The organism is Enterococcus sp. C57, from assembly GCF_040887305.1.
GTDB lineage: Bacteria > Bacillota > Bacilli > Lactobacillales > Enterococcaceae > Enterococcus_B > Enterococcus_B hirae.
In genome coordinates this window covers 115,344-173,014 of record NZ_JBFOFP010000005.1, presented here as the reverse complement: position 1 = coordinate 173,014, position 57,671 = coordinate 115,344, and the positions used below count along the sequence as shown (strand labels likewise).

Below are 57,671 nucleotides of genomic sequence, written 5' to 3'. Positions count from 1 at the left end.
CCCAATCATCGGTGCAACAGATAGTAATCCAACAATGAGCATCAACCCCGTCTTCCAAAGTGGGATCGTTGCAAATGTTTCGGCTAATTGAGCGATCGATAGTGTTTTGCCAATATTGATCAATTCACTAACGATAATGACAACCACAGAAATTAAAAAGATTGTTTTAAAGAGACCTAAATGGTTTTTGAACCATTGTAAGGCTTGTTTTAACAAAAAAATCACCTACTATTCTTATTATTCAGACAAAAAATCTAATACTTCTTGATTGAAACGTTGAGGATCTTTTCTAGCTAACTGATGTCCTTGTTCGTTCACTAAAACAAAAGAAGCATTTGGGATCGTTTTTGCTAGGTAAAGGGAGTGTTGCAGTTTGATCACATCTTTTTTTCCAACAATAATCAATGTTTTACATTTAATTTTCTCTAAATCTGCTGTTGAAAGACCGATATCTTTTAACAACAATTTGATCACCAACAAATTTTTTCTAAGCGATGGGCAAACTAAAGAAAGCAACCACATACCAATATAATGACAGTAGCTAAGCAGTCTCGCTGAGAATAAAACCCCTTTAACTAAAGTATTTCCTGAATTTAATATTAATCGATGTACTTTCTCTGGATAATAACTTGAAAAGACCAATCCAAGATTAGCTCCATCACTAAAACCTAGTATATTTGCTGTTGTAATTCCTTCAAGTAGCATGATGGTATAAAGATCTTCTGCCATCAAACGAAAAGACAAGGTATTTGCTTGATTCGTTGAACGTCCGTGACCTCGACTATCAATGAGATAAACGGTATAAAACTGACTAAAGACAGGAACTTGCTCTGAGAAGAAACGACCACTGCCATCATTACCATGGAGTAAAAACAGAGGCATGCCATTTCCGCTTTTCTCATAATAGATCTCTGTTCCATCAGTCATTTTTGCATATTTCTTTTCTTTTTTCACATAATCACCTACTGGTTAAAGTATAACGACAATTCTCCTATAAGAGCAATTGTTTTCCTAAAAAAACAACGATCATTTTCGTAAGATAGTAAAAAATTCCGAAAATTTCAGTTTTTATTAAGGAAAGGAACAAATGATTAGTAAGAAATAGCCAAGAACGATAATAAATAGTAAGATAAAAAAAGATGTCAAAATAACTAGGTGAATGTTTATGAAAAAAAAGAAAAAATCAATCTTTCGAAGAATCGTCTCTTTTTTACTGATTGTCTTGGTCATAGGAGTATTGATCATCTTAGGAAAAACCTATCAATCGATTAAAAGAGTAGAAAAGTACGAACCAGAAATAACAACAGCAATCAAAAAGTACCATATGGAAGAGTACGAGTCTTTGGTCAAGGGGATCATTTTAACAGAATCAAAAGGCAAGGGGATTGATTTGATGCAAAGTTCGGAAAGCGCCTATGGTAAAGCCAATGTGATCGATAATCAAAAAGAAAGTATCGATCAAGGAGTCAGCTACTTAGCAGAAATGATCAATGAGGCAAAAAAACAAGGATGTGATCTTGATACAGCTATACAAGCCTATAACTTCGGTAAGGATTATATTGTCTACGTAAAAAACCGAGGTGGGGAAAATACTATGGAGATAGCAGAAGAATATTCCAAAAATGTCTTGAGTCCACTTTTAGGTAATGAGAAAAAAACCAAGTATCGCTATTGGCGAGTCCCCTCATTGCTTTACAATGGCGGTTATCTTTATCATAATGGAGGGAACATGTTTTACACAAAAGTTGTCAAGATGAATGAAAACCTCATTGAGTTATATGACAAAGTTTTTAACTAATTGAGTGTAATGCTGAGATTTTTTGCTAGATCTTTATCTTATCAGAAAGAAGGAGTGCTCAAAAAAGTGGAAAAAGAACAAATCATAACAGAAAAGGTAGCGAAAGATTCAGGGAAAGACTGGCTATTGCGCTTTGTAAAGGGAATGTTTATCGGTTCGGGTTTTATTTTACCGGGGGTAAGCGGAGGCGCTTTAGCAGCTGTTTTTGGGATGTACGAACGATTGATCTCTTTTTTAGCTCATCTAACCAGAAATTTTAAAGAAAACGTGCTTTTCTTTTTGCCTGTCGGATTAGGAGGCATCAGCGGAGTCTTTTTGCTTTCCTTTTTGGTGAGTTTCTTATTAGGGACATATGAAACGACGATTTTATGGTTTTTTGTTGGGTGTATTGTAGGTACTGTTCCAGCGTTGTGGAAAGAAGCTGGAAAGAAAGGGCGGCAATCAGGTGATATCATCCTGATGATCGTCACATTGATCGTGGCTTATTTCTTTTTACTTTACGGATCACAACTATTTGATGGTCAAGTTGAACAAAACACAGTAACTTGGATCATCGCTGGCGGTCTAATCGGCTTAGGGATGATTGTTCCTGGACTGAGTCCCTCGAATTTTTTAGTCTATATGGGGTTATACAAGGCGATGGCTGATGGTTTCAAAGAAGCTCGCTTAGACGTGATCTTACCGATCGGTTTAGGTGCGGTAGTCTGCGTGTTGACGTTATCAAAGTTATTTGATTTTATCTTTTCTAAGGCATATAGTAAATTGTTCCATTTTATTTTAGGAGTTGTTTTTGCTTCGACGGTAATGATTGTTCCTACAGATTACACAAATTTAAGTTTACCAGGAATCATCTTTTGTCCCATTTTATTTTTTGCTGGTATCGCATTAGGTTGGTGGATGAGTCGTTTAGAAGAACAATATAAATAAAGGTTGAATGGCACATGATTTTTGCTGGGATTTCTCAGCGGCATAGAATCATGTGTTATTATTTTGTATAAATTTGTAAAAAATAAGTTGTTTTTAATAATAGAACAAGCTAGACTTAAATATATTGATTATTTTTTGAAAGTTGGCGAAAAATGGAAACGAAAGAAATGAAGGGTCTTACTCAGGAAGAAGTGAGACAAAAAATTTCCTCTGGGCAGCAAAATGATTACCAAGAGGATGCATCAAAAAGTACTAAGCAGATTCTTAGTGACAATATACTAACGCTGTTCAACTTTTTAAATTTTGGTATTGGGATTTGCTTACTATTGGTCGGTGCCTATTCCAATATGGCTTACCTGGCAATCATTGTGGTGAATATCATTATTGGTATCTATCAAGAAATCCATGCTAGAAATCTAGTAAGAAAGTTATCGATTGTTTCGCAATCAGAGGTACGAGTTGTCCGCGAAGGAAAAGAGCAGTCGATTTCAACGAAAGAATTAGTTTTAGGAGATGTCGTAAAGATTGGTGCAGGGGAACAGATTCCTTCTGATTTAAGAGTGATCTCAGGACGCGCAGAAGCCAATGAGGCACTATTGACAGGGGAGTCAGACCTGATTGTCAAAACCGAAGGAGATGAATTGCTTTCAGGTAGTTTCTTAACCAGTGGTTCTGTTTTAGCTCAAACGATTCGTGTTGGCGCAGACAACTATGCAGTTCGCCTAACGAGTGAGGCAAAAACCCATAAAGCGATTCATTCTGAACTTGTCGATTCTATTCGAAAAGTATCGAAATTTACTAGCTTCATTATCATTCCATTAGGTATTATTTTATTTTTAGAAGCGTTATTTATCCGTGATGCTTCCATTAAGATTTCTGTTATTGCTTCGGCAGCAGCATTACTAGGGATGTTGCCTAAAGGCTTAGTCCTTTTGATTAGTATTGCACTGACTACTGGTGTAACGAAATTAGCAAAGAAAAGAATCTTGGTCCAAGATATGTATTCGATTGAAACACTTGCTCATGTAGATACGCTTTGCTTGGATAAAACAGGGACGATCACTGAAGGAAAAATGAGTATCCAACGGGTCGAAGCCCTAAATCCTAAGTACGAAAAAGCGATTCCTGAAATCATGGGAACCTATCTAGCTGAAAGCAGTGACAATAATCTTACCATGCGGGCACTTAGAGATTACTTTCAAGTAGCTAATCGCTATACTGTGACTGAAAAGTTAGCTTTCTCTTCTGACCGAAAATGGGGAGCGATGGAGTTTCCTGAATTAGGTGTGATCTATGTAGGAGCTCCTGAACGTTTGGTTGAAAAATCACAACTGCCAGAAAGTTTGGTGGATGCTCAAGCAAATGGCTACCGTGTATTGATGCTGGGTGTCGCTCCTGAACAACATTTGACTGAGGGAGAGCCAAAAGGCGTTGAACCAATCGCGCTGTTTGAGATTGACGATCCAATACGTAAAAATGCAGAAGAAACATTAGCTTATTTACATGCTGAAGGTGTGAATCTAAAGGTTATTTCAGGTGATAATCCGTTCACAGTTTCAAATATTGCCCGTCGTGCAGGCTTACCAAATTATGATTCGTATGTTGATCTTTCTACGATGACAGAAGAAAAAGCTGTCCGGGAAGCCGCTCATGAGTACACGGTCTTTGGTCGTGTGAGTCCACAACAAAAGAAAACATTAGTGAATGAATTAAAACAAAGTGGTGGAACTGTGGCTATGACTGGGGATGGAGTCAATGACGTATTGGCACTGCGTGAAGCAGACTGCAGTATCGCCATGGCTGAAGGAGACGGTGCAACAAGACAAATTGCTAATCTCGTTTTACTTGATTCTGATTTTACGACTTTACCAGAAGTCTTATTCGAAGGGCGTCGTGTCGTAAACAATGTGACCAAAGTTTCAGGTATTTTCTTTATCAAGACGATCTATTCGTTTATTCTTTCTATTTTATGCGCAATTACTGCAATCGGGTTTCCATTCATCCCAATCCAGATCACATTGATTGACTTAGCTATTGAAGGTTATCCTTCTTTCTTCTTATCGTTTGAACAAGATAAACGAAAGATTACCTATCGTTATTTACCAACAGCATTGATCAATGCATTGCCAAATGCATTGCTAGTCGTATTGAATATTATTGTGGTTTATATTTTAGGAAAAGTTTTGCCATTTACCCAGTTGCAAACGACCACTTTAATGTATTATCTATTGATCGGAATCAGCTGTATGGCAGTAGTCAAAGCGTGTTATCCATTTAATCCGTTGCGAATTTTCTTAGCGGTAACAACTGTTGTAGGGATTTATGTAGCAGCGATGCTTTTCCATCATCTGTTAGAAGTTGATCTTGGGTTAGGAACGGCTTGGCCATATTTCATTGGTTTTATGATCGTTAATATCATTTTGAGACTGATTTATGGAAAGACCAATATCCGTGACTACTTATTGAATAAATTAGCAACAACGAAATAAACCGTTGCTTGTTCTTAGAATGACAAGTATTATACTTGAAAAAGTTTAGAATTGTGATAGAATGAAACATGTATAATTGTGTCCTTTAAAATCGCACTGATTTTCGTTAGTGCGATTTTTTACCGGTTATTCTCCTGAGGTATCTCTTTGACAGATGCCAATTAGCTATTTACAGGGGGTGAAAGCATGGCTCAACGGATTCCTCAAGAAGTCATTGAAACGATTCGTGGACAAACGAATATTGTTGAGGTGATTGGTCAATACGTCCAATTAAAAAAATCTGGAAAGAATTATTTAGGTTTGTGTCCTTTTCATGAAGAACGAACACCATCTTTCTCGGTGGCTGAAGATAAACAGATTTTTCATTGCTTTGGTTGCGGAAAAGGAGGAAACGTCTTTACTTTTCTTCAAGAACTAGAAGGACTTAGTTTCCCAGAAGCAGTCGTCAAAGTTGCTGATTTTGAACAAATTCAGTTAGAAGATCAATGGCGCAAACAAACACTTCCCTTCGAAAATAGCGATTCAATTACAGGAAAATTGATTTTAGCGCATGAAAAAGCCGCAGAAGTATATCATCATATGTTGCTACACACGAAAGTAGGCGAGCAAGCTTTAGATTACTTACTACAACGTGGTTTGACACTAGAATTGATTGAAGAATTTGCGATCGGATTTGCACCGAATGAACGTTCATTTTTGAAACAAGTATTTAAAACTGAAGCATACGATCAAGAAGTGTTGGAACGTTCTGGTTTGTTTATCTCCCATGAGGATGGAGGAATATCTGATCGGTTTTACCAACGTATCATGTTTCCTATCAGAAACCCTCAAGGGCGCACGATTGGTTTTTCTGGACGCTGGCTTGCACCAGAAAAAGGACAAGAAAAAGATCAACCCAAATATTTGAATAGTCCAGAAACAGAATTATTCAATAAAAGACAAGTGTTGTTCAACTTGGATAAAGCACGTAGTGATATCCGAAAAAGCGGAGAAGTTCTTTTATTTGAAGGTTTCATGGATGTCATTGCTTCTTGGCAAGCAGGTGTAAAAAATGGGATAGCTTCCATGGGAACGAGTTTAACGAATCAACAGATCCAGCAGATCGAACGAGTAACCAAAGAACTAGTTTTTTGTTACGATGGAGATAAGGCAGGATTCGAGGCAACGAATCGAGGGATCGAATTGTTACGACAAAATAGTCGATTGCAATTATCAATCGTTGTGATTCCGGAAAAACTTGATCCCGATGAATATTTACGTAAATATGGAAATGACTCCTTTAATGAACTGATCTTTCATGGTCGTGAAACGGTCTTTACTTTCAAGTCACGTTATTTGAAGCAAGACAAGAACCTGGAGAATGAAAAAGATAAAATCCAGTACTTAGAAGAGGTATCGAGAGAACTTAGTCAAGTTGTCTCGCCAATCGAACAAGATATGTATTTGTCGCAACTAGCGACCGAATTTCAACTTAGTCGTGAAACCCTGCAAAAGCAAATACGGGATTTTCGCAGGGAAAATCAAACGAATCGAACCAACCAACCAACGACATTGCCAGAACCAGCTATTTCACGGACGGCAATAACGAAAAAGAGACCGCTGACTCAAGTAGAAAAAGCGGAACAAATGCTCTTGTACAGAGTGTTCAAAGAGATATCTGTCCGTAATCTTTTGAAAGAACAGCAATTTCAGTTTATTCATGACATTTATGCAGAAGTATATTTTTTATTCGATGCATTTGTGTCACAACATGATGAATTCAACCTTGCGGAGTTTTTGGACTTTTTGCAAGATGAAAATTTAAGGCGTTTAGTGGTGGAAATCGAGTATTTGCGTGTAGCCGAAGAAAGCACACCAAGAGAAATCCAAGACTTATTGCGTGTAATCAGAAAGTCTAGTTTAGCTGATGAAATAACTTTAAAAAAACAAATGCAGCAAGAGGCTAGAAGAACTGGAAACAAGCAATTAGAATTGGAATTAACGATTGAGATCATTAATTTAACAAAACAGTTAAAACAAGCCGAATAGCTACTCAAGGGGGGCCTTCTTTTATGGCAAATGTAACAGAGAATAAAAAGTATGAAGCAGCAGTAGCAGCTTTTATCAAAGAAAACAAACCAAAAAGACAAGTCGTGTATGATGATCTTTCAAATAAACTTGCAACGCCATTCACATTGAATGCGGATGAGATGGATAAATTGATCCAAAAAGTCGAGGATGCTGGAATCAGCGTTGTTGATGAAAATGGAGATCCATCGATCCATAGCTTGAAGAGTGCAGAGAAAAAAGCGGAACAAGCAAAAACAGAAGATCTGTCAGCACCTACTGGTGTAAAAATCAACGATCCAGTTCGTATGTATTTAAAAGAGATTGGTCGTGTTTCCCTATTAACTGCGGAAGAAGAAGTAGCTCTTGCTTTAAAAATCGAAGAAGGTGATCAAGAAGCAAAACAGCGTTTAGCTGAAGCAAACCTTCGTTTGGTCGTAAGTATTGCTAAGAGATATGTTGGACGTGGCATGCAATTTCTTGATTTGATCCAAGAAGGAAATATGGGCTTGATGAAAGCTGTTGAAAAATTTGACTATCGTAAAGGATTCAAATTTTCAACTTATGCTACATGGTGGATCAGACAAGCAATCACTCGTGCCATCGCTGACCAAGCACGTACGATCCGTATCCCAGTGCATATGGTAGAAACCATCAATAAATTGATCCGTATCCAACGTCAATTACTTCAAGATTTAGGAAGAGAACCGACGCCAGAAGAAATTGGTGCAGAAATGGACCTTCCTACAGAAAAAGTACGTGAAATATTGAAAATTGCGCAAGAGCCAGTTTCTTTAGAAACACCAATTGGTGAAGAAGATGATTCTCATTTAGGAGACTTCATTGAAGACCAAGAAGCTACTAGTCCTGCAGAGCATGCGGCTTATGAATTGTTAAAAGAACAATTAGAAGATGTTTTAGATACATTGACTGACCGCGAAGAAAATGTTCTCCGCCTACGTTTTGGTTTAGACGATGGTCGTACCAGAACACTCGAAGAAGTTGGGAAAGTATTCGGAGTAACACGTGAACGTATTCGACAAATCGAAGCGAAAGCGTTACGCAAATTACGCCATCCATCACGCTCAAAACAATTGAAAGATTTCTTAGAGTAAAAATAGGATTCAAATTTTGAATCTTATAGACAATGACTGTCTTTTAAAATAGCGAGTAGCCTTTAGTGAAAACAAAGTAGCACGGGATCAGAATAGATGATGCCGTGCTATTTTTTTTTAGTCAATAGCTGAGTCAAAAGCTTGAATCTGATCATAATAAACAAATAATTGATGCGCTATTAAGATTATGATGATGAAAACATAAATAATTGCGTAACTATGCGTAATTATAAGAAACTTTTTATAAATTATTTGTTTTATTTTTACGAGTTATACTATTTGACATCTGTTTGATCAAAATAGGCTCTTGGCGAAACTTTCAGAATATGGTAGATTAAATGGTAGCGTAAACCTAACAAAAGGAGCCGATCGCTCAGTGATAAAAAAATGCCCAACGTGTGGATCAAAGAAAATCAAAGGAAAGTTGATTTGTCCTGATTGTGGTTACCAAATAAAAGAGCAAGACCAACACACGAATGAAGAAAAGAACAACAGTCAATTACCAATAGATTCTTCAGAAGAACATTTTCCTGACACGGAATTAAATGATCCAATCGAATGGTCAGAATTAACAGAGTTACCATTAGAATCGGTCATGGCCTTGTTTAAAGAAGAATCATCTGAAGAAACGAATCTAGCAGAAACTAATGATGCTGAAGATGTAGTCACTAAAAAGGCAAATACAAAGCCGTCAACAAGTGAAGAAGGAACTGATTCGAAAAAACAAGCTAACGGCGATGAAATGACGGATGAACTCGAATCAGAACAACAAAAAAGAGTAGCTGAATTAAAAGAATTTGTTGATCATGAAAAAGAAAATTCGATTTTATCTGCTTATATCAAAGCTCATAGAGAAGATACAACAGAAGAACATGCAGAAGAATTGATGCGAATGATCCAAGAGGAACTCGCAGCTAAAAATGCCAAAGAGACTGATTCAAAACAAGAAAGTACAGTGCCAGTAACTAACGAACGTGAAACGAAAGAAAAGGAAACAGTTGATACGAAGGATAGCGTTGTTCAGCCAACTGACCATCAAGCGATTGATCAAGAAGAAACGTTCGAAACGGCAACAGAAAAAAATCATGAACGCTTAACGGTACCCCAAACTTCAGAAGAAAATCAATTGCTTTCTTCTAAGGAACAAACTGAAGAACCAGTGCCCGCTTCAAAATCGACTCACGTCCAATCGTCGTCAGAAAATCTTTTGATAGGAAAAAAAGAAGTCGAAGAAAAAGCGAGTGCGGAAGATGTCGATAAAAACTCAACCCATGAGGACGAAGCGTTAAACGAAAATTTGAAACCTGAAGTTTCAGAAAAAGATATTCCGAAAGCAGCTCCATCACAAGAGAATCAATCAAACGGAGAAGTTCTAAAAGAAGAAATATCGAAAGAAGAAACAGCAAAAGAAGAAGTACCGAAAGAAGAATCGGTAAAAGAAGAAGAACCAAAAGAAGAAATTCGTAAGAAAGATTCTTCAAAACCAGAAGCTATAGAAAAAACAGAATTATCAAATGAAATCGATCAAAGGACAGAAACGGAACAAAAAGAACCAGTTACATCAGCAAAGACTGATGAGGGGAAACGAAAAAGATCGAAAAAAGGACCGTATCTGGCTTTAGCAGCAATCGTCTTGCTCGGAGTCGGTGGTTGGGCTTATTATGACCATCAGCAAGATGTTCAGGCACAAATCGCTGCACAAGAAGAAAGACAAAAACAAAAGGTGGCAGATCTACAAACAGCCTTGAATGCTTTTTATACAGATCCGTCTCACCAGTTTATCCGTACTTCAATGATCAATCAAGACTTAGCTAAACTAAAGACTGATCTGAATGACGTAAAAAAAGAGAAAGAATATCCTGAATTAGAAAAAACATTCCAGGATATCCAAACCAAAATCAAAGATATTCAACGTGTCAACCAGTTATTTACTTCGGTAGTGATTGACGATGATCATTTAGCAGCTGATCCCAAACTAAAAGAGGATCAAGCCATTCAACCAATGACTACAAATGAAACTGCTTTTGGACGTCTGATCAAGCAAGCGCAAACCGAAGCAGAGGACCAATACAAACAATTGCAGACGGCTAAAGATAAAGTGAACGTTGTCTATCATGATAATCAAGTCGTAGACAGTGCGAACAGAGAGCAGTATGACGAAGCAAAAAATGCTGTAGAGCAAATCAAAAATGAAGAGCTAGCTGTCGCTTTAAAAGATCAACTAAAAAAAGTAGATGAAACATTGACTGCGAAAGAGCAGAAAGAAGCACAAGCAAAAGAAGAAGCGAAAAAAGCTGAAGAAGCAAAAAAAGCAGCTGAATCAGCCAAACAAGCTGCAGCTCTGGCTGCACAACAAGCAAAATCTAGTTCCACTACCAATAAGACTAATAAGACTAATTCAGCCAATCAACCCATCATGTCAACTCGACAAAGTGATGTGGCTGATGCATCTAATCCAGCATGGAATTGGGCACCAGGAGTCCAACAAAGTGTTATTGCTACTTGTATTCAACGAGGCTACATTGTGGCAGGTGGATATAAACTAGAAAAAGCGAGAATCGAAAATGGTGAAGGTTACTATAATCTTTATGCTACTTCAACCCAATCTAATTTGATGCGTGGAATCGGTGAAAGTGCATTGCCATTTTATATTGTGACGATCAATTGTAAAACAGGCTGGTTTGGCGGAAATGGCAGCCATTAATCTGCTAGATAGACAATGATCAAATACTACTCAGATATCGTAGATCGTATGGAACTAAGTGGATGACCATATAGGATCAGATACACGATGTCTGAGTTTTTTTGCGACGACTAAGACCAAACCAACTACTAATCATGGGAACATTATGTTATGATAACTAAGAAAAGATGGCTGAATCTTTTATAAATAAGGAGAAATAAGATGAATGAATTATTGGCAACAATATTTACCGGAATGGTAATTGATGAAAATGAAAAAAATTACTTTGTCCAGAAAAATGGACAAACTTTTGGATTAAGTAAAACCGAAGGGACCTATCGTATCGGTGAAGCAGTCGAAGGGTTTGGTTATCAAAATCAAAAACATGAAAATCGTTTTACTACGTTGATTCCTAAAAGTCGAATTGGTCACTATGCTTTTGGTACAGTGACTGCTTCACGAAAAGATCTAGGAGTATTCGTCGATATTGGATTACCCGACAAAGATTTTGTAGTCTCATTAGATGAACTACCAACGATGACAGAACTTTGGCCTAAAAAAGGCGATCGTTTAATGGTTGCTTTAAGAGTCGATAGCAAAGACCGAATTTGGGGTAGTTTAGCCGATGAAAAGATTTTTAAATCATTGAGTAAACGTGGAACAGAAGAAATCAAAAATAAAGACATTACAGGCGTTGCTTACCGCTTGAAACTGACCGGAACGTACGTCTTAACAGATGATTATTATATCGGATTTATCCACCCATCTGAACGCTATAATGAGCCGCGCTTAGGTGAACAAGTCAAAGGACGAGTAATTGGCGTGAGACCTGATGGAGTATTGAATCTTTCATTAAAACCAAGAGCATATGAAGCAATCTCTGATGATGCACAAATGATTTTAACGATCATCGAACGATCAGCAGATGAGCAAATCCATTTTACTGACAAATCTGATCCGGAAGATATCATGAAAACTTTTGGTATAAGCAAGGGAGCTTTTAAACGAGCAATCGGCAATCTATTAAAACAAGGACTAGTCAAACAAGAAGCAGGCGTAACGAAACGAATTAGAAAATCTAATTGAGAATACCTTGCATGTTTTTCTTAACTAGCTTATAATTATTTTAATTTAGAAAGAGATTCCTTTTGTTTGATTATAATTATTATAAATTGTCGGGGTTGAATACATGGTTATGAATGCGATGTCAGTAATGAAAAAAACGAAACAACAATTGCACGAGTCGGGGTTCAAATTAACCCCACAAAGAGAAGCAACTTTACAAGTACTTTTAGAAAATGAGAAAGAACATTTATCGGCAGAAGAAGTCTTTTTTCTAGTGAAAAAAAAGAGTCCAGAAATTGGGTTAGCTACTGTCTATCGGACGTTAGAGATTTTGACCGATTTGAAAGTCATTGATAAAGTCAGCTTCAATGATGGTGTTGCTCGCTATGACTTGAGAAAAGAAGGAGCAAAACATTTCCATCATCATTTATTGTGTTTACGATGTGGCACGATTGAAGAGGTTGAAGAAGATTTATTGTGTGAAGTGGAAGAAATTGTGGAGCAACGGTATCACTTTTTGGTAAAAGATCATCGCTTAACATTTCATGGTATTTGTCAAAAATGTTACACTAAAGAAAAAGAAAGCAAAACCGTCTGATTGCTAGACGGCTTTTTCTTTGCCTAGCTGTAAAATAGACTATCGAAAATGAAGGGTATCTGATATGATAGAAGAGCACGAGGTGGATTATTATGAATGAAGAAATTAATGATTATCTCCACTATTTGACGATTGAACGTGGCTTGTCATTAAATACGAGAAAAAGTTATGAACGAGATTTGTTACAGTATCTTCACTATTTAGAAGATGAGCAAATCACTTCCTGGCAAGATGTCGATCGCTACGTCGTGATCAATTATCTGGAAAAGATGCATGATGAAAAGAAAGCTCCAGCAACCGTGACCAGAATGATTACTAGCTTGAGAAGATTTCATCAATTCTTACGTCAAGAACGATTGACTGATCATGACCCGATGCAACACATTGATACGCCTAAAAAGGTTCAAAAGTTACCTAGTACCTTATCCTTGACTGAGGTTGAACGATTGATCGAAACACCTGATACAACCAAAAATCTAGGGATCAGAGATCGAGCAATTCTAGAAGTCATGTATGCAACAGGTATGCGTGTCAGTGAACTCGTTGGTTTAAAGCTAAGTGATCTTCACTTGTCGCTCGGCTTGGTCCAAACACTTGGTAAAGGGGACAAAGAACGGATCATACCTCTAGGTGATTATGCGATCCAATGGATGGAGCGGTATCTAGACGAAGCACGCCCCCTCCTTGTAGCGAATCCTTCTGAAACGCATGTATTTGTCAATCATCATGGTACAGGGTTATCACGGCAAGGTATCTGGAAAAACCTTAAACAATTAGTGCGTGAAGCAGGAATCAATAAAGAGGTGACCCCTCATACTTTAAGGCATAGTTTTGCGACACATTTGCTGGAAAATGGTGCAGATCTTCGAACGGTACAGGAATTATTAGGACATGCTGATATCTCAACAACACAAATTTATACACATATCACAAAGAAAAGAATGACGGATGTTTATAAGCAGCATTTTCCAAGGGCTTAGTCATAGGAAGGTGAAAAAATGTTAACACATTACCGAAAAGAAAATCGTAAAATTGCTATGGGACTGTTAAGTTTTCATAAGAAACTAACGGATAAATCGAATTTACTCAAAGAAATCAATACCTATGAAACAGAAGAAGGATATGAACTTTTTTTCTTCACACCAGAAGGTTCAACGAATATTCAAGGGATTATTGGTGTTTATTGGGGTGAAAATCAGGAATTGATTATTCACGATGTTTCATTGAATCCATCTTATCGGGGAGATCAGATGGGCTTTCAAATGCTTGATGAACTTCAAGAAAAATACCCAGACTTTTCCATACGACCAACAGAGATTACCCGTCCATATCTCGCAAAATGGGTCGATCGAAACAAGAAGAAAGAGTGAATATGGTGACAGAAATCAATATCAAATTAGATATATTTGAAGGACCCTTAGATTTACTCCTTCATTTGATCCAGCAAATGGAGATCGATATTTATGATATCCCGATTGCAACGATCACTGAGCAATACATGAGTTATATCCATACGATGAAAACTCTTGAACTTGCTGTTGCTGGAGAATATCTAGTGATGGCTGCCACGTTGATGGCGATCAAAAGCAAAACTTTGTTACCTGTTCAAGAAGCAATCATTGAAGATGAGTATTGGGAAGAGGACCCGCGTGACGAATTAGTCAATCAATTATTGGAATATCGAAAGTATAAGTATGCTGCAAAGCAGTTAACCGAAAAAGCCCAAGAGAGAAGCTTATATTATACGAAAGAACCAGTTGCAGTAGACGATCTCATTGGACAAGAGAAACCATTGAAACGTGGACAAGTCAAAAAGATTGATTTGTTTCATGCGATGGAAAAAATCTTAGAGCGAAAGAAATTCTCAGAGAAAGTTGAAAAAACGATTACTCCTGATGATACAACAATTGAAGAACGTATCATCTTTATTGAAGAGCGTCTTAAGCAACATCATAAGGGATGCTCTTTTGAGTCTTTTTTTGAAACGCCTTCGAAAACAGAAGTAGTCACTACATTTATGGCTTTATTAGAAATGATGAAAAATGGTCAGATCGTTGCGCAACAAGAAGGAAATTATGAAACAATTATGCTTTATCTAGCAGTAGGAGATACCAAAGATGACAAAATTAAGTGAACTTGAAGCCATTTTATTTATTGTTGGCGAGGAAGGAATCGGGTTAGAAGAAATCAGCTATCTGTTAACTATTACGAAAGAAGAGACAGTGGCTTTATTAACGGAATTAAAAACAAGATATGAAAATGATCCAGCTAGTGCTTTGCATATTTTGGAAACAGAGGCACATGTCGTTTTAACAACCAAAAAAGAGTTAGCGCCATTGTTGAAACGCTATGCCCAAGGGACGTCTAATACTCTCTCACAAGCAGCTGTCGAAACGTTGGCGATCATTGCATATAAACAACCGATTACCAGAGTAGAAATCGAACAAATTCGTGGGGTTCAAGTCTCAGGTGCCATTCAACGGCTAGCTGCTCATCAGTTGATTGAAGAAAAAGGACGCGTGGAAGGACCTGGACGACCTATTTTGTATGGGACGACTCCTTATTTTTTAGATTATTTTGGTCTCAACTCATTAAAAGACTTACCAGATATACAAGCAATGGAGCATTCATTAAACGAAGAGTCTTCACTCGACTTATTCTTTGATGAAATGGATGAAGGAGAACAGATATAATGGAAAGACTACAAAAAGTAATTGCGCATGCAGGGATCACTTCCAGACGTAAAGCGGAAGAATATATTTTGGCTGGACGAGTAAAAGTCAACGGCAAAGTAGTAAAAGAACTCGGAGTAAAAGTTAGCAAACGTGATTTGATCGAAGTAGATGAAGTGCCGATTTATCAAGAAGAATACGGGTACTATTTACTATATAAACCAAAAGGCGTGATTTCCGCTGTTGCTGATGACAAGGGACGAAAAGTCGTAACTGATTTGCTCCCAATGGTGAAAGAACGAATTTATCCAGTAGGACGATTAGATTATGATACTTCGGGTATACTGCTCTTGACTAATGACGGTGATTTTGCGCAACGTTTGACCCACCCGAAACATGAAGTAGACAAAGTATATGTGGCGAAAGTCAAAGGGATTGCTACTAAAACAATGTTATCTCCCTTGACGAAAGGGATAAAAATCGAAGGGAAACGAACTTCACCAGCACGTTACCAAATATTATCTGTGGATCCTAAGACAAATCATAGTATCGTTGAATTGACTATCCATGAAGGTAGAAATCATCAGGTAAAAAATATGCTTCAAGCAGTTGGCTTACCTGTTCAAAAATTAAAACGAGAAAAATACGGCGATTTGACGCTTCAAGGCTTACGCCCTGGCGACTATCGTGAGTTGAACAAAAAAGAAGTCAGCAGTTTATTGAATCAATCAAAATGATTACTTACTTATTATAAGAATAAATGATTGCATTTTTTCTCAAGCGATGTATAATGTAAAGGTAAACAAAATTATAAATGGTTCGTCTTCAGGGGCAGGGTGAAATTCCCGACCGGTGGTTATAGTCCACGACCTACTTTACCTAAGTAGCTGAATCGGTGAAATTCCGATACCGACAGTATAGTCTGGATAAAGAAGATAGAGCTTATTTGACGTAGTTTTTTGCCAAATAACTCTAACTCTCCCTGTTATTGGAGAGTTTTTTTATTTGCAAAAAGTTCGTCGAAAAGTTCGCTGAAGAGGAGTCCTAACAGGAGGATTTCAAATGAAGAACACCCGTGTACAAAAAATGGTCGCTGTGGCATTATTTGCTGCGATCGGATTGGTTTTGCAATATATCGCATTTCCGATCATGCCAGCCTTTAGTTTTTTAAAGATCGATTTTAGTGATATCCCAGTACTGATCAGTATGTTTTTATTTGGTCCAGTTGCTGGATTGGTTACAGCTTTCTTACGATCGATCTTACACTTGATCACTACTGGCTTTTCACCAGATAATTTGGTAGGAGATACAGCCAGCTTTTTAGCAACAGCTATCTTTACCTTACCTATTTTCTACTTCTTCCGTAAGAAGACTCAAGTAGGGAAAAATAAGTTTTTAGGTGTGATTTCTGGTACGATCGCAATGACGATCTTCATGAGTGTCGCAAACTATTTTGTGATTACCCCATTGTACCTTATGTTTTTAGGTTTAAATGCTAATCAAATGTTAGGGATGCCGTTAGCTAATTATGTCCTGATCGGAATCGTCCCATTTAATATCATTAAAGGATTTATCGTCAGTGCTGCCTTTTTGGTTTTACACGCAAAATTATTGCCATGGTTAAGTCGGAAACAACACCAGTTGGCACAAAGACATACAGTGACGAACAACAAATAAATAGTACAGCAGCTCATGCTCGTTTATCCATTTTCAGAGGGAAGCATGAATTGATGCCACTTTCTTAATTATTTTATCATTAAAAAAATCAGTCAAGGCTCCTTAACTTTTACAATATAAAAAGTTAAGGAGCCGTTTTTGTCAGTACTAGTATTTCTGAAAAAGTAGTCCAACGATTAGAAAAAAAGGGGATGAGAAAATAAAAATTGTTTTTTCTAAAAAGAATTCAAGGAAATAAAAAAATATCGGAAATTTTAATGAAAAAAAATTCATTAACCTACATTGTGTAAGCGTTTTATAAACAGTGTTTGAGTATTTCTTTTGTTTATGCATAAAAATGTATTTTATGATACAAAATGTGAAATTAATCACTTTTTGAATGATAAATAGTTTTGTTATAATGGAAGTGGAAAACGCTACAATTGTATTGAAAAAGCTTTACCTTAAATTTCATAGAGAAAGGAGTGAAAGCAGGATTTTTGAATAAAATTTGCCAAATCAATAGGTTATTGTTTTGGTTATCGTATTCTTTTTGATAAAATAACTGATGGAATCACTCTTATAAGATTCTAATGTTACAAGAAAGGGAGAAGAACATGGAACAAACAAAGAAGAAACAATTTCAAATGCCTTCAGCGTATACGGTCTTATTTATTATTATTGCGATTATCGCTGTACTAACTTGGTTCATACCAGCTGGACATTATAGTGTCAATGATGCAGGCAACATCATTGCTGGATCATATGAACGAGTAGAGCAAAATCCTCAGGGGCTATGGGATATCTTTATGGCACCGATTAATGGGATGCTAGGTGTACCTGCTGGGGAATTAACGAAAGAAACACCGGCTGCTATTCCAATTTCATTCTTTATTTTAGTTGTGGGTGGTTTCTTAGGTATTATCAATAAAACTGGTGCTTTGGATGCAGGGATTGCTTCCGTTGTAAAACGCTTTAAAGGGAAAGAAAAAATGTTGATCCCTGTGTTGATGATCTTATTTGCATTAGGTGGTTCAACTTATGGTATGGCGGAAGAAACTATTCCGTTCTATGCTTTATTGATTCCTGTTATGATGGCTGTTGGGTTTGATACAGTTGTTGCAGTAGCTATCGTTTTAGTAGGGTCACAAGTTGGTTGTTTAGCTTCAACCGTTAATCCATTTGCTACTGGGGTCGCTTCTCAAGCAGTTGGTATCTCAATGGGTGAAGGAATCGGGTTACGTTTCTTGATGTTCGTGGTACTATTGGCTATCTCAATTGCTTATGTCTACCGTTACGCATCTAAAGTGGAAAAAGACCCAACGAAATCACTTGTATATAAACAACGTGAAGAAGACATCAAACATTTTGATATCGATTCAATTGGTCGTCAAGAATCAATTACTAAAAGACAAAAACATGTAAATATCCTATTTTTCATTACCTTTGGTATTATGATCATTAGTTTGATTCCTTGGACAACATTGAATAAAAACTTTACGATTTTTGAATCATTAACTAACTGGTTAACAGGGTTACCTGTAGTCGGAACTGTTTTAGGTAAAAACATGCTTCCTTTAGGAGAATGGTATTTCCCAGAAATTACCATGTTGTTCTTAGTGATGGCTATTGTAGTGGCAATCACTTACGGAATGAAAGAATCAGTCTTTATTTCTGAATTCTTAGCAGGAGCTTCAGATTTGATCGGTGTTGCGATCGTGGTAGCTGTTGCACGTGGTATCCAAGTTGTGATGAATAATGGTTTAATCACTGATACGATCTTACATTGGGGTGAACAAGGATTAAGTTCATTGTCATCTAGTGTCTTCTTGATCTTAACGTTTATCTTCTATATCCCTATGTCATTCTTGATCCCATCAACTTCTGGACTAGCAGCAGCTACTATGGGAATCATGGGACCAATGGGTGAATTTGCAGGCGTTGGTAAAGATCTAGTTATCACTGCTTATCAATCAGCATCTGGTTTGGTCAACTTGATCACACCAACATCAGCAATCGTTATGGGGGCTGTTGCGATCGCTCGTTTTGATATTTCCGTTTGGTGGAAATTCACAGGAAAATTGATTGCTATCCTATTTGTAGCCATTTGTGTTATCTTAGGTGTAGCGGCAATGTTATAACAAAGTAGACAAAACCGTTGACTTAGAGTGTACATGGTTTTTTACTTGATGTGAATGGACAAGATCCAAGCTCAACTATTTATTGTTTGAAAAAAGAGGTTGTGTCTGTTGTTTTGACATAACCTTTTTATTATATTAGGAGGCTAGTAACATGAAACAATTTGTAACAAAACAACATCATGAACAAGCATTGGAATCTTTAAATGAATTGATTCGAATCCCTTCAGTTCTGGACGAATCAGATACTGGTGAAGGGCATCCTTTTGGGACAAAAGTGATCGAAGCATTGGATAAAGTGTTAGAAATCAGTGAAAATCTAGGATTTAAGACATTTAAAGATCCAGAAGGATATTATGGTTATGCGGAAGTCGGATCTGGCGATGAGCTATTTGGTATCTTGTGTCATATGGATGTCGTTCCAGCTGGCGATGAAAACAATTGGGATTCTAAACCATTTGAACCAACTGTCAAAGATGGTTGGTTGATTGGACGAGGATCACAAGATGACAAGGGACCTTCCATCGCTGCAATGTATGCTGTCAAAGCTTTGATGGATGCAGGCGTTGAATTTAATACACGTATCCGATTTATTTTTGGAACCGATGAAGAAAACTTGTGGCGTTGTTTAGATAAATACAACGAAAAAGAAGAAGGTATTACGCAAGGATTCGCACCAGATGCAGAGTTTCCATTGATTTATGCTGAAAAAGGATTACTACAAGCTTACCTAACTGGACCGGGAACATCTGAATTTTCAGTTAAAGCTGGTGGCGCACTGAATGTCGTTCCAGATGCAGCTCCTTATGCTGGTGAAAAATTAGCTGAAGTCAAAGAAGCATTGAAAAAACATGGATTTGACTTTGAAGATCAAGGAGAATCAATTGTCGTTCTTGGAAAAAGTATCCATGCCAAAGATGCAGCAGAAGGTGTCAATGCAATCTCTCGTTTAGCGATTGCTCTTTCTGAAGTATTTGATTTTGCTCCAATCAACTTCTTAGGTCAATTAGTTCAAGAAAATGCTACTGGTGAAAACGTGGTAGGAAAAACAGTGGATGAACAATCTGGCGAATTGACAATGAACTTTGCTAGTCTGGAAATCACTCCTGAACAAACTAAAATCGGGGTCGACATGCGTATCCCAGTAACTTTCAAAAAAGATGAACTCGTAGAAAAACTAACAGAAACTGCTAAAAAGTATGACTTGACTTATGAAGAATTTGACTTCTTAGATTCCCTTTATGTTCCATTAGACAGTGAATTGATCAAAAATCTTTTAGGAACTTACCGTGATATTACTGGTGATATGACTGAACCATTTGTATCTGGCGGTGCAACTTTTGCGCGGACGATGAACCAATGTGTAGCATTTGGTGCAATGTTCCCAGATACCCCTGATTTTATGCATCAGGCAAATGAACGTTGGGAACTAAGCAGCATGTACAAAGCAATGGAAATCTATGCAGAAGCTGTTTACCGTTTGTGTGGAAAATAATCATTTGAAATGCTCAACTAAATACACTTTAGTTCAATAGAGAACGAAACTGCTCTCTTACTGTTAAAGGCTGATGAAGGTCAATGTACATTCATCAGCCTTTTTTTTGTTATAGTGGGTCTTGTTGAGGGGAAGAGTCAGGTCTAAGAAAGATCGCATTTAGTGCCACTGGCTAAACAAATTTATTCTTTTTCAAGAAAAAAGAGTTGCAATTTATTCGTATTTTATTTAGTGTGAATTTATAATCGATCAATAGGTACGATAAAAGGAGAATAGGTGAGAGATGTGAAGATATTTAAGCGAGTATTAATTGGTATAATTATTTTTTTGGGGCTAGCAGGAGGCGCTGGGTACTACTATTTACAACAAAATACCTATGAACCATCTAGTCAAGCAAGTCAAATAGCCCAAAATGGAAAGGATAAAAAAGATTATTTATTTTTTGAGACGAAAGAAAAAAGTCAAAAACCACTGGTTATTTTTTATCCAGGTGCTTTGGTTGAACCAGCTAGTTATAGTGTCTGGGCTGAACAATTAGCAAAAAGTGGGTACTCCGTAGCAATCGCTAAGATGCCTCTTGACTTAGCCATACTTAGTGGGAATAAGGCAGATAAGATCAAAGAAGACTTTTCAAATCGAAATTATGTGATTGGTGGACACTCATTGGGGGGCGTCATGGCGAGTCGTTATGCTAATCAGCATTCTTCTGACAAACACTTAAAAGGAATCTTTTTCTTAGCAAGCTATCCTGATGAAAAAGGTACATTGGCGAAAACGACATTACCTGTATTAAGCCTGACTGCTTCTAATGATAAAGTCTTGAATCAAAAAGCCTATGAATCAGCTAAAGAATATTTACCTGAGCAAACAGAATATGTTTCGATTAATGGAGGAAATCATGGCGGATTTGGCAGCTATGGGGAACAAAAGGGAGACGGTAAAGCTAAGATTACAAACGAAGACCAACAAACAGCGATTACCAATACGTTAATCAATTGGTTAGGAGAATAGAGTTCCAGACCTAAATCTTACAGCTCACTTTAAAAATGAGTAAAAAGTGTGCATCAGCTCTTTGAAAAAAGCTTGAATTTTTTTAAACATGAGAAACTGTTAAAAAAAAATTCAAGCTTATTGTTATCGTAGCTTCCCGCTTCTTTCATGACTTTATCTAAGGCAGTTCAGAAGTCCATTTATCAGAAACTTTGCCGAAGAGCTACATAAGTCACAATCTTTATATAAATAGACTAGAGATAAATCAACTCAAACTTTCACTTGAACATAGAAAGAAATTTGTTCAAACACCATTTCCAGGTCAACTGCCTACTTTTCAAATCATCATTATTAGAAACACTTACATTGATCTATATTCATTTGGTTAACTAGTTTTCATGATTTCTCTAATAAAATAGCTCTTACTGGACATTTTTGATAAGCTTTTCTGACGGCTTCCTCGTCAGTTTGAGAAACAAATTGCTGATGAGCTTCTGGTTCTTGCGCAAATAAAACGATTCCTTCTTCATCATAATCAAAGATATCTGGGGCTTCAATTTGACAAAGACCACAAGCGATACAGCGCTCAGGTACTAATTTACATAGTAATGACATTTTGACCATCCTATTCTTAAGGGGAGTAATATGACTTCATTTATTTTAGCTTTATTTTCAACAAGAAACAAGTTAAGGATCAGCTCCTTATACCAAGTTATCACAGGAAAACGAACGAGTTCGGTATTGATTTATAGTTTTTTAAACCATTTATTATTTATACATGGTAGTTTTCCTAAAATGAATCAAGAAGAATTTACACGTATCATTGACCAATTAGTTGACCAAAAGTTCCTTATTCAGCTAGAAGATGGCGTGATGATCACTCATTTAGGTGAAAAAGCTTTAGCAGAAGAAATAATTGATCTAGAAGGGCTCCATTATGATCGTTATGGAAGAACCGCTGAGAATTGTTGGCGGTTGATCAAGTTTGCTGTTCAAGTTGTCTCTCATCTGGCAAATAATAAAAAGGAATACTTACCGATTGAAACTAGTCCCTATTATACTATCCAAGTAAAAAAATGGTTAGCTGACACACAACTAGATCGACAAACCTTAGCAAAAAAATTAAGCCAAGAACTGAGTGAAATCTTTTCAACGATGACATCTGAATCGGCTAACTTTCTGGCCAATCAATTTTCAGGTATCCAGTCACCTGGTCTATTAACTTATCAATTAACAGAAATAACCAATGAAGTGCAACGTGAATTGTATGAAGCAAAGCAAGTACACCTGCTGCTAAAAACAATCGAAGAAAAAAAAGATTCGTTGCTTTTTCAATTGGTTTCACCACTACTTATGCAAAACTTCAATCAAAGTATGTTAACGACGAGAAAACTGATTTTATCTGGATGCTCAATTGATGAAGTAATGAAGATACGTCATTTAAAAAGAGGAACAGTAACCGATCATTTGATCGAATGGCAACTTTATTTAACTGATTTTCCTTATCAAAAAATGATCACCAAGCAGACATTTAAGCGACTAAGTCAACTATCGAACATCAAAGAATGGAATTATCGAGAATTAAATGAAGTCGTACCACTAGACTATGGAGAGTTTCGTTTTTATCAAATTGGTGTATTGAAAGGGGAACTGAAGAATGTCGCTGAAGGATGAACTACAAAAACGTTTTGGATTTACTTCGTTTCGTTCAGGACAAGAAGAAATCATCCAGTCTTTATTGAATGACCAAGATGTCCTCGCATTGTTACCTACAGGAAATGGAAAAAGTCTATGCTACCAACTGACCGGTTATCTGCGTGAAGGAATGGTTATCATTGTTTCACCTTTGCTTTCATTGATGGAGGATCAGGTGATGCAACTACAGAAACAAGGAGAAAAGCGAGTTGTTGCTTTCAATAGTTTACTATCTAGAACAGAACGATATTATGTGTTAAATCATTTGTCCAATTATAAATTTTTATTTTTAAGTCCAGAAATGTTGACGCAAAAAGATGTGATAGAACAATTACAAAAACAAAAAATTGGGTTATATGTGATCGATGAGGCGCATTGCGTTTCTCAGTGGGGGGTAGATTTCCGTCCGGAATACCAACAACTAGGAGAAATTGCTCAGAAATTAGGCTCTCCAGTAACGCTTGCCTTGACAGCAACCGCTACTACAGCCGTGCAACATGATATTGAAACTGTCTTGTTTCAAGAAGTGCCAGTTCGAATTATCCATTCGGTTAATCGACAAAATATTGCTTTATATGTCAAAAAGACTTCCCAAAAAGAAGCTGATCTAGAGGACCTGATGAAACAAGCAAAAGGCTCGATGATTATTTATTGTGCGACAAAGAAAGAGGTAGAGCGTTTGTATCAGCTATTTCGCTCACGTTTTACTATCGGCTATTATCATGGTGGATTAGAGGCATCACAAAGGCGACAGTTGCAACAACAATTTAGTCAAAATAAACTTCAATTTTTGATTGCGACGAATGCTTTTGGTATGGGCATCGATAAGCCAGATATCCGTTATGTTGTCCATTACGATTTACCAGATAGTTTAGAAAATTATGTTCAAGAAATCGGGCGTGCGGGAAGAGACCAACAGGCGAGTGAAGCGATTCTTTTATACAAAGAAAATGACGAACGCATTCATTATTTTTTTAATCAACTTTCTAGAGAACAACGACAAAGTTTTGAAATTTATCTGCAATATCATAGCAATGAACAAGAACAATTCGATGAGATTCAACAAAAATGGTTAGAAATAATTGCACAAACGAGCAATCCGCAAGAGTGGTTAAATCGGCTAAAACGTCAAGAAAAAGAAAAGGAATATCGACTACAACAAATGCTTCATTATGTCAATGCAAAGACTTGTCGAAGAGCGCTGATTCTTGAATACTTTGGGGAGAAACTGATAAAAAAACCAGAAAAATGTTGTGATATTGATGGAGCGGTCCTTACGAGTCAGGAAAATAGAGAAGTCAGCCCATCTGTAGAGCTAAAACAGTGCCAAGATATTTTACTAAATTTATTTTAAAAAAACATTGGATAGAAAATTTATAAGACAATCGTGTTCTGGCTATGGTATAATATTCACGATAGAAATTAGGAGGTTAATAAGGTGAGCAGAAAAGATAGACATCATTCATCAGAAAATAATGAAACACAAGAGCCATGGGAACAACCGATTTATGACACTGAAGACGAAGTTTCTTCAAGAAGTTCTCAACGACAACAAAAGAAAGGCAACACGCTGTTTTTGTCTCTCTTCTTAGTATTATTAGTATTGTGTATTGCAATTCCAGCGGGAGCTTACTTCTGGATTAGAAATGGGTCTTCCAATGCTTCAAGTGCATCATCAACTACAACAACGTCTTCTGTAGTGGAAAGTACGACCTCATCAGAAGTATCATCAACAAAAGAATCAAGTACGGAGCCTGAAAGCACTACTCAGACAGAATCAGTAGTAGCAAGTACACCACAAAGTACTACTGTACCAGAGGAAACAACGCCTTCGACAACGTCTACTTACCAACAAGAAACACAACCAACTAGCACGGTAGAAGAAGCGACAACACCATCCTCTTCGGCTGCTGCAGATGGATCAACAGTGACTGTTCAACCAGGTGACGGACCTAAACAAGTAGCTGAACGTGCCGGGATCACTATTGATCAATTATTTGCATTAAATGGTTTAGATCCAAATAATTATATGATTTATCCTGGACAACAATTAAAAGTTAAATAATCTTAGCCGCGATCTGCGGCTTTTTTTTTGAAAAGGGAGTTATAGCATGACACAAATCAGTATTGCAATAGATGGACCTGCTTCGTCAGGTAAAAGTACTGTTGCAAAAATTTTGGCAAAAGAATACAACTATATTTATACCGATACAGGCGCCATGTATCGTGCCATTACGTATCTAGCGATAAAACATCAAGTACCTTTTGGAGATGAAGAGCAACTCGTAAAGCTGATCCAAGCCTATCCAATCTCTTTTATCCAAGAGACAGACGGTCAACACGTTTTGGTGGCAGACCAAGATGTAACTACAGAAATTCGTCAGCCAGATGTGACCAAGGCAGTTTCTGAAGTTTCTGCTCATCAAAAAGTACGTGAAGCACTGGTTTCGATCCAACGTAAAATTGGTGAACATGGTGGGGTTGTAATGGACGGCCGAGATATTGGTACTTCTGTTTTACCTCAGGCAGAAGTGAAAATATTTTTAGTAGCAAGTGTAACAGAACGGGCACAAAGACGCTATAAAGAAAATATTGAAAAAGGGATACCAACAGAGTTGGAAACTCTTACGAAGGAAATCCAAGAGAGAGATCATTATGATTCTACAAGAAAAGTATCCCCTTTAAGACAAGCGGATGATGCCATTCGAATCGACACTACTGGAAAATCGATTACGGAAGTTGTCCAATCCATCAAAAAAGTGGTCACAGAAAAAGGCTATCTTTTGTAAAAAGGGAAAAACTCAGGATTTTTAGGGTAAACCAAACGAAATCGCTTTATTTTTTTTTAATAATCAATTAAACTAAAATTAGTACCGTTGTTACGGCAGAATGTTGGTTAGGAGGACAAATGTTATGACAGAATTTGAACAAAATCAAACAGAAAACAGTCAATCAATGGAAGATGCAATGAATAGCGTCCAAGAAGTAAACGTTGGAGACGTTGTATCCGGCGAAGTTTTAGTAATCGAAGATAAACAAGTTGTGGTAGGAATCGAAGGTGCCGGAGTTGAAGGCGTCGTTCCTGCTAAAGAATTGTCTACTTCACCTGTTGAAGATATCAACGAGGTAGTAAAAGTAGGAGATACTCTAGAACTTGTAGTTATCAGTACTATCGGAAAAGATAAAGAAAACGGTAGCTATTTGCTTTCAAAACGCCGTTTGGATGCCAAAAAAGTTTGGGAAGATATCGAAAAAGATTTCCAAGCAGGTAATATCATCGAAGCACCTGTGACGAATGTCGTAAAAGGCGGCTTAGTCGTTGATGTAGGTGTTCGTGGTTTTGTACCAGCTTCAATGGTGGAAGATCATTTTGTTGCTGATTTTTCAGAATACAAAGGTCAAACATTGGCGTTCAAGATCGTTGAGATCGAACCTTCAGAAAACCGTTTAATTCTTTCACACAAAGCAGTTGTGGAAACGGAAAAAGAAGAAAAGAAAAAAGAAATTCTAGCCAATATTCACGAGGGAGACGTTATCGACGGACGAGTAGCTCGTATTACTGATTTTGGTGCTTTCGTTGATTTAGGTGGAATTGATGGATTGGTCCATGTTTCTGAGATCTCACATAGCCATGTGGCGAAGCCTAGTGATGCTTTAGCAGTTGGGGATGAAGTAAAAGTAAAAGTTCTTTCGATTAATCCTGAACAAGAACGTGTTTCTCTTTCAATTAAAGACACGTTGCCTGGGCCTTGGACTGATATTGAAGAAAAAGCCACTGTTGGTTCAGTTTTAGATGGAAAAGTGAAACGTTTGACAAGCTTTGGTGCATTTGTAGAAGTATTCCCAGGGGTAGAAGGTCTGGTTCATATTTCTCAAATCTCTCACAAGCACATCGCTACACCTCATGAAGTACTTCATGAAGGGGATGAAGTGCAAGTAAAAGTTTTAGAAGTACATCCTGAAGAACATCGTATTGCCCTTAGCATCAAGGCTTTAGAAGAAAAACCAGCATCGGAAGAAGAACCAAAAGATGTTGAAACCTATGAATTACCAGAAGAAAATACTGGTTTCACAATGGGTGATCTTTTAGGTGATGCTTTGAAAGAAGAAGTCGAAGAAACGACTACTGATGATTCAGAAAAATAAAATTTTTGAGTGTTCATTCTAAAAAGAATGAAATGAGACAAAAAGATCAATCAATGTTTACAACATTGATTGATCTTTTTCTGTTATTATCACTAGAACTAGTTAAACTCACAAATCGAGTGAAAGATAAAACCAACTGCTGTGAGAAGGGATAAGGAATACCTAATAAAGTACATCGTTTAGACCATACCCAATGGCTGTGCAAATGCCATATTGTATTCACAATTGGAGATATTAGATAGATGATTTGCTTAAACTATTTATCAGAGCTGGAGATTTCTGTCAAACTACTATCAAAACTCTATCATTGTTTAATTAGAAGCTATTTTTTGGGCTAGCCCTAAACAACCGATAATTCCAGCTTGATCTCCTAATTTTGGAAAAACAATATATTCTTCTATTTTCGGATGAGCAACATAATTCTGATTAAGTTTTGAAAATTCACGATGAATTTTCTCTTGTAAGTGTACTTGTTTCATTACACCGCCACCTAGAATGATAATATCCGGTGAAAACATCATTGTAGTATTATGAATGCATTGGGCAATGTAAAAAGCTTCCATGTCCCAAAAAGGATGATCTTCCTTTAAATCTTGACCTTTAATTCCTATTCTCTTTTCGATAGCAGGTCCTGCTGCCATACCTTCTAAACAATTTTGATGATAAGGGCAGTTACCCTTAAAGTGATCGTCAGGGTGATTACGTACAATCATATGTCCCATTTCCGGATGACTGAATCCCTCGATAAATCTTCCATTTTGCAGTGCACCACCACCTATACCTGTGCCAACTGTATAATAAACAACTAATGAATGGTCTTGACCATGTCCAGCTATATATTCTCCATAAGCTGCAGCATTGACATCAGTTGTCCAATAAAAAGGAATTTTCTCAAAATTTCTTTTTAGATAACCAATAAAATCAAAATTTCTCCACGGTATTTTAGGTGTTGAGGTTATATATCCATATGTTTTCGATTCAGGATGGATATCAATAGGTCCGAAAGAACCAACAGCAATGCTGGACAATTCTGTTTCATATTTTTTGAAAAAAGAAACAACTTGTGGCATTGTTTCTCCTGGATTCAAAGTTTCAAAACTCACTCTCTCAATAACCTCTAATTGTGCATTACCAACTGCACAGACAAATTTTGTTCCTCCTGCTTCAATTGCACCGTATAGCATAAAACATTTCTCCTTATAGTTAAAGATGATTTCATGGGCAGTTATGCATTTAACCAATTTATTGTTCAGATTTTTAAAGAATTTAACTCGTTTATTTGTTATTTTCTTTTGAAAAATCGCTATTATTCCAGTTAATACATACATCAGATCGCGCATTGCCCTTTAAATTATCCGTTTATTGATGTTTTGGTTAGAAAGAATAATCAGTACTATTGACTATTACATTATTCAACTTCAAGTAAATCAGTAGTAGCGGTAACTGTTCCTTTAATAAGTGGTGTCACTTTTGAATAATATGCGGTATTTGTCACAATAACCATTGTTGTATCATCAAGTCCTGCTTCTTTAATTAGCGTACGATCAAACGTTCCAAGGATATCTCCTTTTTTTACTTTTTGATTAGCAGTAACTTTTTGTATAAATCCTTTACCGCCCATCGATACGGTGTCAATACCAATGTGAATCAGTATTTCAGCGCCATCATTCGATTTAAGACCGTAAGCATGTCCAGTCTCAAATGTAACTTGAATAGTACCGTCTACTGGAGAATAAACAGTGTCCCCAGTTGGTTTAATCGCAATACCTTTTCCCATAGTCTCTGAAGAAAATACTGGATCATTTACTGCATCAAGTCCAATCACTTCACCTGCAAGGGGACTAACGATTGTCTCTGAAGAATGATTTGTTTTAGTAGGTTCGCCAGAAGTAACTGTGGATTGTTGGGTGTTTTCTGAATGATTCGTCACTGTTTGATCCGTAAGAGCTTCTGCTGCAAAGATGCCTGAAGCTTTTGTTTTTCCATAAAAGTAAGTAATTGCAAAAGCAATCGCAAAGCTAATTAATTCACATAGTAAATAAAATGGGATAGAGGTTGCATTAATTGAAAGAAATCCAAGAAAACCTGCTGAACCAAGTGATACAGCAACTACTTTCAGTAGACCTGCTACTGCAGCGGCAACTCCCGAACCAATTAAAGCACAGAAAAATGGGAAACGATATTTTAAATTGACACCAAACAGAGCTGGTTCAGTAATTCCAAGAAGAGCTGATACCCCTGCAGAGGAAGCAAGACTTTTTGTTTTAGCATTTTTAGTCAAGAACCAGATGGCAAATGTTGCAGCACCTTGGGCAACGTTCGCCATAGAAGCAACTACAAATATAAAGTCTCCATGTCCAATACCATTAGTCCATGCTGAAAGTAACTGCGTTTCAATTGCAGGAAATGATTGATGAAGACCTGTCATAACGATTAACGAGTAAGTTCCACCAAAAATACCCATTCCAATAAATCCGGTTGCATTATATAGCCAAACGATCGCATCTGTAATCCCGTTAGAAAGCAATAACATGACAGGGCCGATGACTGTGAAGGTTAGAAAGCCGGTAATGATTACAGATAATAAGGGGGTAAATGTAAAGTCAACGGATGATGGAAGTTTTTTGTGAAAAAACTTTTCCAGTATTGATAATAGCCAAACAGCTGCTAACACAGGAATGACTTGATAAGCATAGTTAGTTTGTGAGACATGATAACCAAAAATATTCCAATATTCCATAGAACCACCAAGTTGTGGTGTTGTCATAATCATTCCAATTGCAGCACCAAGGAACTGGTTGGCTCCAAAACGTTTAGCAGCGGAAATACCAACTAGAATAGGTAAAAACATAAATGGTGCAGCGGACATCAGTTGGATCATTGAGGAAATACCTTCAATCGCAGGATACATTTCTTCAATTGATTTTGGTCCAAAAAGTCCAGCAGCTGTTAAAAAGTTTTGTAATGCCATTAATAAACCACCTGCAACAAGGGCAGGTATAATTGGAACAAAAATATCTGATAATAATTTAATTAATGCCATAATGGGGTTGAATTTTTTATCTTTACTAGCAATTTGTTTTAAATCATCTGTTGAAATTTCCGAAAGTCCAGTTTTTTTGATAAGTTCGTCATAAACGAAATTAACATCACCTGCACCGATAATCACTTGATATTGTCCATCAATTTTAAATGTGCCTTTCACATCTGGATTTTCGTCTAAAGCTTTTTGATTCACTTTCGTGTCATCTTTTAGTACGAGACGAAGACGTGTAGCGCAGTGTGCAGCTGCAATAAGGTTATCTTTTCCGACCGCTTGTATTACGTCGGAAGCTACTTTACTGTAATTCATTCGAATCACTCCTTTTTTATTTTTACGTGAAAACGGTTCACTGAAATGCAAATTTATTTTAGCATATCTTAAAAATATGTCAAACGTTTGTCATATAATTTGTTTTTTTAAATGAAATGATTGATTTTTCAACGGAAAACGTTTACCATACTAGTTGTAAAAAGATAAATTGAAGGAGTAAAATATGAACCTACCTCGAGAAATACGATATCGTGCTTATTCTGATTGGACTAAAGATGAGATGGATAAAGTTAAGGATAATGTAAAACGATCACCTTGGCGTGCTAGCTATCATATCGAACCTAAAACAGGATTGTTAAACGATCCTAATGGTTTTTCTTTTTTTAACGGAAAATATACGCTTTTTTATCAAAATTGGCCATTTGGAGCTGCTCATGGGTTGAAAGAATGGGTGCACACTGAATCAGAAGACTTAGTTCATTTTCATGTAACAGGAGCAGAACTTCTTCCAGACACAAAACGAGATAGCCACGGCGCTTATTCCGGTTCTGCATATGAAATAGAGGGGAATCTATTCTTACTCTATACAGGAAACGTTCGAAATGAAAATTGGGAACGTGATACACTTCAAATCGGAGCATGGATGGACAAAGACTACAACATTACGAAAGGTGAGAATGTTCTTATTCATCCACCTGCTGATGTAACTGATCATTTTCGTGATCCACAAATGTTTAATTATGAAGGACAATTGTATGCGATTGTTGGAGCACAAAATTTAGAAAAATCAGGCTTTATCAAACTTTACAAAGCGACTGACAATAACGTGGAAACATGGGAAGAAGTTGGCAACCTTGATTTTGGCGGCACTGGTTCAGAATACATGATTGAGTGTCCAAACCTGGTATTTGTAGACAAAAAACCTGTTCTTATTTATTGTCCTCAAGGGTTGGATAAATCTGAGCTTAATTATGGAAATATCTACCCAAATACTTTTAAGATCTGTCAATCGCTTGACATAGAAAAAGTAAAACTTGTGGGCACTTCAGAAATTCAAAATCTTGATTATGGATTTGAAGCGTATGCGACTCAAGGATTCAATACTCCTGATGGTCGTGCTCTGATTGTCAGTTGGATTGGACTACCTGATATCGATTATCCAACTGATAAGTATGATTATCAGGGAGCAATGAGTCTTGTAAAAGAACTTTCAATAAAAGATGGTAAACTTTACCAATATCCAGTAGAAGCTATTACATCATTACGTGCTAGTTCTGAACAATTTACAGCAAAAGCAGAAACAAATAATACTTATGAGCTTGAACTAACTTTTCCTCCAAATCAGAAATCGGAGTTACTTCTTTTCTCTGATAGTAAAGGAAATGGGCTTAGTTTGATTGTAGATACCAAAGAAGGAAAAATTATTTTAGATCGCAGTAAAGCAGGCATTCAATATGCCACTGACTTTGGTACGATTCGTGAATGCTCAATTGATACTAAAGAAACAATTGCTAACATTTTTGTAGATAATTCAATCATTGAGATTTTTATTAATAAAGGAGAAAAAGTATTTACTAGTCGCGTATTCCCTGAGAAACACCAAAATGGTATTCAACTTAAATCAGGTGAACCGACTGGAAAATACTTTGAATTAAAATATTAATATGGTAGCAAAATTATCTGATGTCGCTGAACTAGCTGGAGTTAGCCCAACTACCGTTTCACGTGTCATTAACAATAAGGGATATCTATCGGAAAAAACAAAACAAAAAGTTCATGAAGCTATGAAAACTCTTGGTTACAAACCTAATAATCTAGCACGTGGACTTCAAGGAAAGTCACCCCAACTTATTGGGCTTATTTTTCCTAATATCAGTAATATCTTTTACTCTGAACTGATTGAGTATCTGGAAATCGAATTATTCAAACATGGCTATAAAACAATTATTTGCAATAGTCAGAACGATCCTGCTAAAGAGCGGGAATATATTGAAATGCTTGAAGCGAATCAAGTTGATGGGATTATCTCATCTAGTCATAATCTTGGAATTGCTGATTATGAGCGTGTGGGAGCACCTATTGTCGCTTTTGATAGAAACTTAGCTCCCAATGTTTCCATTGTTTCTTCAGACAACTTTGAAGGTGGAAAACTGGCTGCTAAAACGTTACAAAAAAATGGTTGTCAAAATAGTATTATGATTACAGGAAATGACAATACGGATTCTCCAACAGGGTTACGTGCGCTTGGTTTTTCTTTTCAAAATCCAAATGGCAAAGTTTTCAAAATTCCTAATAATCTCTCTACGATTCGTCGAGAAATGGAAATCAAGTCGACGATCCTAAGTCACAAACCAGATGGTATTTTTGTTTCTGATGATCTAACAGCCATTCTTACTATGAAAATTGCTCATCAGCTTAAACTTAATATCCCAGAAGATCTAAAAATTATTGGCTATGATGGAACATCTTTTGTTGAGAAATTTTTCCCACAATTGACCACAATCAGACAACCAATTGATGAAATCGCAAGTCTGATTGTTGATGTTCTTCTGAAAAAAATGAAGAATGAAAAGACAAGCAAGGATTACATTTTGCCAATCTCATTACTTCCTGGAGGGAGCATTTAACGTCAAATTCTTTTCTTGATGTTTATCACATTCGTTCAAAAAAATTTGGAGCTGATCGCTTCTTTCATGACCTTATCCACATGGTTCAAGAAGTTGCTTTGACAAAAAATTGCCGAAGAATACCAAAAATAGGAGGAACTATTTTTGGATTCTTCGGCTTATTTCTCATAGCTAGATATGGCACAACCTTTCCGACTGTAGATTAATGAAATATGCATGTCCAGTTTTACAAGCTATTTAAAAGAAAAAGGACGTTAATAATTTCTGGTAAACATGAAAATAATAATTTGAGTTTGAAAATCAATATTTTTGGGCATCAGGCTATATTGTAGGCACAGTGGGACTAATGAAGTGACCATAAGAAAACACAGGCTAGAATAAGGAATTAGGATATTGCGCTAGATAAACTGAGAGTTTGAGAATATGAAGATCGTTGAAAGAATGAGAGTGAAGAAAAGAGCTTTCACATATCATGAAACAATAAAAAGAGTAGAAAATGAAAACGAGAGAAACAAATTATGCTATAATCAAATGTCACTGATCGATTTTAAGTTCAGTAGTGTGTGAATATTTAGGCTAACGCTCATCTAGCGGTTCTGAATATGGTTTTTAGGGTTATTTGAACAATGTAGTTCTTTAACCAAAGAAACAAGAATAAAAGATGGTTTCCTAGGGTTCAATATTCACTTTGATGTTTTATGAAAAAAAGTTGTCCAATGAATAAATACTTGCGTAATTTTAGCGAACAATGCTTGAAAGTTCGCAAAGCTTTCGTTACACTAAGTAAGATTGGAAACTTGTGAGGAGGAAAAAATATGGCAAATCCAACAATTGCAATCGTTGGCCGCCCGAACGTCGGTAAGTCTACGATTTTTAACCGCATCGCTGGCGAGCGTATCTCGATTGTCGAAGATACTCCAGGAGTAACTCGCGATCGTATTTATGCTAAAGGCGAATGGTTAGGTCGAGAATTCAGTGTGATCGATACAGGTGGGATTGATTTAGGTGACGAACCATTCATGGATCAAATCAAGCATCAAGCAGAAATCGCGATTGAAGAAGCAGATGTCATCATCTGTGTTGTCAGCGGACGTGAAGGGGTCACCGATGCAGATGAAGTAGTAGCAAAAATTTTATACCGTAGTAATAAACCTGTGATTTTAGCAGTTAACAAAGTGGATAATCCCGAAATGCGAAACGATATTTACGAATTTTATTCATTAGGATTGGGTGATCCATATCCAGTGTCAGGGAGTCACGGTTTAGGGATCGGCGACGTATTAGATGAAGCAATTAAACACTTTTCAAATGATGGGGAAGAAGAAGAGGATGATACGATCAAATTTAGTTTGATCGGCCGCCCAAATGTTGGGAAATCTTCATTGATTAATGCGATTCTAGGAGAAGAACGAGTGATCGTTTCGGATATAGAAGGAACAACTAGAGATGCTATCGATACTCACTTTGTATCTGATAACGGTCAGAAATTTTTAATGATCGATACTGCAGGAATGCGTAAGCGTGGAAAAGTATATGAAAATACCGAAAAATACAGTGTGATGCGTGCGATGCGTGCTATTGACCGTTCCGACATCGTTTTGATGGTTTTGAATGCTGAAGAAGGAATCCGTGAGCAAGACAAACGGGTAGCTGGATACGCTCATGAAGCTGGACGTGGTGTGATCATCGTGGTAAACAAATGGGATCTTGTCAAAAAAGAAACCAATACGATGCGTGATTTTGAGCAAGAAATTCGTGAAGAATTTCGTTATTTAGATTACGCGCCAATCGTCTTCGTATCAGCAGTCACAAAACAACGTTTAGAACGTTTACCTGAAATGATCGAAGAAGTAAGCATGAATCAAAACTTGCGTGTGCCGTCTGCTGTCTTGAATGATATCATCATGGATGCAGTAGCGATCAACCCGACTCCAACAGATAAAGGGAAGCGTTTGAAGATTTTCTATGCTACGCAAGTGGCTGTAAAACCACCAACCTTCGTCGTTTTTGTTAACGAAGAAGAGTTGATGCATTTTTCTTATGAACGTTTCTTAGAAAATCAAATTCGTAAAGCATTTACTTTCGAAGGAACTTCGATCCGAATCATTCCAAGAAGACGAAAATAGGCATTTTACCACATCGGCAGATTTTTTTCAAAAAAAATAGGTGGTTTTGTTTATTACGTTTTTATGACTAAAAAAAGCACGTGAAAAATGGTAAAAACCTTGCTATTAAGCGGTTTATATGATATCGTGATAACAGAATATTGAACTAGATCAATATTTCTTTTAAACTTCTGGACCACTCAGAATGTTTTTAACTAAACTGATGTTTTACATCATATCTCTTGTGGAGGAGGTGAATCTATCCATGGCAAACAAAGCAGAATTAATCGAAAAAGTTGCTTCAGCTACTGACTTAACTAAAAAAGATGCAACTGCAGCAGTCGATGCTGTATTTTCAACTATTCAAGATGCTTTAGCTAACGGCGAAAAAGTTCAATTAATCGGTTTTGGTAACTTTGAAGTTCGCGAACGTGCTGCACGTAAAGGACGTAATCCACAAACTGGTGAAGAAATCGAAATCCCAGCTAGCAAAGTACCTGCATTCAAACCAGGTAAAGCATTAAAAGACGCTGTTAAATAATACGGCTCATAAAAAAGCGCTTGTGGCTTTAAGCTGCAAGTGCTTTTTTATATTTCCTATTGTTTTGAGTTTTAGAGTGAAGAAATTAGGAGACGAAGGGTACTTTGCGTCTCCGTTATTTATGAATCTGAGATATAAATCTTATTTTTCAGTTTAAAAATGAGTGAATGGTCTGCAAGAAGCAACTCCTCAGCAATAAGCGATGATTTTCTAAAATAGGAGAAGCTATTTCAAAAAATCTTTTCTTATTGTCATTGAAGCTCCGATGCTTTCACAACCTTGCTTTAAACAATAATAAAAAAATCTGAGGCAGAATACGGTTCATTCTGTCCCAGATTTTTTAATACAAAACTTATCAGTCATTATTGACGAAAAGCTATTTTTCCAAGCTATCCTAATGAATAGGATAGTCGTTATTTTTACAACCACTTATTTATTCAAAGTTGATTGCTTCGTTCATTGTCTCATTTGTCTATCTGGCTGTTTAGAAAAAATCTTTTGCTCATCGGTTATTGCGTGCGTTTGTTTTTACTGAAAAATTTGCTGCGTTTGCTCATATAGTAAGCAATGATGATAACCACTGTTAGTATTCGGATATAAATAGCTGATCTGAATAGTTTACCTGGTTTATATCCTACAATAATTTCATTTGTACCAATCTTTGGAGAAATTCTTAGAGCGCCTATTGAAGTCAGTGAATATTGTGCTTCACTTCTAGATTTTCCATTGATTATGAGAGAACTATTGTGGTAAATGATTACTGGTAAAGTTATTTTATTTGTATCTTTAGCAGTGAAAGTTAGATGTATATTCCCTTGTTTGTCAATTGATCTTTTAAGAGGGATAGAATTGTGTAAAACGTCCTCTTTATAAGCTTTGTAAGGATCTTCCAATTGTCCACCACTAGCAGGTAAATAGTCAGCCATCGGTTTTCTGTGTATTTGTAAAGCAGCAGATAGATCAGCATTGCCTCCAAATAGGTGACGAATATTACTTGCATTACTTTCTAAGGTTTCAGCAGCACTTGTGTCTTTAGAAAGTGGGGCATCACTATTCCAGATAGCTGCTGTATCCGAAATTAAAGCATAGCCACCTGTTAAATTTAACAATGAAAAAGTCAGTAATAGTGGCACACTGATTTTTAAAACCGATTGTTTCTCTAAAGTTACAAAGGCTTTTTGAATGGTAAAACCGAACCCTAGTATTAATAAGATACATGCGAGGCAACCCAGTCTTTGTGGAAATTGCATTTTGCGAACAAATGTAAAATAATTGCCGATATCATTCCAAGGAATGTATTTAGAAGAGACAAGTAAAAAGAATGCTCCGACTAAGTTGATTGTTTTTTCCAACACACTGAGTTTATTAAAGTGGACGATAGTAAACACAAGTTGAAAAACAAATATCATAGAAAGGATTAGTCCAAAGTTTGTCCAGCCAATTGAACCAAACGAAAGTGAAGTACTATTCGATAATAGATCAGTTACTGCGTATGGTGGAATCAAGGTATCATTGGACAAATCCAGAAAAGCAGTAAACGTATTGAAAGAAAGACCGATAGCGATCACCACTGCTAGTAGAGCCTGTTTGATTATTACTAGTTTTTTGTTAGAGTGAAGAAAACCTACAAGGAAAAAGGGAATCAAAGCGGCTACGGCTAGTAAGGTTGAAAACATATGGACAGATAGCAATAATGAAATGGTTCCTCCTAGCACCACAGGTTGGATTGGGCTTTCCCGATTTCTTATCATTCTAACAGCTGGAATAAAAATAAGAGGTAAAAAGGCAGCACCCCAACCAGAAAAATTTTGGGCAAGAGTATAGTAAAAAATGGTAGGTGTACCCATGTATAAAATAGCCATCCCAGTAGCAATTTTTTGCTCTAAATGGCAGTACCGTCCAAGGAAATACATCGATGTACCGGCAGTGAAGTAACACAGAAAAGTAGATACAAGTTGGAATCTGAACCAAGTTTTAAAAATTAAAAGTAACAGTCCATGTAAATAGGCAAAGTCGGTTCCATAAAGGGCATTGATGACTCTTCCCGATTGGCTAAAACCGTAGATGGACTGGAAATAATTAAACGTGCCATTTTTTAATTGCATAGCCGTGTCATAGAAACGGTTCATATGAAATACCCAGTCATTTGAAACAATGAGTGCATGTTTATAAATTTGAGGTGAAACCATAAAAAAAGCACATAGGGAGATAATTAAAATTGCTGTAACTGATTTTTTATTTATTTTTGACAAAACTTATCCCTCATTTTTGATGAAATTTAGTTGAATAAAATTGCTTAATCCATTTCTCCGTTTTATAAAATGAAAAGCAAAGTCCTATATAATCTTTTACTTCGTATTACAGTATACCATGCCCGATTTATTACACAACAATTCTTTAAATAGGTGCTCTTAAATGTAGGTGAATTACGAAGTTTTTCTATATTCTCCCAAGAATTTACCCTATTCTTTTCCGATTTTACTTACTAATGGTAAAATAAAGAAAAGGAGGGGTGCTTATGGAAATCGACTATCAAGGACAAGAAGAACAAACAAAAATCTATTATGGGGAAACGTTGGTCAGCCAACTGAAAACAATAACGATTAATCAGCCTGTTTTATTTTTGACGAACCAACGGTATTACGATTTGTTTGTTGAGAAAATCAACCAACAGTTTCCTAACCCAAGTGAGATTGATTGGTATATCTGTGCCAATACTCAATGTAATCACTTAACAGAACTAAGTAATCTTGTGACATTTGCAAAACGATATCCTGAAAACCAATCCTTACTTATCATTGGGTTTGGGAATGAGGGAATCATGGATTTAGCAGGTTTTTTCCAGAAGCATACCTCACTTGCATCAACATTATGGCTAATTCCGGTATCGATTCGTTCAATGGCCCGAGCATTAACTCCTCAACGAAATATTTTACAATTGCCAAATCAAGTCGTCTTGCGAACGACCAACCTTCCAGAACGAATCGTTTACGATCAAACAATCAGTGAAAAACAAGGAGAAGGGAAACAAATAGATTTTTTGACTTTGATAACATGTGGTTTAGTTTGTGATTATCATTTTTTACAAAATCTCTATAAAAACTATCCGCAACCAAGGCAGTTATCTCAGCGGGCTTTTACGGGGATGCTGGAAGAAATGATTACTTTTTACCAAGTAGATGCGGAAAATCTCTCAAATTATGGTAAACTATTTGAACAAGCTTTTTACCTAACAGAAAATGGTCATTTGTTATCAGCTAGTATGAAAAAACTATTAGGAATGCTTTTTCATCTTACTTGGAATGTAGGACTAGCGGATATGTCCTTTCAATTGAAAAATTTTTTTATCTGGTTGAAACATCTGGGTTATCCTATCGATTGGCCAGAACAATTATCAAAAATTGATTATTTAGAAAATGTCTTACTTCTAGCGGAAAAAAGCAAAAAAATTCTTGTTTTGAAAAAAATTGGTATAATAGAGAAATATCAATCGCCAAAGGAACAAGAATTAATACAAACAATGAAATCTTATGACGAGATTATTAGTGAGATTAGAGGGATTTAAATGAATACAAATAGTGAAAAAATGTTACAAGCATTGTCAGAGGAAGATTTGGCGCAAGCTCAGTTATATCTGACACAAGCTTTGAAAGAAGATCCGGCCGATGTTTTGGCTGAATTAGGGGAAGTACTCTTAGCGATTGGTTTTTTAGAAGAAGCAAAGCAAATTTTTGAACAGTTAGTGAAACAGTACCCCGAAAATGATGAGTTGTTCATTCCATTGGCGGAAATTGCGATTGAAGATAATGAAATCGATCAAGCATTTGAATATCTGGAAAACATTTCAAAAGAAAGTGACTACTATCCTCAAGCTTTATTAGCAATTGCTGATTTATATCAAGTAATCGGTATTCCTGAAGTCAGTGAAGCGAAATTAAAGGAAGCAGCTGCGTTGTTGCCTGATGAACCATTGATCCAATTTGCGTTAGCCGAACTTTACTTTTCAGTCGATCGTTTTGCTGAAGCTGCAACGATCTATCAACTATTATTATCAAGTAATATTGATGAGATTTCTGGTATCTCTATGCAGGAACGTTTAGGACAATCTCTAAGCATGCAAGGAGAGTTTGAAGCAGCAATCGAACCATTGGAACAAGCATTGCAGGAAGAACGGACAGATGATCGCTTATTCCAGTTAGCTTTTACCAATCTGCAGCTAAAAGAAAATGAAAAAGCGATCAATTATTTACAAGAATTGAGAGAAGTAAATCCCCAATATCAATCTCTTTATCTTTATTTAGGTCAAGCATTGCAAGAAGAAGAATTGATTGAAGAAGCGCAGAAAGTTCTTGAAGATGGGATCAAAGAAAATCCTTATCAAGTAGAACTCTATCACTTAGCTTCTGAAAATGCGTATCGCCTACATGACAAAGAAAAAGCAGAAAAACTATTATTAAATGCGTTGGAATTAGGTGAAAAACAAGACGAAACATTATTAACATTAAGTAATTTGTATTTAGATGAAGAACGTTACGAAGATGTAATCAAGAGTATCGATCAAATGGAAGAAACTGCAAATCCATATGCGGAATGGAATTTAGCCCATGCCTATAATGAATTAGAGGACTTCACGCTAGCAGCTGTTCATTATGAACAAGCGTATCACGAATTGGAGCATGAACCTGATTTTCTAAAAGAATACGCCTTATTCTTACGAGAAGAAGGACAATTGACAAAAACAAAAGATCTACTTACTCATTATTTAGAATTGGAACCTGGAGATTTGGAGGCATTGTCAGTATTAGACGACCTAGCAGAGAGGTGAGTAAAATGCTAATAGATGTAAAGGAAAAAAAGAATTTCTTAACTTGGATGGTCAATCATGTTTCATTTAGTCGCAGAGAGGTTTTTTGGATTTTGAATTACTTGGCTAATCATGAAGCAATCTTAAGTAATGTTCATTTTGTTGAAGGAGCGAATCAAGCAAATCGGGGATTACAAATCAGTGACCTTTCTTTCGATGGAGAACCAATGAAATTATTTCTCGAGGGGAAAGAGTTTACCGATACTGATCAAATTTTTCATGAAATTCGATTAAATTGGAAAAGACCGCTATATGTAGAATGCCTTTTTGAAAATGCTTGGCAGACGAAAGAGTATTTAATGGTTTTAGAAGAGAACCCCTTTGCATCTTGGAACGACTCTATTAGTGAAGAAGATCTTGAACTAGTCGAGCAATATCTCAAAGAGAAAGAACAAGCAGCCCATCTCAAAATGCTTTACTTACAGATTGATCAAGCGCTTGAAAAAGGGGATAAAGATGCTTTCCTGGAATTGTCCGATGAAGTTAATCGTGAAATATTAAGCAAGAACCAAGTAAAAGGCGAACATGCAGGAAAGAATCCTAACTAACGATACTTTTATTTAACCGTTTATTCGTTTTTAAAGATACTAAAAGAGACTGAGGAAAGTTGATATGCTCCCCCTATATAGGACACTGAAATATAAAAGTCCTGTATAGGGGGATTTTGTATGCCAAAAAGAAAGATGAAACTCACTCCAGAAAAACGAGTAGAACTAGGAGAGAGCTATATTCGCTTAAATAACTTAGTCTGTGGTTTAAGATAAGTGAATCCTTCTCCTTCGACCTCATGGACATTGATAATTGATAGAAAGGCTTTTTCATCGATTTCATGGACGATTCGTTTCACTTCATTCAATTCACTCGAACTAACCACCATATAGATAATTTTTTTAGAATGACCAGAAAACCCACCTTCACCGCTTAAAAAAGTAACGCCACGTTCTAATCCAGTCATCAACAGTGGGGCAATTTCTTCATTTTTGTTTGAGACGACTAAAATCCCTTTAGCTGAGTAACCGCCATCTAAGATTGAATCAATGACACGGCTGAAAACATAAGAAACAATTAACGTATACATCATGCGTTTCAAGTCAATGTAAGTCAATGAAGCCAACAAAACGATAACATCTAATACCAGTAAAGATCGACCCATTGAGATCCCATAATTCTTTTCTAATATACGAGCAATGATATCACTTCCACCGGTAGTTCCACCCATCCGATAGACCAGACCACTTCCAGTTCCGGCAATTAAGCCAGCCAATAATGAAACGATCAGTAAGTCATGTTGAAGATTGATTTGTAAAGGAACACGTTGCCAAATCCATAAAAATGCAGACAACGAAACTGTTCCCAAGACGGTATAAGCGAGTGAACGTTTTCCTAAAATTTTTCCACCAATCAAAATCAAAGGTATATTGATCAATAGCGTAGAGTAGGCAGGATCAATCCCAAAAAGTGCGCGTAAGATCAAAGTGATCCCTGAAACGCCACCTTCTGCTAAATGATTCGCAATATTTAAATAAACGAGTCCAAACGCATAAATACTTGTACCAACCATAATCATTACGACTTCTTTAACTGTTTTCATTGAGATCATCAAACCACTCCTTCGATAAACCGACTAATATTTTCGCAATATTTCATTCTTTTTACATCACATTACTCAATGTAGCACGTAATCTTTATTTTCTCAATCGCTCTTGCCTAGGATTTGGACGTAGTTTTTGGTAAGATAAATAGGAAAGGTGGAGAAGAAATGACAAAAGAACGTTCTTTAAGAAGTATGCAACAGGAAGTAGATGACTATATCCAACAGTTTAAAGTAGGCTATTTTTCTCCATTAGCTCAAATGGCACGCTTAACAGAAGAAGTCGGGGAGCTGGCTCGAGAAGTCAATCATACATACGGTGAAAAAGCGAAGAAAGAAACGGAGCCCAATAATTCTGTAGCAGAAGAATTAGGTGATGTTTTATTTGTCACTATGATCATGGCAAATTCCCTGGAAATCGATTTAACGGATGTATTTGAAAAAAATATGGAAAAATTTAATCGCAGAGATCACAATCGCTTTGAAAGAAAAGAAGCAAATAAGGATGATAAAAAAGCGTAAGCCATCAAGTTGGAAGAGGGAAAACAATGAAACTAAAACAATTACCAAGAGAATACCAAAAAGCGATTCCTGTCTTGAATAAATTGGAGCAAGCGGGTTTTGAAGCTTATTTTGTCGGGGGAAGCGTCAGAGATATCTTGTTGGATCAACCCATCCATGATGTAGATATCGCAACAAGTGCATTCCCAGAAGAAATCAAACAACTTTTTCCGAAAACCATTGATATCGGCATTGAACATGGCACCGTTTTGGTCTTGGCTGAAGAGGAACAATATGAAATCACGACCTTTCGGACAGAATCGACCTATCAAGATTATCGCCGTCCAGATCATGTCGAATTTGTCCGTTCACTTGAAGAGGATCTAAAAAGACGTGATTTTACGATCAATGCATTTGCATTAAAAGAAGATGGTCAAATCATTGATTTATTTGACGGGTTAGCTGATTTAGAAAACCAGATCCTTCGAGCAGTAGGCGATCCACAGGAACGGTTTCATGAAGATGCTTTGCGTATGATGCGTGGGATTCGATTTGTTAGTCAAATTGGGTTTACACTCGAGCAAGAAACGGCTGCGGCCATTCAGGCCAACCATTCATTATTAGGAAAAATTTCTGTCGAACGGATTAATGTGGAATTCATCAAAATGTTATTAGGGAAAGAGCGTTCTACAGGATTGAGAACATTCGTTGAGACGCAATGTTATATTTATTGTCCAGGTTTAAGAGACTATGGTGAAGCCTTGTTACGTTTTGCCGATTTACCAGATGAACCATTGCAAACTGAAAGTCAGGCGTGGGCATTGTTGATCGATCAGTTAGGACTTCAAGAAAGTGAGATCCGTCCTTTCTTAAAGGAATGGAAATGTTCCAACCAAATGATTCGAGAAGTTCAAATGATCGTTCATGGATTGATTCAACGTAAAAGACAGATGTTGGAACCAATGGTACTCTATTGTTTGGGAAAAGAGAACGCTTTGAAGACAGAAGAACTCATGATTTATTTTGGTGAAACACCTCAACTAGAACAAGTAGCAAAGCGCTATGATCAATTACCGATTACATCCATGCGAGAGTTAGCAATTGATGGGAAGAAACTTCTTAGTGTGAGTGACAAGAAACCAGGGAAATGGGTCAGTGATGCACTTCAAGCTGCAGAAAGAGCAGTGGTAGAGGGAAATTTAGCAAATGAAGCAAGTGCCCTTTTTGATTATCTCCAGCAAAATAACCATTTATAGATTTCGATGAATGTCGAAGTCGCGCTTTAATAGAGATTCTGAAAGAAGCAATCAGCTCTGAGTAATAAGTGAGGAATTTAAAAACTTCTCCTATTTAGAAAATCCTCGCTTATTGCTGGGGAGTTGCTTCCGGATTTTTTTGTCAATAATGGAACGCTTCTAAAGTTTCGCATCTTTGAAAAAACTTTAGATGTGACCTTCACGTGGGATGTGTGCTAAACTAAAAGGGAACCAGAATAAATGACGTCAAAAGGGGATTTTTTTATGAGTAAAGAAATGACAGCGCTAAAATTTTATTTCCGAAACGGCGAAACGTGGACGATCAATCGTCGCCATATTGGTGATTTGTGGATCAAACAAATAACAACGAGTTTTGGACGAATCAATGGTAGTGAATTTATGGAAATCCATCCTTGTGCTGGATTTAAGATCGAAATTTTTCACGAAGGTGATTCCGTAGCAACTCACGACATCAACTTAGGTGGATTAGAAATGGGCATGTTCAACCGTGCATTAAAATATGAAGATATTGAGCGGATGGAGATCCTTTATCGCAATGGTACACCTGACCTAGTTTATTTCCCTTATCTTGATAAAGGAACAGAAGGATTGGATAATCAATACCAATCAACTAAAATCAGTGAAAAAACAGGTAATTTATACATCGTGATCAATCCGGATCAACGTGTTGAAGATATCTATGGCGAGTTTTTTGAATAAAACCAAAGTTTAATGGATAGCTGAGAAAGGAGCGGAAATGGTTTCCCAGCTCCTTTTTTGGTGTGTTTTCCGCACTTGATATTTTCTTCCATTTGGAATAGAATGAGTTTCTGAAATTCAAGCAAACTTATTCTTCGAATCCAGCTGAACTTGTCTAATAAAGGGGAATCCTTTTCCTTTTAACGTTCAGTGTTTCATGAAGATCAAGTTTGCATTTAGGAGATCTTAAAAATGAGGAAGAGCTTTGAAGAACAAAAGAAACTGTTGCATGATCGTTATGGTGCGTTTTCAATGGAAGATCGTCGGCAAATTCTTTGTAAGCTGCGGAAGAAAAATATCATCATGTACCGTCAGCTTGAGCGATTGAAACATGATTTGCTACGTTTAGAATCAAAGCGAGTACAGTGTGAATTAGAAGGAAACAATGTACAAGCAGAAGTGGTAGAAAACAAAATATTGAAGAAAAAAGAACAATTTCTAAAGGTACTCGCTCAAAATAAAAAATAAAGGGGACGGACCATGGAATTTGCTGAGTTAGTGATCGTATTTGCTGTAACGATCACCTTATCTAATATAGCTAGCCGCATTTTACCTATGATCCCAGCTCCACTGATCCAAATATTTCTTGGTATCATCTTAGGCTTAACAGAATGGGGCCAATCGATCAACTTTGAACCAGAACTCTTTCTAGTGATGATCATTGCGCCGTTGCTTTTTCGTGAAGGAGAAAAAGCCGATGTATCCTCGATCCTGAAAAACTTTGATACGATTTTATTTCTGGCTTTTGGAGGGGTAATCCTGACATTAGTCGGGGTTGGTTTTACGCTGTCGTTTTTATTACCCAGCGTGCCATTAGCTGCTTGTTTTGCTTTTGGAGCGGCTCTTGGACCAACCGATGCTGTCGCTGTCAGCTCGCTCTCTGGACGGGTGAATATCCCAAATAAAGCGATGCATATTTTAGAAGGCGAAGGATTATTAAATGATGCTTCAGGTGTTACCGCCTTTCAATTTGCATTAGCTGCATTGATCACGGGCTCTTTTTCTGCAGTCAACGCAGGATTTACACTTGTGTTTTCTAGTATAGGAGGAGCCGTCGTTGGCTTTTTACTTGTATGGGTCAAACGAAAAGTGATTAATCTGATTGAGAAGGCTTCTGCCAGAGATGTGACAGGTTACTTGTTAATTGAATTGCTATTACCGTTTTTAGCGTATGTTTTAGCAGAAGTATTTGATGTTTCAGGGATTATTGCCGCAGTAGTAGCTGGGGTATTGCAAGCTTCGGGATTTAGAAAAATCTCGGTGTTTGATGCGGAGTTATCAAGTTTGTCCGATAGTACATGGACAACAATCACATTTACGCTGAATGCGTTAGTTTTTATTTTTTTAGGAATCGAATTAACCCAAGTATTTTCTCCAGTTTGGGGAGATGGGCTTTATTCAAACTGGTTGCTGTTAATCACGATTTTGTTGATCTCAATGATCTTATTTATGATTCGCTTTGTTTCGATCAGTCTTTTTTATTTATTTAAATATAAAGGAAAAGAATTCAAGGAACAATTGAATGAGATTTTGATTTTAACTTTTGGTGGTGTGAAAGGAACGGTTAGTTTAGCAACGATTTTCATCTTACCTTTTACGATTAACCAAATGATTTTTTATCAGCGCTCTTTATTATTATTTTTGACGGCAGGAGTTATTTTGGTAACACTGATCGTAGGCATTGTGGTTTTACCCCTGTTGACAGAAACGGAAGAGGTAGTGAAAACAGATTTGAATGCTTTAATGATCCTAGAAGAAGTCATTGAAGTATTGAAATCTGAAATCAAAACGTTAGATAAAGATTCAAAAGAATATTTAGCAACTGAAGCAGTGATTGAAAACTATCAAGAGCGTATCCGTGATCTTTATTTAAAAGATCTTTCTGATGATGAAAAGCAAGAAGTACAAGAAATTCAAGCATTGATTTTATCCATCGAACGTGATGGATTAGATAAAAGTTATCGTTCTGGTAAGCTTTCCTCAAATGGCTATCGTTTTTATTCACGATTTCTTGCTAATTTTGAACACTCTATTACTAGTCAGGTACTGTCGTTTGTCGGCTTCTGGTTTATTTTTGTTCGACGGTTGATTCGGATCATCTTACATCCCAAAATGTTCTGGCAACGACAAAAATCAGATCGAAAGACACTGATTTCCGAAAAAGATATTCAAGAAATTCGGGAAACCTATCAAAAAAACACACAATTGATCATTGAGAGTTTAGAAAACCTAACCGATGTTTATGATGAAACAATGGTCAACTTTTTCATCCAACAACGAAAAATGGAAGGCATCAAAATGGCTTCAGGAAATTTGATCTCCTCTTGGATGATCCAACAAGACAGTCTTTATTCTAAAAAAATGTTGCGTGGCTATTACTTAGAGCGCAAAATCGTTGATGAGTATGAAGAAGCTGAGAAGATCACGACTTTTTCTGCTAATAGTTATCGGAAAAATATTAATTTACTGGAATCCTATACTATGAATAAGCCAGTTGATGATTTTTCATTTAAATTCGCATTGCGGGCAAGAAAACGTTCGCTTCCGGCTAAAAAAGTTGAGTAAGTGCTCAGCGTGATCAAATCTGGGTCAGAATGAACCTCATTCTGTCTCAGATTTTTTGTTATTTCACGTTGATTCATTGATGGTATGAATGATAACCCATGGTATAGTTTACTCTTGCAGCAAAAAGGCATACCAGTAAATTTGTCCTTAGGTAGAGTCCAACCCCCAACAACATCTATGATTTACCAATTGCAAGAAAAGATCAGGAACGTCAAGAAAAACCTTACTTTGAAGGAAAAGCCCAGATAATCGCTTAAAACGGAGAGTTTTGTGCCAAGCTTGATCCGACTGAAACTCAAACCACACAAACCACACAAGAAGCATTTGAAGCGTATTTAAAAGAAAATGGCTTTCAATTAGCAAAAAGCTTTAGTGATAGTAGAAGAGACTGAGACAAGTTTTGTCCCAGTCTCACAAATGACAATAGATTCTTCAATTTAATTAGCTAACTAGTTTTAGGCCAATCACAGAAAATAAAATAATAATCATGGAAGCAAATTGCAGCCAGTTCATTTTTTCTTTAAATAAAAATACTCCAAGGATCATTGAACCAATGGAACCAAAAGCTACCCAAATACTATAGCTAACCCCAGCTTCTAATGTATTCATTGAATGCGATAAAAGTAGTAAACTAGAGGCTGCAGAAATAATAGTTATAATACTCCAATTTATTTTTTTAAATCCGTGTGAATTTTTAAGAGAAAAGACCATTATGATCTCTGCTATTCCTGCTAGTATAAGATAAAGTATATCCACAGATTATTCCTCCTTTGTTGTGATTTTTAGACCCAAAATTCCTATAACTAATAATGCAGAAAACAATATTTTTTGCACAGATACACTTTCATTCAGAAATAAAATACCAAAAATGATTGTTCCAACTGCACCTATTCCAGTAAACACTGTATATGCTGCTCCAGTAGGTAAGCTTTCCATACCTTTAGCAAATAAATAAAAGCTAATAACAACGAGTAAAATCGTCAAAATGGAATAGAAAAAATGATGGAAATTCTCTGATTTTTTTAAACAAAGTACCCAAAAAATTTCTAAAAAACCTCCGAAGATAACGTAAAACCAGTTCTTCACCATTTCGTACCTCCTTAAGAAAAATTAGATATCAGAAAACAAAAAAGGGATTGGATAAGAGTAATCTTATCCAATCCCTTAGGATCCTCCGATATTCGAAAAAATTGTAATATATTTTTCTATTAATGTAAAGAAGATATTTCTTCTAGTCTCGAAAAATCAAGTAAAGTATACTATGCTGGACTTCCACATTATAAAATCAATAGGATAAATGACAGTTATTTTTCAAGATTTTCTTCACCTTTCTAATCGTTGTAAACTGATAGAAGCATCGTTCTTAACGTTTATCCTTTATTTAATGACATAATTCAATGATTGTCCATCAGACTATCACTATAAAAAATAAATTCAAAAATCATCAAAAAAAAGTAAAATAGAAAAATTTTTTTAGTTAATATTAAAACTTAGATAATCATTCAAGGAGTTGTTAGACATTGAAATTAGTTGACTTAAGTATAACTATAGAAAATGATTTGCCCAGTGATCCAGAGGAAATGATACCTAAAATTTCATACATTGATCATGAACAAAGCGTCAACGATATGCTTCGTTTCTTTGGAACAGCAAAAAAAGAACACTTGCCTGCTGGTTTAGCATGGGCGATCGAAAAAATTCACTTGACTACGCATTCAGGTACTCATTTAGATGCTCCTTATCACTACCATCCAACAATGGATAAAGGTAAGCCAGCTTGGACAATTGAGCAAATTCCTCTTGATTGGTGTTACGGTAATGGTGTTGTATTTGATTTTTCAAACAAACCAGACGGATATCGATTAGAAATCGAGGATTTTAAAGAAGCTTTAGATGCGATGGACTATCGATTAAAAGAAAAGGATATTGTTTTAATTCGGACTGGAGCGGATCAATATTGGGGAACATCAAATTACTTAATCAGTGGGTGCGGTGTAGGAAGAGAAGCAACTTTATGGCTACTCGAACAAGGAATAAAAGTGGTAGGTACCGATGCTTGGTCATGGGACAGACCTTTACCATTCATTGCAAAAGAATTTGATAAGACCGGAGACCCTTCACTTATTTGGGAAGGGCATTTTGCAGGAATCGAGAAATCTTATTGTCAGCTTGAAAAATTAACCAGTCTTGATCAATTACCTTCCACGGGGTTTAAAATCAGTTGTTATCCGATAAAAATTAAAAATGCTAGTGCTGGTTGGGTTAGAGCAGTAGCTATAATCGAATAATTAACATCTTTCTAATTATTTTTTATAATAGGAACGTTATAGATAGTCAAAACATAAAATTTTTTTATTTTATAGATACAAAAAAAGCACACTCCTTTGATTTTTGTTTAGGCACTTTAATCATACAAGGTTGTGTGCTTTTTGTGTACCTTAAAAAAATGAGGCAATAATCAGATTTTTTCTAACTATTATCCCACTCTAATGAAAAAATCAACACTATCTTATTTTCTCCCTTTATTTTGTCTAAGATGACAATAGAAAAATATCCGTAATTAAATTATTTTATGATACAATAACCAAGATGAGGAGGGAATGGATTGAAAGAATTAAAAGTAACTGACCTCAATAAAACGTATGGTGAAAAAGAACTATTTAACCAGATTTCTTTTTTGATCCACGAAAAAGACCGAATCGGTTTGATTGGAACTAATGGAACTGGAAAAACAAGTTTATTAAATATTTTAGCAGGTATCGACAGTGGGGATGGAGATCGACCAACAGTTTTTTATCCGAATGATTATCGAATTGGATATTTGTCACAGACAACCGAATTTTCTGATGAATTGACTGTACTTCAAGCGGTTTTTCAAGGAAATAGTCCATTAATCCGTACCGTGAGAGAATATGAAGAAGCTTTGCTTGTATTAGCTGAGAATGGCGAGGACGAGAGCGTTCAGAGACGTTATGCCAAGGCAGAAGAACAAATGAACAAAGAAGATGCTTGGACCACAGATACAAATGCTAAGATTATCTTACAAAAATTAGGCATCAGTGAATTAGACAAAAAGATTGGCGCACTGTCAGGTGGACAAAAAAAACGTGTAAGTTTAGCACAAGTCCTAATCGATGAGCCTGATTTATTATTATTAGATGAACCCACGAACCACTTGGATTATGAAGCGATTGAATGGTTAGAAAATTACTTAAAACAGTATCGTGGATCGTTATTAATGGTCACCCATGATCGTTATTTCTTGGATCGAGTGACGAATCGCATTTTTGAACTATCATTTGGACAACTACACGAGTATCGAGGGAATTATGAAGCTTATATTTTAGAAAAAGCTGAAAGAGATCGTGTGGAAGTGGAACAAGAAGAAAAACGAAAGCGCCTGTACAAACAAGAATTAGCCTGGATGAGAGCTGGAGTTCAAGCACGCGGAACGAAGCAACAAGCACGCATCAATCGTTTTGAGGATCTTAAAGAAAACTTGTATCAAGTCAATCATGAAGCAGACCTCGAATTGAATATCGCAACGAAACGTTTAGGAAAAAAAGTATTAGAGATCAAAGATGGAACATATGCTATTGAAGGGAAATTGCTGATCAACCATTTAGATTTGTTGATTCAATCACGAGAACGTTTAGGGATCACTGGGAAAAATGGTGCCGGTAAATCAACCTTACTGAATATTTTAGCGGGACGTATTCCTTTAGATAATGGTACGTTTACGGTTGGTGAGACTGTTCGTATCGCCTACTATACACAAGAAAATGAAGAGATGAATCCCGAAAAACGCATGATTGCTTATTTGCAAGAAGCAGCTGAAGAAGCTCAAACGGCAGAAGGTATGCAAATTGGTGTGGCTGAATTATTGGAAAGATTTTTATTTCCTCGATTTATGCATGGCACATTGATCAAAAAATTATCTGGTGGCGAAAAACGTCGACTATATCTATTGAAATTGCTGATCCAACAACCTAATGTTTTACTCTTGGATGAACCAACGAATGATTTAGATATCGCCACACTGACCATTTTAGAAGATTATTTTAAGAGTTTCCCAGGTGCCGTGATTACTGTATCACATGACCGTTATTTCTTAGACAAAGTAGCAGAAAAATTATTAGTTTTTCAAGGAAATGCTAAGCAAGAATTATATTATGGGGATATGTCGAGTTATTTATTGACACAAAAAGATACAGCGCCTTTAGGTAAAGAAAAAATGAATGAACCAACGAAGCCGGCTGCTGACGGTAAAAAGGAAACAAAAAAGAAACTTTCTTATTTAGAGCAAAAAGAATGGGAAACGATCGAAGATGAAATTGCTGAATTAGAAGAACAGATTTCAGAGCTGCAAGAAGAAATGAATCATCAAGGAGATAACTTTACTCGTTTACAAGAATTACAAGCAAACGTTTCACAAGCAGAAAGCAAATTAGATGAGAAAATGGCTCGTTGGGAATACTTAAGCGAATGGGTAGAAGATTAGGAGGAAAAAAATGGAGCAAGCATATCTTGATTTAGGCAGGAAACTACTAGAAGAAGGACATGAAAAAGGCGACCGAACAGGCACCGGTACACGCAGCATTTTTGGCTATCAAATGCGGTTCGACCTACAAAAAGGATTTCCATTATTAACAACGAAACGGGTTCCTTTTGGGTTGATTAAGAGTGAATTGTTATGGTTTTTAAAAGGGGATACGAATATCCGTTATCTTTTACAAAATAACAATCATATCTGGGATGAATGGGCATTTGAACGATATATCAAAAGTGATGAATACCATGGGCCAGATATGACTGATTTTGGCCATCGAAGCATCTCTGATCCTGAGTTTAATAAACAATATCAAGAACAAAGTCAGCTATTTTGTGAAAGAATTTTAAATGATGACGCATTTGCTGAAAAATATGGCGATTTAGGTCACATCTATGGGTACCAGTGGCGCCATTGGGAAACGAAAGATGGTGGGTTTATCGATCAAATCAAGGAAGTGGTCGAAGCAATCAAAAAAACACCTGATTCAAGACGTTTGATCGTGTCTGCTTGGAATCCAGAAGATGTTCCTAGTATGGCGTTACCGCCTTGCCACACGATGTTTCAATTTTATGTTCATGATGGTCGTTTAAGTTGTCAATTGTATCAACGGAGTGGTGATGTATTTCTAGGTGTGCCTTTCAATATTGCCAGTTATGCTTTGTTAACCCATCTGATTGCGCATGAAACTGGATTAGAAGTTGGTGAATTTATCCATACTTTAGGTGATGCTCATCTCTATTCAAATCATGTGGAACAAATGAAAGAACAACTTTCAAGAGAAATGCGTGCGTTTCCTAAATTAGTTTTAAATACAGAAAAAAAATCTGTGTTTGACTTTGAAATGGATGATATCAAGGTTGAAGGCTATGAACCTCATCCAGCAATCAAAGCGCCAATCGCAGTATGAACACAGAAAGGATGATGAAATGTTAGCTGCTATCTGGGCACAAGATGAAAATGGGTTGATCGGTAAAGAAGACCAACTGCCTTGGCGATTACCCAATGATCTGAAGTTTTTTAAACAAATGACTGAAGCAAACACTTTAGTTATGGGAAGAAAAACATTTGAAGGTATGGGAAGTCGTCCGTTGCCTAACCGTCAAACAATCGTGATGACAAGAGATCGTGATTACCAAGCTGACAATGTCATGGTTATGCACGAGATTGAAGAAGTATTGGACTATGCAAAGGAAAACGATGGCATTTTGTTCGTTGCGGGAGGATCAGCTATTTATAAAGAATTTCTTCCTTTTTGTTCGGTGCTGTATCGCACAGTCATCCATCATTCTTTTACAGGGGATACTTATTTTCCAGATGTTGATTGGGATCAATGGTCATTAATCAATATCAGCCAAGGGGAGGTGGACGAAAAAAATCCTTATGCCCATCAATTTGAAACATATCAACGAAAAAGAAAATAAATAACCGATGAAAAAAGGTATTTCCTGAAAGCTTGTTTAGCACATTTTGGGAAATATCTTTTTTAATAAAGTTGAAATGATCAATACCACATCTTTGGATGAAAACGGAATCGTTCGTAGAGGTATTTAATGAAAAAACGTCTGTTGTCTGTTATACTTAAAAAAGAAATTGCCTTTATTAGTACTTGTTGTAAACCAAAAGGCATCTTGTTAAAGGAAGAGTGAGATAGTATGACAAATGTAAAAATCGTAACAGATTCTTCTTGTACAATGGAAAAAAGTGTGCGAGATAACTTAAATATCCAGGTGATGCCGCTAGCTATCATGATCGATGGCGTGGTCTATCCTGATGACGATCAATTAGGTGGAGAAAAATTCATGGATATGATGGCTCAAGCTAAATCATTACCAAAAACGAGTCAACCGCCAATCGGTGAATTTATTTCAACCTATGATCAACTTGGCGAAGATGGCAGTGAAGTTATCTCGATCCATATGACTAAAGGATTGAGTGGAACGGTTGAAGCGGCCCGTCAGGCAAGCAATCTGACTAAAACGAAAGTGACTGTCATCGATAGTGATACAACCGATCAGGGGCTGTCCTTCCAAGTGATCCGTGCTGCTGAACTTGCACAAGCAGGAAAAAGTGCTGATGAGATTCTTGAAGAAATCAAAAAAGTACAAGAAAATACAAAATTATATATTGGGATCTCCACATTAGATAACTTAGTCAAAGGTGGGCGCATTAGCCGAGCGACTGGTTTATTGTCAAGTGTATTGAACATACGTGCTGTGATGAATTTCACTCATGGAGAGTTGATCCCAGTTGCTAAGGGTCGAGGAAAGAAAACTTTTGACAAATGGTTCAATAATTTGAAGAAAGAATTAAAAGAACTACCAAATGTTCGTCAAATTGGGATCTCTCATGCAGATGCTCAAGAGCTTGCTCAAGAATTTAAAGAAGGACTACAAGAATTATTTCCTGATATGACGATTCCTGTTCTACACACGAATCCAGTTATTGCAACACATACGGGGAAAAACGCCTTTGCAATCATGTATTACGTTGACTAAATCAAGAGGATAAATCATTGGTCAGTTAGCCATTGATTTTATCCTTTTTTTCTTTATAATAATTCTTATTTTTTTCAGAAACACTACCTTTTTATTTTAATTTTTGATAACATAAGAAACAATCGAATAATATGAGGTGAATGATATGAAATTAACAAAACGACAACTATTGCTCGTTTTGTTCCCATTACTTATCGCTATATTTGTATATTTAGGACTATCTTTATCGATTCCAAAAGCTAAACCGCTATTAAAACCAGCAGCGACAGTTAGTCAAAAGACGGATCAAAAAGAAAAAATCCATTATGTAGCTATCGGCGATTCGTTAACTGAAGGAATAGGAGATCAAACGAAACAAGGTGGTTTTGTTCCATTAGTAGCCAACGATTTAAAAGATCGCTATGATCTGACTGCTGTTGAAATTGAAAACTATGGGGTAAACGGTGAACGGAGCGATCAAATTTTAAAACGGCTCAAGAAAAATTCAGAGATTCAAACAAACATTAAATCAGCTGACTTTATTACTTTGACAGTGGGCGGAAATGACTTAATGAAAGTGATTCAAAACGATCTATTTGGGATCAGTATCCAATCATTTAAGCGACCATTACAAAAGTATCAGAAAAATGTTGAACAACTGATTGAAGAAATTAGGAAGTTAAATGGTCACGCACCGGTTTACATCTTAGGTATTTATAATCCATTTTATTTGAACTTCCCTGAGATTAAAGACATGCAGACGATTGTGAACAACTGGAATGCTGGGACTGAGTCTGTTGTCAAAAATGCGGACAACTGCTATTTTATCCCAATCAATGATTTGCTATATCAAGGGTTAAACCAAAAAGTTGGCGTAACTGAAGAAGGAACGAATCAGTCAAGTACTAGCGAAAGTACGTCAAATAGCAAAAATAATGTATTGTATGAAGAAGATCATTTTCATCCTAATAACTTAGGCTATCAATTGATGGCAAATGCTGTACGAGATGAATTAATTGAAACGCAAGACCAATGGTTGCCAAGGGAGGATCAGAAATAATGGAAAAACGCTCAAAAAAGGTTTCGACACAAACGAATACTGAAATTCAAAAGAAAAATTATTGGAAATGGGCTTTTTTGATCCTTTTAGGAGTTGTTCTTGGATCAAGCATCTTTTTAGGTACTCGGATTTTTGCGAATAGAGAACCGGATTTTGCTAAGGTGCCAGCGATCACCCAAAGACAAGGAGATCCAGTCTTGACCATCAACACCAATAAAGAAAAGGTCAATCAAATGATCAGTTTTTTCTTGACAGATTATCAAAAAGACCAAGGTATTCAATATAAATTTTATCTTGAAAATGAAGCGATGTTGAATGGTACGTTTGAAGTATTAGGATTTCCGATCAACTTTTATCTGTACTTTGATCCATATGTGATGGAAAATGGAAATGTCCAATTAAAAGCGAAAAGTCTTTCGATCGGCACATTGAGTTTACCGATCAAAGATATCATGAATATGATCAAGCGAAATTATAAGTTGCCTGATTGGATTGAAATCAATACGGATGATTTGACGATCATGCTACGTTTAGATCGCTTCCGTATGCAAAATGGTATGTACATCAAAGCAGATAAAATTGATTTAGTGAATGATGACATTCGTTTTAGTCTATATCTACCTAAAGAAACTGGTGAAAAGACAACGAGCAATAAAACGACAAAGAATACTGATACCACCGATACGAGTGTAACGAAGTAAACAGTGGGTCATTGATGGGAGAGAGAAGGATGGAAAGAGCAATTTTTGCTGGAGGATGCTTTTGGTGTATGATTCAGCCATTTGATACGCTACCAGGGATTCATACGATCATGTCTGGCTATACAGGTGGACATGTGCCATCTCCAACCTATGAACAAGTCAAATCTAAAACGACTGGTCATACAGAAGCGGTAGAGATCATCTATGATCCAGAGAAAATATCATATCAAGAATTAGTGGAAATCTATTGGCAGCAAACCGATCCAACGGATGCATTTGGACAATTTGAAGATCGTGGCGAGAATTATCGGCCGGTTATTTACTTTACGACAAATGAACAGAAGAGAATCGCGGAAGAAAGTAAAAATCGATTAGCGGCTAGTGGTCGGTTTACAAAACCGATCGTGACCACGATTGAAAAAGCACAACCATTTTATTTGGCTGAGCCAGAGCATCAAGATTATTATAAAAAAAATCCTGAAAATTTTGAGCGAAACCATGCAAGAAGAGCGGCTTTCGTCAAAGAAAACTGGGAGGAAAGAATGTGAATCAAAGCTTCTATCATTATTTAATGACTCTTCGTGGCGGTAAACAAGCAGATCAACAATCTGTTTTCGCCACAGAAGCAGGGAAAGATATCCAGTTTCCTAAACATAGTACGAGTTATGAAGAAATTTCCGATTATCTAGAATTGAATGTGGATTATTTATCATCTATGGATATATTTGATGAGGTGTGGGAAAAATATTTAGAAAACAGCCATTGATTCTGCGTTTGTTTTCTTCATTTTTTAGAAAAGATCAAAGAAGAAACATCTAGTCGCATTTTTTGGTTTTTTTTTCTATAATAGAGAAAGAACGATAACCTTGAGAGTGGAATGATGGATATTGACAAAAAAACAACGCTATATCGACCGTTTTTGGCTTATAATCAAATATGTACTTTGCTCCATCTTGATCGCTTTTATTTTAAGAGGATTTCTTCTTATTCCAGTGCCAGTGGAAGGTAATTCGATGGAAAACGTCTTGAAACAAGGTGACATGGTTGTAATGGAAAAATTTTCTGAAATCAGACGGTTTGACGTAGTTGTTTTTCAATTGGCTGATGGAACGATTTATATCAAACGAGTGATCGGGTTGCCAGGAGAGACAATTAGCTATGAGAATGATCAGCTGAAAGTGAATGGAAAAGTGGTCGAAGAACCTTTTCTAACGAAAAATAGAAAGTCAGATCATGAAAATAGTCCTTA

53 protein-coding genes, 1 pseudogene and 1 riboswitch (2 of these 55 cut by a window edge) are annotated in these 57,671 nt (G+C 36.5%); of the genes and pseudogenes, 45 read left to right on the top strand and 9 right to left on the bottom strand.

Annotated elements, in window-relative coordinates:
• Together mprF and AB5M32_RS08065 are read right to left on the bottom strand one after the other, a co-directional pair.
• A protein-coding gene (gene mprF, locus AB5M32_RS08070) for a bifunctional lysylphosphatidylglycerol flippase/synthetase MprF (RefSeq protein WP_368024400.1) crosses the window boundary here: on the bottom strand, window positions 1-216 show its 5' end (the start). The gene continues 2,370 nt to the left of window position 1, outside the view; the window shows 216 of its 2,586 coding nt (coding positions 1-216); it begins with the start codon at window positions 214-216; its stop codon lies beyond the left edge, outside the window.
• 21 nt (window positions 217-237) lie between these two features.
• Window positions 238-954 carry an alpha/beta fold hydrolase gene (locus tag AB5M32_RS08065; protein WP_207414563.1) on the bottom strand — a complete coding sequence of 239 codons (717 nt, stop codon included), beginning with the start codon at window positions 952-954 and terminating at the stop codon, window positions 238-240.
• 211 nt (window positions 955-1,165) lie between these two features.
• Here AB5M32_RS08065 and AB5M32_RS08060 point away from each other — a divergent pair, with 211 nt between their 5' ends.
• The 17 genes from AB5M32_RS08060 to AB5M32_RS07980 all read left to right on the top strand — a co-directional run bounded on the left by AB5M32_RS08060 (window position 1,166) and on the right by AB5M32_RS07980 (window position 21,693).
• A complete protein-coding gene (locus AB5M32_RS08060) occupies window positions 1,166-1,798 on the top strand; it encodes a lysozyme family protein (RefSeq protein ID WP_368024399.1) in 633 nt (210 codons plus the stop codon).
• Between the two features lie 144 nt (window positions 1,799-1,942).
• Window positions 1,943-2,725: a DUF368 domain-containing protein gene (locus AB5M32_RS08055; protein ID WP_368024411.1), complete on the top strand. Its 783-nt coding sequence runs from the start codon at window positions 1,943-1,945 to the stop codon at window positions 2,723-2,725.
• 167 nt (window positions 2,726-2,892) lie between these two features.
• Window positions 2,893-5,214, top strand: coding sequence for a cation-translocating P-type ATPase (locus AB5M32_RS08050; protein ID WP_228197418.1), 2,322 nt, complete (start codon window positions 2,893-2,895; stop codon window positions 5,212-5,214).
• A 186-nt stretch (window positions 5,215-5,400) separates the two neighbouring features.
• Entirely contained in the window at window positions 5,401-7,242 is a 1,842-nt protein-coding gene (dnaG, locus tag AB5M32_RS08045; RefSeq protein ID WP_010719587.1) for a DNA primase, read from the top strand.
• 23 nt (window positions 7,243-7,265) lie between these two features.
• Window positions 7,266-8,375, top strand: a complete 1,110-nt coding sequence (rpoD, locus tag AB5M32_RS08040) for an RNA polymerase sigma factor RpoD (RefSeq protein ID WP_010719586.1) — start codon at window positions 7,266-7,268, stop codon at window positions 8,373-8,375.
• A 376-nt stretch (window positions 8,376-8,751) separates the two neighbouring features.
• Window positions 8,752-11,079: a cell division site-positioning protein MapZ family protein gene (locus AB5M32_RS08035; RefSeq protein ID WP_368024398.1), complete on the top strand. Its 2,328-nt coding sequence runs from the start codon at window positions 8,752-8,754 to the stop codon at window positions 11,077-11,079.
• 201 nt (window positions 11,080-11,280) lie between these two features.
• Window positions 11,281-12,144, top strand: a complete 864-nt coding sequence (locus tag AB5M32_RS08030) for a S1 RNA-binding domain-containing protein (protein WP_010719584.1) — start codon at window positions 11,281-11,283, stop codon at window positions 12,142-12,144.
• 103 nt (window positions 12,145-12,247) lie between these two features.
• Window positions 12,248-12,721 (top strand): Fur family transcriptional regulator, encoded by a 474-nt coding sequence (locus AB5M32_RS08025; RefSeq protein ID WP_010719583.1) that lies wholly within the window; start codon window positions 12,248-12,250, stop codon window positions 12,719-12,721.
• Between the two features lie 92 nt (window positions 12,722-12,813).
• Window positions 12,814-13,701, top strand: a complete 888-nt coding sequence (xerD, locus tag AB5M32_RS08020) for a site-specific tyrosine recombinase XerD (protein ID WP_207427508.1) — start codon at window positions 12,814-12,816, stop codon at window positions 13,699-13,701.
• 18 nt (window positions 13,702-13,719) lie between these two features.
• A complete protein-coding gene (locus AB5M32_RS08015; protein WP_010719581.1) occupies window positions 13,720-14,091 on the top strand; it encodes a hypothetical protein in 372 nt (123 codons plus the stop codon).
• On the top strand, window positions 14,088-14,855 hold the full coding sequence (locus AB5M32_RS08010; protein WP_368024397.1) for a segregation/condensation protein A: 768 nt from the start codon (window positions 14,088-14,090) through the stop codon (window positions 14,853-14,855). The genes AB5M32_RS08015 and AB5M32_RS08010 overlap by 4 nt, the downstream gene beginning before the upstream one ends.
• Window positions 14,839-15,414: an SMC-Scp complex subunit ScpB gene (gene scpB / locus AB5M32_RS08005; protein WP_010719579.1), complete on the top strand. Its 576-nt coding sequence runs from the start codon at window positions 14,839-14,841 to the stop codon at window positions 15,412-15,414. Before AB5M32_RS08010 ends, scpB begins: the two co-directional genes overlap by 17 nt.
• A complete protein-coding gene (locus tag AB5M32_RS08000) occupies window positions 15,414-16,130 on the top strand; it encodes a pseudouridine synthase (RefSeq protein WP_010719578.1) in 717 nt (238 codons plus the stop codon). The genes scpB and AB5M32_RS08000 overlap by 1 nt, the downstream gene beginning before the upstream one ends.
• Window positions 16,131-16,210: 80 nt before the next feature.
• A riboswitch (FMN riboswitch) is annotated at window positions 16,211-16,334 on the top strand.
• A gap of 121 nt (window positions 16,335-16,455) precedes the next feature.
• Complete coding sequence (locus AB5M32_RS07995; RefSeq protein WP_010737347.1) at window positions 16,456-17,070, top strand: ECF transporter S component; 615 nt, start codon at window positions 16,456-16,458, stop codon at window positions 17,068-17,070.
• Between the two features lie 596 nt (window positions 17,071-17,666).
• Window positions 17,667-19,190 (top strand): YfcC family protein, encoded by a 1,524-nt coding sequence (locus AB5M32_RS07990; protein WP_010719576.1) that lies wholly within the window; start codon window positions 17,667-17,669, stop codon window positions 19,188-19,190.
• Window positions 19,191-19,341: 151 nt separating this feature from the next.
• Window positions 19,342-20,682, top strand: a complete 1,341-nt coding sequence (locus AB5M32_RS07985) for a M20 family metallopeptidase (RefSeq protein WP_034867515.1) — start codon at window positions 19,342-19,344, stop codon at window positions 20,680-20,682.
• Window positions 20,683-20,967: 285 nt separating this feature from the next.
• Window positions 20,968-21,693, top strand: coding sequence for an alpha/beta hydrolase (locus tag AB5M32_RS07980; protein ID WP_025480478.1), 726 nt, complete (start codon window positions 20,968-20,970; stop codon window positions 21,691-21,693).
• Window positions 21,694-22,068: 375 nt separating this feature from the next.
• On the opposite strand, the gene AB5M32_RS07975 is transcribed toward AB5M32_RS07980, so the two are convergent.
• Window positions 22,069-22,287 carry a ferredoxin gene (locus AB5M32_RS07975; protein ID WP_010719573.1) on the bottom strand — a complete coding sequence of 73 codons (219 nt, stop codon included), beginning with the start codon at window positions 22,285-22,287 and terminating at the stop codon, window positions 22,069-22,071.
• Window positions 22,288-22,317: 30 nt separating this feature from the next.
• Between AB5M32_RS07975 and AB5M32_RS07970 the strand changes: the two genes are divergently transcribed.
• From AB5M32_RS07970 to rpsA, 5 genes are all read left to right on the top strand, one after another.
• Window positions 22,318-23,346, top strand: coding sequence for a helix-turn-helix domain-containing protein (locus AB5M32_RS07970; protein WP_368024396.1), 1,029 nt, complete (start codon window positions 22,318-22,320; stop codon window positions 23,344-23,346).
• Complete coding sequence (locus AB5M32_RS07965) at window positions 23,330-24,721, top strand: ATP-dependent DNA helicase RecQ (protein WP_368024395.1); 1,392 nt, start codon at window positions 23,330-23,332, stop codon at window positions 24,719-24,721. Before AB5M32_RS07970 ends, AB5M32_RS07965 begins: the two co-directional genes overlap by 17 nt.
• Before the next feature lie 84 nt (window positions 24,722-24,805).
• A complete protein-coding gene (locus AB5M32_RS07960) occupies window positions 24,806-25,432 on the top strand; it encodes an SAG1386/EF1546 family surface-associated protein (RefSeq protein ID WP_010719570.1) in 627 nt (208 codons plus the stop codon).
• A 46-nt stretch (window positions 25,433-25,478) separates the two neighbouring features.
• The gene (gene cmk, locus AB5M32_RS07955) at window positions 25,479-26,156 is read left to right on the top strand and encodes a (d)CMP kinase (protein ID WP_010719569.1); all 678 of its coding nucleotides are present in this window, start codon (window positions 25,479-25,481) and stop codon (window positions 26,154-26,156) included.
• A 124-nt stretch (window positions 26,157-26,280) separates the two neighbouring features.
• A complete protein-coding gene (gene rpsA, locus AB5M32_RS07950; protein WP_010719568.1) occupies window positions 26,281-27,513 on the top strand; it encodes a 30S ribosomal protein S1 in 1,233 nt (410 codons plus the stop codon).
• A 311-nt stretch (window positions 27,514-27,824) separates the two neighbouring features.
• Here rpsA and AB5M32_RS07945 read toward each other — a convergent pair whose 3' ends face one another.
• The gene (locus AB5M32_RS07945) at window positions 27,825-28,697 is read right to left on the bottom strand and encodes an ROK family protein (RefSeq protein ID WP_063626910.1); all 873 of its coding nucleotides are present in this window, start codon (window positions 28,695-28,697) and stop codon (window positions 27,825-27,827) included.
• Window positions 28,698-28,921: 224 nt separating this feature from the next.
• Window positions 28,922-30,865: a sucrose-specific PTS transporter subunit IIBC gene (locus AB5M32_RS07940; protein ID WP_063626912.1), complete on the bottom strand. Its 1,944-nt coding sequence runs from the start codon at window positions 30,863-30,865 to the stop codon at window positions 28,922-28,924.
• Between the two features lie 184 nt (window positions 30,866-31,049).
• Between AB5M32_RS07940 and AB5M32_RS07935 the strand changes: the two genes are divergently transcribed.
• From AB5M32_RS07935 to AB5M32_RS07920, 4 genes are all read left to right on the top strand, one after another.
• Complete coding sequence (locus AB5M32_RS07935; RefSeq protein ID WP_063626915.1) at window positions 31,050-32,489, top strand: sucrose-6-phosphate hydrolase; 1,440 nt, start codon at window positions 31,050-31,052, stop codon at window positions 32,487-32,489.
• 1 nt (window position 32,490) lies between these two features.
• On the top strand, window positions 32,491-33,453 hold the full coding sequence (locus AB5M32_RS07930; protein WP_010737356.1) for a LacI family DNA-binding transcriptional regulator: 963 nt from the start codon (window positions 32,491-32,493) through the stop codon (window positions 33,451-33,453).
• Between the two features lie 815 nt (window positions 33,454-34,268).
• A complete protein-coding gene (gene der, locus AB5M32_RS07925; protein ID WP_010719563.1) occupies window positions 34,269-35,579 on the top strand; it encodes a ribosome biogenesis GTPase Der in 1,311 nt (436 codons plus the stop codon).
• A 244-nt stretch (window positions 35,580-35,823) separates the two neighbouring features.
• Window positions 35,824-36,099, top strand: coding sequence for an HU family DNA-binding protein (locus tag AB5M32_RS07920; protein WP_002290178.1), 276 nt, complete (start codon window positions 35,824-35,826; stop codon window positions 36,097-36,099).
• Between the two features lie 509 nt (window positions 36,100-36,608).
• On the opposite strand, the gene AB5M32_RS07915 is transcribed toward AB5M32_RS07920, so the two are convergent.
• The gene (locus tag AB5M32_RS07915) at window positions 36,609-38,288 is read right to left on the bottom strand and encodes a hypothetical protein (protein WP_368024394.1); all 1,680 of its coding nucleotides are present in this window, start codon (window positions 38,286-38,288) and stop codon (window positions 36,609-36,611) included.
• A 329-nt stretch (window positions 38,289-38,617) separates the two neighbouring features.
• Between AB5M32_RS07915 and AB5M32_RS07910 the strand changes: the two genes are divergently transcribed.
• Genes AB5M32_RS07910 through AB5M32_RS07900 form a run of 3 tightly spaced genes read left to right on the top strand, consistent with a single transcriptional unit; the run spans window position 38,618 to window position 41,511 of the window.
• Window positions 38,618-39,664, top strand: coding sequence for a hypothetical protein (locus AB5M32_RS07910; protein ID WP_178286436.1), 1,047 nt, complete (start codon window positions 38,618-38,620; stop codon window positions 39,662-39,664).
• Entirely contained in the window at window positions 39,665-40,924 is a 1,260-nt protein-coding gene (locus tag AB5M32_RS07905) for a tetratricopeptide repeat protein (RefSeq protein ID WP_368024393.1), read from the top strand. It abuts the gene before it with no gap.
• 5 nt (window positions 40,925-40,929) lie between these two features.
• A complete protein-coding gene (locus tag AB5M32_RS07900) occupies window positions 40,930-41,511 on the top strand; it encodes a ReoY family proteolytic degradation factor (RefSeq protein ID WP_010719559.1) in 582 nt (193 codons plus the stop codon).
• Window positions 41,512-41,687: 176 nt separating this feature from the next.
• Here AB5M32_RS07900 and AB5M32_RS07895 read toward each other — a convergent pair whose 3' ends face one another.
• The gene (locus AB5M32_RS07895) at window positions 41,688-42,563 is read right to left on the bottom strand and encodes a YitT family protein (protein WP_034700281.1); all 876 of its coding nucleotides are present in this window, start codon (window positions 42,561-42,563) and stop codon (window positions 41,688-41,690) included.
• 159 nt (window positions 42,564-42,722) lie between these two features.
• On the opposite strand from AB5M32_RS07895, the gene AB5M32_RS07890 reads away from it, so the two are divergent.
• The 6 genes and pseudogenes from AB5M32_RS07890 to AB5M32_RS07865 form a co-directional block, all read left to right on the top strand.
• Window positions 42,723-43,076, top strand: a complete 354-nt coding sequence (locus AB5M32_RS07890) for a nucleotide pyrophosphohydrolase (RefSeq protein ID WP_010719556.1) — start codon at window positions 42,723-42,725, stop codon at window positions 43,074-43,076.
• Window positions 43,077-43,102: 26 nt separating this feature from the next.
• Complete coding sequence (locus AB5M32_RS07885) at window positions 43,103-44,311, top strand: CCA tRNA nucleotidyltransferase (RefSeq protein ID WP_010719555.1); 1,209 nt, start codon at window positions 43,103-43,105, stop codon at window positions 44,309-44,311.
• Window positions 44,312-44,575: 264 nt separating this feature from the next.
• Complete coding sequence (locus AB5M32_RS07880; RefSeq protein ID WP_010751262.1) at window positions 44,576-45,031, top strand: hypothetical protein; 456 nt, start codon at window positions 44,576-44,578, stop codon at window positions 45,029-45,031.
• A gap of 231 nt (window positions 45,032-45,262) precedes the next feature.
• The gene (locus AB5M32_RS07875; protein ID WP_010719553.1) at window positions 45,263-45,538 is read left to right on the top strand and encodes a hypothetical protein; all 276 of its coding nucleotides are present in this window, start codon (window positions 45,263-45,265) and stop codon (window positions 45,536-45,538) included.
• Between the two features lie 12 nt (window positions 45,539-45,550).
• A complete protein-coding gene (locus AB5M32_RS07870; protein WP_010719552.1) occupies window positions 45,551-47,635 on the top strand; it encodes a sodium:proton antiporter in 2,085 nt (694 codons plus the stop codon).
• Window positions 47,636-47,719: 84 nt separating this feature from the next.
• Window positions 47,720-48,000, top strand: a pseudogene (locus AB5M32_RS07865) (type IA DNA topoisomerase); the annotation flags it as partial.
• Window positions 48,001-48,076: 76 nt separating this feature from the next.
• Here AB5M32_RS07865 and AB5M32_RS07860 read toward each other — a convergent pair.
• The gene (locus AB5M32_RS07860; RefSeq protein ID WP_010737364.1) at window positions 48,077-48,391 is read right to left on the bottom strand and encodes a multidrug efflux SMR transporter; all 315 of its coding nucleotides are present in this window, start codon (window positions 48,389-48,391) and stop codon (window positions 48,077-48,079) included.
• Between the two features lie 3 nt (window positions 48,392-48,394).
• Entirely contained in the window at window positions 48,395-48,724 is a 330-nt protein-coding gene (locus tag AB5M32_RS07855; RefSeq protein WP_178286434.1) for a multidrug efflux SMR transporter, read from the bottom strand.
• A gap of 431 nt (window positions 48,725-49,155) precedes the next feature.
• On the opposite strand from AB5M32_RS07855, the gene AB5M32_RS07850 reads away from it, so the two are divergent.
• The 10 genes from AB5M32_RS07850 to lepB all read left to right on the top strand — a co-directional run.
• On the top strand, window positions 49,156-49,923 hold the full coding sequence (locus AB5M32_RS07850; RefSeq protein ID WP_010737366.1) for a cyclase family protein: 768 nt from the start codon (window positions 49,156-49,158) through the stop codon (window positions 49,921-49,923).
• Between the two features lie 317 nt (window positions 49,924-50,240).
• Window positions 50,241-52,136 carry an ABC-F family ATP-binding cassette domain-containing protein gene (locus AB5M32_RS07845; protein ID WP_123874867.1) on the top strand — a complete coding sequence of 632 codons (1,896 nt, stop codon included), beginning with the start codon at window positions 50,241-50,243 and terminating at the stop codon, window positions 52,134-52,136.
• Window positions 52,137-52,146: 10 nt separating this feature from the next.
• A complete protein-coding gene (locus AB5M32_RS07840) occupies window positions 52,147-53,094 on the top strand; it encodes a thymidylate synthase (protein ID WP_178286432.1) in 948 nt (315 codons plus the stop codon).
• Window positions 53,095-53,113: 19 nt separating this feature from the next.
• Window positions 53,114-53,608, top strand: coding sequence for a dihydrofolate reductase (locus AB5M32_RS07835; RefSeq protein WP_368024392.1), 495 nt, complete (start codon window positions 53,114-53,116; stop codon window positions 53,606-53,608).
• A gap of 231 nt (window positions 53,609-53,839) precedes the next feature.
• Window positions 53,840-54,682, top strand: coding sequence for a DegV family protein (locus tag AB5M32_RS07830; protein ID WP_010719545.1), 843 nt, complete (start codon window positions 53,840-53,842; stop codon window positions 54,680-54,682).
• Between the two features lie 145 nt (window positions 54,683-54,827).
• A complete protein-coding gene (locus AB5M32_RS07825; RefSeq protein ID WP_010719544.1) occupies window positions 54,828-55,721 on the top strand; it encodes an SGNH/GDSL hydrolase family protein in 894 nt (297 codons plus the stop codon).
• On the top strand, window positions 55,721-56,422 hold the full coding sequence (locus AB5M32_RS07820; RefSeq protein ID WP_010737370.1) for a YpmS family protein: 702 nt from the start codon (window positions 55,721-55,723) through the stop codon (window positions 56,420-56,422). Before AB5M32_RS07825 ends, AB5M32_RS07820 begins: the two co-directional genes overlap by 1 nt.
• A gap of 29 nt (window positions 56,423-56,451) precedes the next feature.
• On the top strand, window positions 56,452-56,970 hold the full coding sequence (gene msrA / locus AB5M32_RS07815) for a peptide-methionine (S)-S-oxide reductase MsrA (protein ID WP_010737371.1): 519 nt from the start codon (window positions 56,452-56,454) through the stop codon (window positions 56,968-56,970).
• Window positions 56,967-57,188, top strand: coding sequence for a YozE family protein (locus AB5M32_RS07810; protein ID WP_010719473.1), 222 nt, complete (start codon window positions 56,967-56,969; stop codon window positions 57,186-57,188). Before msrA ends, AB5M32_RS07810 begins: the two co-directional genes overlap by 4 nt.
• A gap of 121 nt (window positions 57,189-57,309) precedes the next feature.
• On the top strand, window positions 57,310-57,671 hold the 5' portion of the coding sequence (gene lepB / locus AB5M32_RS07805; RefSeq protein ID WP_096709234.1) for a signal peptidase I. Its footprint extends 190 nt past the window's final position; 362 of the gene's 552 nt are visible here — the first part of the coding sequence; it begins with the start codon at window positions 57,310-57,312; the stop codon falls past the right edge of the window.

Excerpts from the sequence above, each read along its gene's own strand:
- AB5M32_RS07825 (WP_010719544.1), top strand. The coding sequence starts at position 54,828 with ATGAAATTAACAAAACGACAACTATTGCTCGTTTTGTTCCCATTACTT.
- rpsA (WP_010719568.1), top strand. The coding sequence starts at position 26,281 with ATGACAGAATTTGAACAAAATCAAACAGAAAACAGTCAATCAATGGAA.
- AB5M32_RS07830 (WP_010719545.1), top strand. The coding sequence starts at position 53,840 with ATGACAAATGTAAAAATCGTAACAGATTCTTCTTGTACAATGGAAAAA.
- AB5M32_RS07940 (WP_063626912.1), bottom strand. The coding sequence starts at position 30,865 with ATGAATTACAGTAAAGTAGCTTCCGACGTAATACAAGCGGTCGGAAAA.
- AB5M32_RS08000 (WP_010719578.1), top strand. The coding sequence starts at position 15,414 with ATGGAAAGACTACAAAAAGTAATTGCGCATGCAGGGATCACTTCCAGA.
- der (WP_010719563.1), top strand. The coding sequence starts at position 34,269 with ATGGCAAATCCAACAATTGCAATCGTTGGCCGCCCGAACGTCGGTAAG.
- dnaG (WP_010719587.1), top strand. The coding sequence starts at position 5,401 with ATGGCTCAACGGATTCCTCAAGAAGTCATTGAAACGATTCGTGGACAA.
- AB5M32_RS07870 (WP_010719552.1), top strand. The coding sequence starts at position 45,551 with ATGGAATTTGCTGAGTTAGTGATCGTATTTGCTGTAACGATCACCTTA.
- AB5M32_RS08060 (WP_368024399.1), top strand. The coding sequence starts at position 1,166 with ATGAAAAAAAAGAAAAAATCAATCTTTCGAAGAATCGTCTCTTTTTTA.
- AB5M32_RS07835 (WP_368024392.1), top strand. The coding sequence starts at position 53,114 with ATGTTAGCTGCTATCTGGGCACAAGATGAAAATGGGTTGATCGGTAAA.
- AB5M32_RS07895 (WP_034700281.1), bottom strand. The coding sequence starts at position 42,563 with ATGATCTCAATGAAAACAGTTAAAGAAGTCGTAATGATTATGGTTGGT.
- AB5M32_RS07995 (WP_010737347.1), top strand. The coding sequence starts at position 16,456 with ATGAAGAACACCCGTGTACAAAAAATGGTCGCTGTGGCATTATTTGCT.
- xerD (WP_207427508.1), top strand. The coding sequence starts at position 12,814 with ATGAATGAAGAAATTAATGATTATCTCCACTATTTGACGATTGAACGT.
- AB5M32_RS07920 (WP_002290178.1), top strand. The coding sequence starts at position 35,824 with ATGGCAAACAAAGCAGAATTAATCGAAAAAGTTGCTTCAGCTACTGAC.
- AB5M32_RS08025 (WP_010719583.1), top strand. The coding sequence starts at position 12,248 with ATGGTTATGAATGCGATGTCAGTAATGAAAAAAACGAAACAACAATTG.
- AB5M32_RS07900 (WP_010719559.1), top strand. The coding sequence starts at position 40,930 with ATGCTAATAGATGTAAAGGAAAAAAAGAATTTCTTAACTTGGATGGTC.
- AB5M32_RS07840 (WP_178286432.1), top strand. The coding sequence starts at position 52,147 with ATGGAGCAAGCATATCTTGATTTAGGCAGGAAACTACTAGAAGAAGGA.
- cmk (WP_010719569.1), top strand. The coding sequence starts at position 25,479 with ATGACACAAATCAGTATTGCAATAGATGGACCTGCTTCGTCAGGTAAA.
- AB5M32_RS07855 (WP_178286434.1), bottom strand. The coding sequence starts at position 48,724 with ATGGTGAAGAACTGGTTTTACGTTATCTTCGGAGGTTTTTTAGAAATT.
- AB5M32_RS07885 (WP_010719555.1), top strand. The coding sequence starts at position 43,103 with ATGAAACTAAAACAATTACCAAGAGAATACCAAAAAGCGATTCCTGTC.
- AB5M32_RS07890 (WP_010719556.1), top strand. The coding sequence starts at position 42,723 with ATGACAAAAGAACGTTCTTTAAGAAGTATGCAACAGGAAGTAGATGAC.
- AB5M32_RS08015 (WP_010719581.1), top strand. The coding sequence starts at position 13,720 with ATGTTAACACATTACCGAAAAGAAAATCGTAAAATTGCTATGGGACTG.
- AB5M32_RS07930 (WP_010737356.1), top strand. The coding sequence starts at position 32,491 with ATGGTAGCAAAATTATCTGATGTCGCTGAACTAGCTGGAGTTAGCCCA.
- AB5M32_RS07875 (WP_010719553.1), top strand. The coding sequence starts at position 45,263 with ATGAGGAAGAGCTTTGAAGAACAAAAGAAACTGTTGCATGATCGTTAT.
- scpB (WP_010719579.1), top strand. The coding sequence starts at position 14,839 with ATGACAAAATTAAGTGAACTTGAAGCCATTTTATTTATTGTTGGCGAG.
- AB5M32_RS07965 (WP_368024395.1), top strand. The coding sequence starts at position 23,330 with ATGTCGCTGAAGGATGAACTACAAAAACGTTTTGGATTTACTTCGTTT.
- AB5M32_RS07820 (WP_010737370.1), top strand. The coding sequence starts at position 55,721 with ATGGAAAAACGCTCAAAAAAGGTTTCGACACAAACGAATACTGAAATT.
- AB5M32_RS07910 (WP_178286436.1), top strand. The coding sequence starts at position 38,618 with ATGGAAATCGACTATCAAGGACAAGAAGAACAAACAAAAATCTATTAT.
- AB5M32_RS07990 (WP_010719576.1), top strand. The coding sequence starts at position 17,667 with ATGGAACAAACAAAGAAGAAACAATTTCAAATGCCTTCAGCGTATACG.
- AB5M32_RS07915 (WP_368024394.1), bottom strand. The coding sequence starts at position 38,288 with ATGGTTTCACCTCAAATTTATAAACATGCACTCATTGTTTCAAATGAC.
- AB5M32_RS07975 (WP_010719573.1), bottom strand. The coding sequence starts at position 22,287 with ATGTCATTACTATGTAAATTAGTACCTGAGCGCTGTATCGCTTGTGGT.
- AB5M32_RS08050 (WP_228197418.1), top strand. The coding sequence starts at position 2,893 with ATGAAGGGTCTTACTCAGGAAGAAGTGAGACAAAAAATTTCCTCTGGG.
- AB5M32_RS07970 (WP_368024396.1), top strand. The coding sequence starts at position 22,318 with ATGACTTCATTTATTTTAGCTTTATTTTCAACAAGAAACAAGTTAAGG.
- AB5M32_RS07945 (WP_063626910.1), bottom strand. The coding sequence starts at position 28,697 with ATGCTATACGGTGCAATTGAAGCAGGAGGAACAAAATTTGTCTGTGCA.
- AB5M32_RS07905 (WP_368024393.1), top strand. The coding sequence starts at position 39,665 with ATGAATACAAATAGTGAAAAAATGTTACAAGCATTGTCAGAGGAAGAT.
- AB5M32_RS08055 (WP_368024411.1), top strand. The coding sequence starts at position 1,943 with ATGTTTATCGGTTCGGGTTTTATTTTACCGGGGGTAAGCGGAGGCGCT.
- rpoD (WP_010719586.1), top strand. The coding sequence starts at position 7,266 with ATGGCAAATGTAACAGAGAATAAAAAGTATGAAGCAGCAGTAGCAGCT.
- AB5M32_RS07935 (WP_063626915.1), top strand. The coding sequence starts at position 31,050 with ATGAACCTACCTCGAGAAATACGATATCGTGCTTATTCTGATTGGACT.
- AB5M32_RS08030 (WP_010719584.1), top strand. The coding sequence starts at position 11,281 with ATGAATGAATTATTGGCAACAATATTTACCGGAATGGTAATTGATGAA.
- AB5M32_RS07880 (WP_010751262.1), top strand. The coding sequence starts at position 44,576 with ATGAGTAAAGAAATGACAGCGCTAAAATTTTATTTCCGAAACGGCGAA.
- AB5M32_RS07985 (WP_034867515.1), top strand. The coding sequence starts at position 19,342 with ATGAAACAATTTGTAACAAAACAACATCATGAACAAGCATTGGAATCT.
- msrA (WP_010737371.1), top strand. The coding sequence starts at position 56,452 with ATGGAAAGAGCAATTTTTGCTGGAGGATGCTTTTGGTGTATGATTCAG.